The organism is Desulfofarcimen acetoxidans DSM 771 (assembly GCF_000024205.1).
Lineage (GTDB): Bacteria > Bacillota > Desulfotomaculia > Desulfotomaculales > Desulfofarciminaceae > Desulfofarcimen > Desulfofarcimen acetoxidans.
In genome coordinates this window covers 4,203,936-4,261,606 of the sequence record NC_013216.1, presented here as the reverse complement: position 1 = coordinate 4,261,606, position 57,671 = coordinate 4,203,936, and the positions used below count along the sequence as shown (strand labels likewise).

The window sequence follows — 57,671 nt, the reverse complement described above, 5'->3', positions numbered from 1 at the left end:
GCGGTTGGTTTTTAGCCCACTAATCAGATAGTATCCTTTTTTAAAGAGTACCTATATAACTTTGGGGCAAGTGAACCAAGAATCACAGAAAGTATGAGTGGTTAGCGTGTGTAATCGTGAAATATTGACCCAAGATAATATTTATTTCTATTGTTTGAAAATTTGACTGTAAAAAAATCCTGTGCAAGTTATAATTATTTAACTATGCTTAAATTTTATAGCGTGTAGTACTTAATTTCTAACATAATTGGCATGGTCTACTTAATATATTAGGGTTTTCAGCTTATGATTATTGAATTATCATTATTTTGCTTTATATATTAATATGTGGTTCTGATAATATTTAATAATTGCTCTAGAAGATTGTGATATCATATTAAATAATAATATATAGGTGTTAAAATGAGGGAAGAAAAAGAATTAATAAAAAAGTCAGTATACATGTTTATAATGAATGGTATTGGAAAAGCATTATTGGTCTTAGCAAATATTTTTATGGCAAGATTGCTAGGAGCAAAGATTTATGGAGAATTTGTTTATGTATTTGCTATTATCACAATTATTCCAATAATTTCTAGATTTGGACTAGACCAAGGCTTGCTAAAATATATACCACAAAATGAAGTGGATAATAATAATGAAATAAATAAGAGCATTAGCTTATTTGCAATATTATTTTCTCTAGCTCTGTCTTTTTTTGTTATGCTAATTATATTGTATAATATCGAATATTTTTCAGTAAAAATATTCGGACATATAAAATATAGAGATGGTTTCAAAAATCAAATGTATTTATTATTAATATTAACTGAAATATATATATTTGCATCATTATTTCAGGCAAGAGGAAAGATGAGAATATATTCTTTTGCTATGAATTTTTTGCAGAATGGTATTTTTTTATTAGCTTTAGGTTTATTATATATGATGAATTTAGAGGGTTTTTTTATACCAATTATCGCTAAATATATAGCTTGTGGTTGTACATTATTATTTCTTATCTATAAGGCCATAAGACATAGATTTATAGGCCAAATAGGATTGAAAAATATGGATTATTATATCGATGTTTTAAAGTTTTCATTTCCTCTTGTTCTTGTTGGAAGCCTAAGTGTCTTGATTGATAAGACATCAATTTATATGGTAGGCTATTATTTAGATGATGTTAGTGTAGGGATATATAATAGTGCTGCACAAATAGCTGTAATACCAAGTTTTATGTTAACGGCAATTAATCAAGTGTTTGCTCCTATGATTTCTACTTTATATTATAAAAGGGAAATCAACAAAATTAATAATATATATTCTAAAATTAATTATTTAATGCTAGTAACTGTTCTTATAATCATGTTCATTATCATATTATGCAGTGATTTAATTATGATAATATATGGAAGAGAATATTCTATTGGTAGTACTTGTATGATTATAATAGCCGGTGGTCAGCTATTTAATGCAATCAGTGGTCCGTGTGGTCTAATATTAACAATGACAGGATATTCCAATTATAACCTCTATATTAATATATCCATGATTATATTGATAGTAATTTTTAGTAGTATTCTAATACCGATGTATGGTATAGAAGGTGCAGCATTTTCAAGTACTGGGTCTATTATAATAACTAATGTTTTAAGAATGATTTTTATGCATAGGAAAGTAGGTATTGTTCCGTTTGCATTTAAAAAGATATAAATGGAGTAGTATAATTTTAGTAGGGTCAGCAAACTCGTCAAATTTGGAAAGCAGTAAGGTGGGTAATCCAATTGCGAGTTTATAAAAAAGTTCAAGGAGTAGAAGTCATTAAATTGTCCTGCGAAAAAGGTTCTCAGAACAGCTGGGAATAATACTAACCATGTTATACACATGGAGAAGCTGGATAGAGCAGCATTGGTCAGTAGCGCTTGTGGGTAATAAAAATAAGCTTTTGAGTCCAAAACAGCTGAAATCAAAGCTACAGAAAAAAGATTTAAGAACCTTAAAATGCTAATGATATTTTAAAAAGTGCTTATATTTTTGCAAAGAGCCAAAAGAAGTAGCTGCACGAGAATTATTTCAACGGCTAAGGATACAGAAAACAGAGAGAAAACAAAGTAAAGCATAAAAACAATATGTAAGGTATTGCAGATTAGTGTAGCTGGGTATTACAAGTGGCTAAAAAGACACTCCAATCCATAATAATATGATGAGCTTTTGGCTAAGATCCGGTTCTTCCGTAAATTTGGGTGTGAAAAGTTAAAATAAAAAGCTAATAGATAATCTTAGCTCTGAGAAGATTTAAACCGGCTCTTCCATACATGGTGCGTTTGATCATTTTTAGACGATTGTTATTACCTTCAATAAATCCATTACTGTATTCACTGATAACTGAATTTTTAACAGCTATAAAGTCTTTAAAAATACCATTTGCAAATGACTTCAGGTTCTTGTTATTGCTTTTAACATATTTATCTACAAACTCTTTTAAGAGTGTAACGCTCTTGTTGACATAAATATTTCGAAAGTCTGAAATACAATCTCCCATTTCTTTTAAGAATGGATACCTCTCTAAAATGAAATCAATATCTGCCAATGGAATATTCAAGTTAGACCAAAGGTATTTTAATATTCGATTTCTTTCAATGAAATGGCCTTTGGGTTTGTTCTTATTAAGTTTGACATCAAGAATATTGGTGTTTGTAGGGTGAGCAACATCATTTTTCTCTATAAGTTTTTTGCAATAATCATAAAAGTTAGTGCGTTTTCCGGTATGTCCTCTCTCAAGGATTAATTCATAGATACTTTTGATTTTTGCCTTTAAAGCTAATTGTTCCAAAATGATGTTTTTATATTGATCAAGCTCGGATCTACATAAGGAATTTGACTTCAATTTATTACTGCAGCATAGAATATCGGGATCACCTATTGAAAACTTCCTAATTTGCCTATAAGTTGTGTGCATCATCTCACAAATGGCTTTACTTGAATAACCTTGAGATAAGTAAGATTGAATCTTAATAATCGTTTCTCTTCGATTTTTCTCAGCATCAGTTAACACATTTTTTTTAATTTAGGCTCGTCCATAGCTGGTGAGTCAGCTAAATTAGGAGCTGAATTCGCTATAGGAATCATTATTTTTGCTGGAATTTCTCGTCCCAGTGCGTCTTTGATCGCTTTTAAAAGATTTTGGTGAAGGTGGAATCTGTCGGCAATCTGCATCGCCTGTGGCAGTGCTTCCTCAATGGCTTTTGCATAACTACTGGCTCTATCTCTCGTAGCTGTTTTAATGTGTTGATTTCTCTCTAGCCATTCTTTTAAGGCACTTCCGTCGCGACCATCTAAGAGGGCAATTGGTTTATGGGAAGCACCATCACATATAATGGTCCCGTAGGTATGTCCCTTTTTATAGGCCCAATCATCAACACCTATAAATTCACCGTACTCAGGATCGATGGATTTGGCATTGCGTAACAGGATCTTAATTACAGTATCACCGCTAATATTGATATTCATCTGTTTACAAATACGGGCAGTACCTTCACAACTCGTATTAAGTGCAAGCGTGATGATAAAGTCTTCCAAGCGAGAAGTCATTCTACGATATTTACCGGTAAAACCACTAAGCTCTTCACAAAAAACTTTTTAGTCACAGGATGTATTCTCACAATTATATCGATACGCTGTGGCATTGAGGTAGACGGATTTCCCTAAAATCGGCAAGTCCTGAATTCTACGTTTATAGGTGCTGTGATAGAATTTTGTTGTTTGTCCGCATTTAGGACAAACATGGCTATGGGTTATAGATTTAAGAAAGATAGTAATACCGCTGTTGTTTTCTATAACTTGATTAATTTTAACTTCTTTAGGATAAAAATTGCTAAGTAATAATGCATCTTTATCGTTCAATTTGAGTGCCTCTATGGTGTTATTTAACATTAATAATACCATAAATACACATTTTCACAAAGGTGTTTCACTCAAAATTAAGGAAGAGCCTCTCTCTTTCCAGAACAATGGATATGCACCCTTGCCAACTATACTAGACAAAACAAGGATATATCTGATTATCGGGGGTAGGGTTTATCGGATATTTTCTATTCAAACGACTGTTGGAGCATGGTTGCCATATGATTGAGATAAACAATATAAATGACTATTATAATGCAATAATAATCTGGAGCAGATTGTATATTTTATTAAAACCCTGGAAAAGGCATGGTAGACAGGAAGAAATACTTGTCAATGTAGATGGGTGACGTTCCGAAGAACTTATGTTTTGACTTCCAAGATTGAGAGGGATTTTGATTTTTAACCTAGCATAGAGATGGCCTGATGAGATTTGCTGAGTGGTTTAGGATTACTATGGGTATTGAGGAATTGCTTGAGGAAATTTAAGAGGTTTATTCGGTCATCTAGGATTACCAAAAAAGATTTCGACCCTTAACACATTCATATTTTGGGGTGGATAAAGTTCATAGGATACTCTAAAAATCAATATTGACTCTTTAAAAGAAAAGGTGAATAAAAATGAGCATTAAAGCAGCAAACATAGTTTGGCACAAATATAAAGTAAAAAAAGAAGATCGGTACCGTATAAACGGTCATAAAAGTTGTGTTCTCTGGATTACAGGTTTGTCCGGTTCTGGTAAGTCTACACTAGCAGTGGAAGTAGAAAAGGAACTTTATAAGTGCAAAGTTCATTCATATGTATTAGATGGAGATAATATTAGGCATGGCTTAAATAAGGATCTTGGCTTCAGTGCAGAGGACCGTCAAGAGAACATTCGTCGCATTGGTGAAGTGTCAAAATTATTAGTAGATGCTGGATTATTAGTTATATCAGCCTTTATATCTCCATTCAGAGAAGACCGCCTAAAGGTTAGGGAATTGTTTAAAACGGGGGAATTTATAGAGATTTATGTAAAATGTGGGCTAGAAGTATGTGAGAAAAGGGACCCCAAAGGGTTGTATGAAAAAGCACGACAGGGTATTATTAAAGATTTTACGGGAATTAGTTCACCTTATGAAGTCCCAATCACTCCCGAATTGGTAGTGGATACAGAAGAGTTAAAAATAGAAGAATGCGTAGATCAGGTAATTAATTATCTAATGAATAATGGCTATATAAATTCAAAAGGCCAAAGTACAGTAATAAATATTGGTTAATTTTAGGGAGGTATACATTTGCAATTAGAGCAGATTCTTAAAATAGGTAATTTTGATCTCCATATACATACTACAGCATCAGATGGTGTTTATACTCCTAGTGACATAGTGCAAAAGGCTTATGGGCTGGGCTTGAAAACAATAGCAATTACAGACCACGATACAATGAGTGGTGTTAAAGAAGCGGTAGAAGCCGGAAAAGAACTAGGAATTAAAGTGATTCCAGGAGTAGAACTTAGCGCCAAGCATAAGGGAAAAAGTGTAGATGTGTTGGGTTATAATATATTTGAAAATATGGAGTTAAACGAAATATTGGTCCAGTTAAATGAAGGTAGAGAGGCACGGGCATTACGGATTATTAATAAATTTAAAGAACTGAATATGTCTATAACAATAGAAGATGTACGAGAGTTTTCCGGTGAAGGAAACATAGGGCGCCCTCACATTGCCAAAGCCATTGTTAAGAATGGCTTTGTATCTGATATACAAACAGTGTTTGATAAATATCTGGCTGATGGTAAACCTGCAGCAATAGATAAATTAATTATAAAACCCCAAAAAGCAATAGAATTAATACATAATGCAGGTGGTTTAGCTGTTTTAGCTCATCCCGTTTTAATAGGTGATGATGATTTGGTTCGCGAGCTTTTAGATCTTAACTTTGATGGTATTGAAGTTTGGCACCGTAAGCAGGATAAAGAGGATAACAAACGTTATAAAAAAATTGCCGAAGAGTTTGGTTTGCTAATGACAGGCGGTTCAGATTTTCATAATGATGAACACAGCTTAGGCCAGTTTGGTATTGATTGGTAGAAATTATTGTTATTACAAAACACTTATGGTGAGGGATGATGTTAATGAAAGTAGCCAAAGCAGTCATACCAGCAGCAGGTTTAGGTAATTGTTTTTACCTGCTACAAAAGTGATGCCTAAAGAAAATGCTGCTAATAGTAGGCAATCCTGCGATTCAATCAATGTGACTATTGGTTTTAAAAAGTAATACAATCAACCAATACAAATTAGAGATAAATCATATTATTAGCATCTTAAATAAATATGGAAAGGAGTGTATAGAGTACTATGTATAAAATATCAGTGGCCGGTACGGGCTATGTAGGTCTGGTAGCCGGAGTCTGTTTTGCTGAAGTTGGTCATCATGTCACATGTGTCGATATTGATCAACAAAAAATTAATATGCTTAAACAAGGTATCTCTCCTATCTATGAAACAGGATTGGAGAAAATGATGCAGAAAAATTCCGCCCTAGGTAGGCTCGATTTTACTACAGATTTTATTCAAGCCTACAAAGATGCAGATGCCGTTTTTATTGGTGTAGGTACTCCCGAGCAGCCCGACGGTTCTGCCAATCTATCCTACATAGCTACCGTTGCAAGGCAAATTGCGGAAACTATAGAGAAAGACTGTCTTGTGGTAGTAAAATCAACAGTTCCAGTTGGGACCAATGATAAAGTGGAGCAGTTTATTAAGGATTTTATAATTAATGATGTTAAAGTAGAGGTTGCCAGTAACCCAGAATTTCTAGCTCAGGGTACGGCGGTACGCGATACTCTGGAGGCGGCGAGAATCATCATAGGTACCGATAGTATATGGGCTAAGGAAATGCTTATGAAAATATATGAGCCATTTAATCTACCAATTGTATCGGTAAGTAGGCGTTCGGCGGAGATGATTAAATATGCTTCCAATGACTTTCTGGCATTAAAGATATCTTATATGAATGACATTGCTAATCTATGCGAACTTGTTGGCGCAGATATTCAGGATGTAGCGCGAGGAATGTCATTTGATGAACGTATCGGCAGTAAATTCTTAAGTGCCGGTATCGGTTATGGTGGTAGTTGTTTCCCTAAGGATACTAAGGCACTGGATTATATGGCCAGGCAGAACGGTTATGAGCTACGGACTATTAGATCTGCTATTATGGTAAATAATGATCAGAAGACAATTTTATATAGAAAGGCTTCAAATAGGCTAATTACTTTTGATGGTCTGAAGGTAGCAGTATTGGGATTGACATTTAAGCCCGAGACGGATGATTTAAGGGAGGCTCCTTCTCTTGCAAATGTTCCATTACTATTGGAGCGAGGGGCACGGGTATACGCTTATGATCCTGTCGGCAGCGATAATTTTAGGCAGAAGTATCCAGAGAGTGAGTATAAAATTAAGTACGTAAAGAAACCAGAGGAGGCTCTTTCCGATGCTAATGTAAGTTTTATCTTCACCGAATGGGACGAAATTAAAGCAATTAAGCCGGAGGACTATAAAAATCTGATGCGGACGCCGCTGGTATTTGATGGCCGGAATATTTATGGTATTGAGTCTATGAGAAATGCAGGAGTGGAGTATTATTCTATTGGAAGACAAGCTGTAGTAGAAAATCGAGCTATTAATTTAAGCAATAAGTACAGCACAAATCAACGTTTTTATAGTGCTTAAGAAAGATATAAAAAAAATGAAGAAAAATCTTATCTGGCTTATTTCACAATATTATTAAAAGTATTCAAAAGTATAATGCTGTAGTATTAATAGAGGTTCAGTTTAGGTAAATGTCTGGAAGGTGTGTCATTGTTAGGTTTGATACGATTTTTGCAGGTGTTAATAGATCTGTTGGAGGTTAAATTTATGGCGATACTGGTTACGGGAGGAGTAGGATATATCGGTAGTCACACGTGTGTGGAACTGCTCAATGCCGGTTATGAAGTTGTAGTGATAGATAATTTATCAAACAGCAAGACTGAGTCTTTGAAACGTGTGAACTGGATAACGGGCAAGCATGTCAAGTTTTACGAGGTTGATGTTTTAGATAGTGAAGGGGTTGAGAAGGTTTTTTCCGAGAATAGCATAGAGGCGGTAATACATTTTGCCGGTCTTAAAGCAGTAGGTGAGTCAGTACGAATTCCCCTGCGCTATTATCACAATAATATTACCGGTACTCTTGTGCTTTGCCAGGTTATGCAGAAATACGGTGTGAGGAATTTGGTGTTTAGCTCATCGGCTACAGTATATGGTATACCCGGATGTGTGCCTATCGCTGAGGATTGCTTATTGGGGGCTACCAACCCCTATGGACGTACTAAGCTGATGATAGAGGAACTGCTAAAGGATCTTTATGCATCTGATAAAGCTTGGAGTATTGCACTTCTTCGCTATTTTAATCCCATAGGTGCGCACAAGAGTGGGCTTATCGGTGAGGATCCCAGTGGTATCCCTAACAACCTCATGCCCTACATTACACTGGTTGCGGTAGGTAAGCTAAAGGAACTCAAAGTGTTCGGCAGTGACTATCCTACTTCCGATGGCACAGGAGTAAGGGATTACATTCATGTTGTGGATCTTGCCCATGGACATCTGAAGGCTTTGGAGAAGATTATATCCGGCAGCGGCATTGATGCATATAACTTGGGTACGGGAAAAGGTTATAGTGTACTTGAAATGGTAGCGTCCTTTGAAAATGTCTCGGGCAGGAAGGTGCCGTATTTACTGGTAGAAAGAAGGGCCGGTGATGTAGCTATTTGCTATGCTGATCCGACAAAAGCAAGGATAGAACTTGGCTGGGTTGCCCAAAGGGGTATTGAGGAGATGTGTGCTGATTCTTGGAACTGGCAGTCAAGTAATCCAGATGGATATGGAGATTAGATTGGTTCCGGGACCGTGGTCGCTACAACCCCGGGATTTGCAAGAATTCTTGTACAATACTCTAATTTATTTGTTAACAAAAGGCAGGGGACCTTCACCTGCCTTAACGTTTTTAAACCGGAGAATTTTTAATAAATAATTAATCTAAACTTAATTATTTTGATATTAATACCAGAGACGGGATGCAGGAAAATTTGCTTCAAGGTGGAATTTATATAAATAGACAACATAAATATACAACAATTTTTTAATCTTTTGCAGGATTTTAAGAGTGTATGAAGTAAATAAAACTTTAGATGAAAGTATGACTGTTGTTAGTATAATTTGCTTTATTAAGAGAGGATTTGGTGAATTTAAATGAGTGGTAAGGCAAGATTACTGGTTTTACTGTGTTGTGATTTTCTGTTGGTGATTATGTCTTTGCTCGTTTCACTGTTTATCCGTTTCCCCAGTTGGCCTGAATTAAGCAAGGCTTTAGTTAACTATATTAATTTTGCCCCGGTTTGTGCGCTTGTTATGCTTGTCTTTTTTTATTTTTTTGGCCTTTATCAAAGAGTATGGGCCTATGCCAGCATAGGTGAGTTAGTGACTATAGTAAAAGCGGTTACAACAGGAAAACTTGTTGTCATTGCTTTGACATATTTTATTTTTACCCCGTTACCCAGAAGTGTAGTATTAATGTCCTGGGCTTTTAGTATTATTCTGATTGGCGGTTCCAGGTTGTGCTGGAGAATATATGTACAGAAGAAGAAATTTGCCGTGGCCGGCTGCCCACTGGATAAAAGGAAAACGCTTATAGTTGGTGCCGGTGATGCCGGGGTGCTGGTGGTTCGCGAATTAATGAACCATAACAGTGAGTATTTGCCGGTAGGATTTATTGATGATGATGCAAGTAAGCAGGGTATGGTTATCCTGGGCATACCGGTGTTAGGGAAACGTGAAGAATTGCCGTCGATTATCGAAAAATACAGAATTAAAGAAGTAATTATCGCTATGCCGTCAGTGTCCGGACAAGTTATAAAGGAAACTGTCGAGAAGTGTCACAATTCACAGGTAAAATTAAAGATATTGCCGGGTGTTTACCAGTTAATCAGCGGGCAAGTGACCGTAAATCATATTCGCGATATTCAGGTGGAAGATTTATTGGGCAGAGAGCCTGTTGAGGTAGATTTAAGCGAGATTGCCGGTTATTTAACAGATAGGGTGGTTTTGGTTTCCGGTGCCGGCGGTTCGATTGGTTCAGAGCTATGCAGGCAGGTGGTCAGGTTTAAGCCCAAGCTTCTGGTTGTTTTGGGGCATGGTGAGAACAGCATACATAATATAGTCTTTGAGCTTCGTGAAATGCATGGCAGCGATCTGCCTATTGAGATAGTGATTGCTGATATAAGGGACAGGCAAAAGATTAATTTGATTTTTAAGAAATATAGACCGTCAGTGGTTTTTCATGCTGCTGCGCATAAGCATGTACCTCTGATGGAGCTGCATCCTGATGAGTCAGTGAAGACGAATGTTTTGGGTACAAAGAATTTAGCAGAAGCAGCCGACAGGGTTGGAACAGATGTTTTTATTATGCTTTCAACAGATAAAGCAGTTAATCCTTCCAGTGTTATGGGGGCTACCAAGCGTTTGGCTGAGCTGATATTGCAGCAGATGAACAGTATAAGTGATACTGTTTATGCGGCTGTTCGGTTTGGCAATGTCTTGGGGAGCAATGGCAGTGTAGTGCCTATCTTTAAGCGGCAGATTGCTCAGGGAGGGCCGGTTACTGTTACTCACCCGGAAATGAAGAGGTACTTTATGACTATACCCGAGGCTGTGCAGTTAGTGATTCAGGCTGGGGCTATGGCTCAGGGCGGGGAGATATTTGTGCTGGACATGGGTGAGCCGGTGAAGATTGTGGATTTAGCTAAATGTATTATTGATTTGTCGGGAGTGGATTGTGAAATTAAATTTACCGGGATTAGGCCGGGGGAGAAGCTGTTTGAGGAATTGCTGACGGCAGAAGAGGGTTCTTCTGCTACCCGGCATAGGAGGATATTTGTGGCTAATGCGGGGAGTGTGAATTTGGAGACATTGGAGTTGGAAATTCTTCGTTTGAGGGAGTTGGGATGGGATGTTGTGACTGGGGACGTTTTTAAAGCATTGACGGTTCTCCTTCCAAATATAAAGATATATCGAAAAGATATGGTTGGTTAGTGGATCTGATTTTTAAAATTTAGCAATTTTAATTTCAAATTTTTATCTGTTGACAACTTTAATTCTTAAGTATATTTAGACAGTATTGTTTTAATTCAAAGTATCATTGATCAAGATTTTCCTGAACTAGCTACTCATTTTTTCTCTATTTACATGTTTGTAAAATTGAGCTAAAATAATAGAAATTGTCTAATGATCAAGCCTTGCTAATTTATATTGAGGAAGTATTTTGAAATATATCTATAATGGAGGGATTATTATTCGTAAGCTGTTTAATATTACAATTATAACCTTTATATTTTTTATAATTCCATCAATGTGTATAGCCGATGAGTATAAATTTGATAAAGTTTTCGATAAAAAGGTTAAGCAAATTTGTATTCATCCGGATTTTCAATTAAACAAGATATTATATGTAATAGTAGATAATAAATCAGATGACATAATAGATGACAAATTATATAGAAGCAATGATAATGGTAATACATGGAATGAAATTAACTTAAATATCAATAACACAATTTTAAAAGATAAATGCACTTTATACGATATAGCTTTTTTAAAGGATAAAACTCTTGTTTTGTCTGGTCGCCATAATATTAAGAAACAATATTTTACAGTATCCAGTAAAGATGGAGGTAATCGCTGGGAATATCTTGATGATCAAAAAGCCTTTTATAATTTAAAAGGTGCCGAAAAACGAGTATTTGGCATACATCTTGGTAAGAAAAATTTAATGGCTTCTGATGACGGTGGTAAGTCATGGAACTATTTTATAAAGGGAAAAATACCACAACAGAATGATAGTGTGGCAGTTATTAATGATAAAACTTATTTTGTTATATACGACAACAATGAAAGTATATTATCTACAAATAATGGTGGAGTTGACTGGCGCGATACGGGTATTAAATTATCCTCTTCCTCTTCCTCATCAGAATTTGGTAAAATTATTTCCATAGCGGATGGCAATAATTATACTTTAGTTGCATGCAATCCTATTATTTCAGCCGGCATATATATTTCTCAAGATGGTGGGCTTTCGTGGAACCGGCCTCAATTTGAATGGTTGCCAAAATATTCAAAAAGTAAAATCGTAAGTATTGCGGGAACTACCAAAGGACGTATCTTTGCGGGTACTGCAGCAGATAAATGTGTATTGGTGTCAGAGGATTATGGAGTAACTTGGAGTCCTGTGACTAAAGGTGTTTTGGGTAAGGTAACGGACATTGAGTGTACTGCTGTGGGTGATGGTGTAATTGTTTTTGCCTCAACTCCTAAAGGACTGCTGCGAATGGATTACCAAAAACAGCAAACAGTTAAAGATAGCAAACAGAACAATCAAAAGAATAGCGCAGTACCAGAGGTGCCAAATATTAAATTTATTGTGGGTCAGAAAAATTATAATGTAAACGGCAAAGACATTAGCATGGATACAGCATCATTTATTGATAATGATAGGGTTTATGTGCCTATTCGTTATTTGGGTGAAGCACTGGGTACCGAAATTAAATGGGACGAAAAATCTAAATCGGTTAACCTGACTAATAAAGATTTGTCAGTTGTTTTCACAGTTGGTAAGAAGATGATGAGCATTAACGGAAAAACAAGTAAAATAGACGCTCCTGTTATTATTCGTGATAACAGAACATTTTTGCCTGCCAGATATACTCGAAAAAATTTGAAAAGAGAAAAGCTTTCTTTCCAAATTTTTACTGGGGTCTGGCCCCAGTAAATAAATACCATTCAATCACTCATGCTCACTCATAAGGGTCAGTCCCTAGTAAGATATTACCAGCTGCTTTTCCAAACGGGAGGATCTAACACGATACAATATATTGTTGACCTATCTCGTCCAGGATTATAAGAGTTCTTGTCCTCTATGCAACTAAAATACATACTGTTGTCAGATTTATATTAAGACGTTGCCAATAGAGTATAACTCCTGTATTAATATCTTAAATATAAATGAAAAGGAAGGTTAAAGCACCATGCATAAAATCTCAGTAGCCGGTACAGGCTACGTAGGCCTGGTAGCCGGAGTATGTTTTGCCGAAGTTGGTCACCATGTCACTTGTGTTGATATCGATGAACAAAAAATCAATATGCTTAAGCAAGGCATTTCTCCTATCTATGAAACAGGATTAGAGGAACTAATGCAGAAAAATTATGTTGCTGGTAGGCTTGATTTTACCACAGACTATATCCATGCATACAAAGATGCAGATGCCGTTTTTATAGGTGTAGGTACTCCCGAGCAGCCTGATGGCTCTGCCAACCTTTCCTACATAGCTACCGCCGCCAGGCAAATTGCAGAAACAATAGAGAAGGACTGCCTTGTGGTGGTAAAATCAACAGTTCCTGTTGGTACAAATGATAAAGTGGAGCAATTTATTAAGGATTTTTTAGTTAATAATGTTAAAGTAGAGGTGGCTAGCAATCCTGAATTTCTGGCCCAGGGTACAGCGGTACGTGATACTCTTGAGGCAGCGAGAATCATCATCGGTACCGATAGTAAATGGGCTGAGGAAATGCTAATGAAAATATATGAACCATTTAATCTACCAATTGTATCTGTAAGTAGGCGGTCGGCGGAGATGATCAAATATGCTGCCAATGACTTTTTGGCCTTAAAAATATCCTATATGAATGACATTGCTAACCTCTGCGAGCTTGTAGGTGCAGATATCCAGGACGTAGCACGCGGAATGTCATTTGATGAACGTATTGGTAGTAAATTTTTAAATGCCGGAATCGGTTACGGTGGTAGCTGTTTCCCCAAGGATACCAAGGCACTGGATTATCTGGCCAGGCAAAATGGCTATGAGATAAGGACGGTTAAGGCTGCCATTACGGTAAATAATGATCAGAAAACAGTATTATATAGAAAGGCTTCGAACAGGTTAATTACTTTTGATGGCCTGAAGGTGGCAGTGTTGGGACTAACCTTTAAGCCAGGAACAGATGATTTGCGGGAAGCGCCGTCACTTGAAAATGTTCCGCTGCTGTTGGATCGAGGGGCAATGATATATGCTTATGACCCTGTGGGTAGTGATAATTTTAGGCAGAAGTATCCGGAGAGTGAGTATAAGATTACTTACGTTAAGAGCCCAGAGGAGGCACTTTCCGGTGCTAATGTTTGCTTTATCTTCACCGAATGGGATGAAATTAAAGCAGTTAAGCCGGAAAACTATAAAAATCAAATGCGGACACCGCTGGTATATGACGGCAGAAATATATATGGCATTGAAGATATGAAAGATGCCGGAGTGGAGTATTATTCTATTGGTAGACAAGCTGTTATAGAGAATAAAGCTGTTAGGTTAAGCAATACACACAACACGAACCACCGCCTATATAGTGCTTAAGTTAAGAATTGCTCAAAAAAATTTGAATTTTTACTGGTGCCTATTCCTAGTAAAATAATTCCAATCACTCACTCTCATTCATGAGTGTCAGATCCTTGTTAAATAATGACAGTTCGAGGTGGAATCAGCATGATACAAAATGTTATGGTTAAGTTGCTACTTGTAAATTGCTTGGGTTTAGTGTCAAAAAAAAAGACAAAAAGATTTTAGCCATCATTTATGCTGAAATAGACATAGCTTCTCCTTCCCCATGACAGGGCATTTTTTAAACACGTGCAGTTTTGTTATTGATAGGGGGAGATTTATCCAAGCTCATAAACCGTCTGGGTCTTTCTGATCTGCAGTTAGGGCGTTTAGATAAATCTATTTCGGTTAGTTTCAGAACAAGTTGAAGCGTAGAAGATTTTTCTCTGGTTAAAAGAGGTATATGGGTTAACTGTTTGCAAATCTTTAGTTTGGTCGTCTGATTACGATTGCTTAGCAAGCCGTAGTGTCTGATTTCATAAAGCCACTCGGTGGGATATGAATAAGAAATCTGCGAATAAACTCATTGGCGGAAATCGTCATTGCCTTTTGTTTACTGTCATCCTTGTAGTCCCTCCATTTGAAGGAAACTGTATTCTTTTCAATGCTAACGATACGTTTATTGGATATAGCCATTTCACTTAGGTAAAGTCTTACCCATAGAGGGTCATAAGAATGCATTTATCTCACAAATTGTCACAGACGTTAAAAAGGGCAATGAAGAAACTGCATAACATCCTCTACACCTGGCTCAGTTACAGGTTTATCGAAGTGGTCCTGAAAGAGTTTAACTTTGGTATAGTATTCGGTCTAGGTATGCTTGCTTAACCCTCTAAGTTCTACATCGAATTTTAACTTGGCTAAAACCTTTTCTTTTGTCATAGTTCTAACATCTCCTTTAAAATTTAATTATCTCCATTTTGCTCGAAAAAATTTGAAAAGAGAAAAGTGTTCTTTCCAAATTTTTACTAGGGTCTGTCCCTAGTAAAATAATAGTAAAATAATGCCAATTATTCGTTCTCACTTATGAGGGTTAGGCCCTTGTTAAATATTGACAGTTGATTTCGCAAAGAGGTAGAATCAGTATGATATAAAAACTTATGGTTAAGTTACTACTTATACATTGCTTCGGGTCAGACCACAAGAAAACAACTATTCCTTAGGGTTAGTGTCATAGAAAAAAGACAAAAAGAGTTAACCATCCTTCATGCTGGTTGGCTCTTTTTAGTACGTACGTAATCTTTATTATCGAAAAACCAATGTACTGATCCCGGTCTTTGAAAGGTATTTTAATATTACCGTTAAGACTATTCAAAGAAGTTTCAGGACTTGGTGTTACCGGTCACTTTAATTTAGACTAGAATAATTAGATTAAAATAGACTCAGTCAATCCGTCAGTCAGTCCCGCATATAAAAAAGCCAGTACCCAAGAGGGTAACTGGCAATAATCACTACCTGTTTTGCAAATAATTTCTTCTTACAATATCCGCCCTTGCTTCATCTAATTTTTCTACAAAAACCTTTCTAAACCATGCTGTTCTGTTCCTGGTGGGTGGGTATATTTTAAACTTATCAGATACTTTACAAATTGCTTCAATAATCTCACCCTTACCATAACCTACCTGGCGGGCTAATTTTATTGCCAGCGGCAATAAATCAATAAAACCGGTAGCAATAAAATAAGCTTCCATATCTCCTTCCATATTTGTAGTTATTGGTAAAATATTATTTTCCATAATGCTCGAAAGATTTGAAAAGATAAAATCGTTCTTTCCAAATCTTTACTAGGGTCTGGCCCCAGTAAATATTCGCTCACTCATACTGATAAGGGTCAGACCCAATGTCATCAGGTTATGCTACCAATATCTAACTAACCATATTATGTATTTTTGTTTCACTGGCTTTGTGTAGAATGCGAGTGCTCGAAAAAATTTGAAAAGAGAAAACAGTTCTTTCCAAATTTTTACCGGGGCCTGACCCTAGTAAAATAATTCCAATTATTCACTCTCACTCAAGAGGGTCAGCCCCTTGTTAAATGCTAACAGTTGATTTCGTAAAGAGGTAGAACCAGCATGATACAAAATGTTACGGTTTAGTTTCTTTCTAAGGTCTTAACTGGTGTCTGTCCGAAAGCATCGGGATAAACCGGCATAGAGAAGGGGATGAAAGAGCCACACGTAAATTCACTAGCTATGGACATACCCCAGTAAAATTTTGCAATTTACATACATAGTAGGGGTAAGGATTTTATACATATCGCATCATATGGGAACCAATACCGGGTTTGTCCCCAGTAAACAAATCGAATATGATAACGTTGTATGTTGTCCGGGATTTGAAAGGATTCTTGTACAATACCTTTATTTGTAAGCAAAAGGCAGGCACCCTTAGCCTGCCTTAATGTTTTCAATCAATGTCTTTGTATGGCAAAATCTTCGTTGTTATCATGTTCATTATATTTATAAACGACAAATAACTCTTTTAGCTAACTGGTAATAATGATATAATATTCCTTAAGAACTTAAAAATATTTAAATTTTGTGTTTTTAGGTAGCCTTATTTAATACAATCAAATGAAATTGCGTCCTGGTCCCTAAAAAATATTGAGGAGGGTTTACCATACCTAGAAAACCCCGGGTCTGGTATCCTGGAGCTACCTATCATGTAATGTGTAGAGGTAACCATAGACACAATATTTTTCGTGATGAGGAAGATTACCAATCATATTTACTGATTTTAGCATGGGCTAAAAAGTCCTACCGTTTTCTTCTTCATTCCTACTGCTTGATGAGTAACCATGTTCATCTTCATTTAGAAACCAGCGATATGGATATCAGCAAGATCATGAAACTTATTAACATGCAGTATGCTGTCTCTTTTAATAAAAAGTACAATTTTGTAGGACATCTTTTTCAAGGACGATTTCGGGATGAGTTAATTAAAACTGATAATTATCAACTGGAAATAAGCCGGTATATTCATCTAAACCCGGTTGATGCACATATAGTGGAACACCCTTTGGATTATCCGTGGAGCAGTTATTCTGTTTATATGGGGGTAGAGACAGATCCTCTCGTTACAACGGAGAAAATATTAGCCTATTTTCCGAATTCCGATGCTTCATTGTATAAAAAATATGTAGAAACTCCACGTCAAGATAGAAGAAAGAGCACACTTAATGACCAATGAAATAATGTAGGAAGGGGCATTAATTAATGGCAGTAGTTGTTCGTTCATTTGCCATTGCCGGTGTTGATGGATATTTAGTGGACGTAGAAACCATGACGCTGCACGGGCAACCCGTCACTGCCATCGTGGGCCTGGGCGATGCTGCAGTGAAAGAAGCCCGGCAGAGATTAGAATCAGCTATTACTTGTGCCCAATATGAATTTCCCAAAATGAAAATCGTGATTAACTTGGCCCCAAGCAGCCTTAAAAAAAGTGGATCCCATTTTGATCTAGCTATGGCAATAGGCTTGTTAATTCAATCCGGCCAGCTTACTGTGCCTGAAGTTGAGCAATTCGGTTTTATTGGTGAGCTCTCACTAAATGCCGATTTAAGACCATGTATAGGCATTTTGCCAATGGCAGTTACTGCCCGCAATAAGGGAATTAGAACACTAATCGTATCTAAAGAAAATATTAAAGAAGCTTCAGTTGTTAAAGATATTAATGTTCTTGGCTTTTCCAACCTACAAGAAGTGGTTAATTATTTAAACGGGTCTGCCCCATATGTTGTTCCTGATGAGGTAAAAGGACAGGATTCTGTTCTGGATGAAGTAAATCATTGCGGAGATTTTCAGGATGTTAAGGGGCAGGATACTCTGCTTGAATATGTTGTGGTCGCAGCAGCCGGTGGACACAATATACTGATGATAGGTGCCCCCGGATGTGGAAAATCAATGATTGCTAAGCGTATACCGACAATACTGCCTAGCTTGAGTGATGAAGAGGCAATTGAAATCACCAAGGTATACAGCGTAGCGGGACTACTTAAGGATCGGAACGAACTTATTACACGTCGTCTTTTTCGTGCTCCTCACCATAATGCCTCCCTAAACTCTCTAATCGGTGGCGGTAGTCCCATCATTCCCGGTGAGATTTCTCTGGCTCATAATGGAGTTTTATTCCTGGATGAAATTGCTGAATTCAATAAAAAAACCTTGGATGCCCTTCGCCAGCCTATGGAGGACAAGCAGGTTACAATTTCCCGTGTTAAAAGTGTTTGCACATTTCCCAGTAACTTTATGTTGGTAGCTGCCATGAATCCCTGCCCCTGTGGTTATTATGGACAAGATAAATGTCGGTGCAGTGATTATGAAGTACTGAAATACCGTCAGAAGCTTTCCGGGCCAATTTTAGATCGTATTGATTTGCAAAAATATGTTCAGTCAGTTGATTTCTTGGATTTATCAGGTCAAAGCAATGTAAAGAGCTCAGCACAACTCCGGGAGAGAGTAGAATTTGCTCGGCAAATACAACAAAAACGTTATGTTAACACTCCTGGTGTAAATTGTAATGCACAAATGACGGAGGCACTGGTCAAAGAATTTTGCTTACTGGAGGAGGATGGAAAGAGACTTATGCGCCTGGCCCATGATAAATTTAAGTACAGCGCCAGAACCTTTAATAAATTTCTAAAAGTGGCGAGAACCTTTGCCGATTTGGAGGGTTCAAGGCAGATCCGAAAACAGGATATTGCTGCCGCATTAATGTCCCGAGATTTGGATAAAGACCGTGTGACCATGCTGGCTATCTAGTGATGGTGAAAGAATATTGGATATGGTTGACGCAGTTAAAAGGTATTGGGCCAATTCTGCAAAAGAAGCTGTTAGATAAGTTTGGATCACCGGAAAGTATTTATCTGGCATCTGGAACGGAATTAATGACGATAGCCGGAATAAATAATAAGACCGTTGAGAAAATCCAGGCTTCAAAATCCTTAGAACAGGCCAGGCGAATCCTGGACAGGACAGAGAAACAAAATATCCGTTTATTGACATATCATGATTCCCTCTACCCGGTACAAGTTAAAGATTTTTCAAAAGCACCGGTACTATTCTATTATCGAGGTAACCTTTGGCCAAACAGTACCGGGGTGGGTATCGTCGGTGCCCGGAGATGTACGGATTACGGCAAGCAGGTAACTAAAGAAGCTGCCACTTTTTTAGCAAAGCAAGATATTCCGGTAATTAGCGGTATGGCAAAGGGAATTGACAGTTATGCCCATACGGCTTGTCTCAAAGCAGGTGGTTTTACGATAGCTATTTTAGGTTGTGGGGTGGATGTATGCTACCCTGCAGAGCACCGTGGCTTGATGGATCGAATTGCTGAGGAAGGCGTATTGCTTTCGGAATATCCGCCGCAGACAAGGGTACGAGCCGAGCATTTTCCACAGCGAAATACGTGGATTGCTGCCTGGTCAAATAAGCTGTTGATAGTTGAAGCAGGAGAAAAAAGCGGGGCATTAATAACTGCTCAACTGGCAGAAAAACAGAATCGTCAAGTATTGGCAGTACCCGGTCAGATATATAGTCAGGAAAGTACTGGATGTAACCAACTGATTCATAAAGGTGCTAAAATTTATCTTCATCCTAACCAGTTGCTGTTAGATTCGGGACAAAAGAAGCATGAGCGAAGAATAAACTCTAATGAGGCACACAGGAACAAAAGAGTTAACGAAATACCGCCATTATCACAGATTGAAAAAGAAATCTACGATCACCTTAGCCCGATCCCACAAAGTGTTGAACAATTGGCCGGTATATTAGGGAGTAATCCGTCAGCATTACTAAGAATCCTTTGTGCCATGGAGTTAGAAGGAAAAATAGAGCTGCTTGCTGGTGGAATGGTGAGGAGACATTAATTTTTCAAATAGATCGGACCCAATAATAGAATAGGATAAAGTTGCGGAGGTAATTATCCACTTTTACAACAAAAGGATTTCATAATGCTATGACCATTTACTGGCAGTATGTGATATAATAATTACGAAGGGAGTGATCCCATGACGGAAAGTGGCCAACCTAACCTAAAACATCCACACCATCCCCATGACAAGGGTTATAAGCAGCTTCTCAGCAATAAAAAGATATTTCTGGAATTAATCAAAACCTTTGTGCAAGAGGATTGGGTAAACGAAATAGAAGAAGATGGGTTGCTCCTGGTTGATAAGTCATTCGTGCTGGAAGATTTCAGTGAAAAAGAGGCAGATGTGGTGTATCGGCTCCGGACGAAGGAAAAGGATGTCATATTCTACGTACTGCTGGAGTTACAATCTACTGTAGATTTTCTGATGCCCTTTCGTTTACTGCAGTACATGGTGCAGATATGGAGAGAAACGTACAATAACACACAGAAAGAAGAAAGGGATCGTAAAGACTTTAGGCTGCCGGCTATAGTACCGGCGGTATTGTACAATGGCAAGAACAACTGGACGGCAAAGATGAATTTCAGGGAAATGCTGTCTGACTATCAAATATTCGGTGGGCGGGTACTGGACTTTAATTACATACTGTTTGATGTCAACAGATACAAAGATGAGCAACTGTACGAAATGGCAAACCTGATAGCCAGCGTATTTGTTCTGGATCAGACAATGAACCATAAGGAGTTAATTAGACGCCTGAGGAAATTAATCATGGTATTGAGAAAACTAACTCAGGATGAATTTAGGCAAATTATGATTTGGCTCAAAAATGTCATCAAGCCGAGAATGCCGGTCCATTTGCATAAGGAAGTTGACCGCATTATGGAGGAAGCCAACCAGTTGGAGGTGGAATTTATGATTATGAACCTCGAGGTAACACTAGATGAGATGCAGCAGCAGGCAAAAAAAGAGGGTATAAAAGAGGGTATTAAGGAAGGCATAAAAGAGGGTATTAAGGAAGGAATAAAAGAAGGCGAGTTGAAAAAGGCTTTAGAAACAGCAAGGGCGGCCTTGAAAGAAGGTATATCGGTTGATGTTATATGTAAAATAACTGCACTGGATAAAGAAATTGTACAGAAAATTAAAAACGAGTTGCATTAAGAGTAGTACATTCCTTGGGATTAATAAAATGTTGTTAGTGCTCGGGAAAAATGCCGAAAGCATTCGACATTTTTCATCAGGGTCTGACCGTGCGGGAGCAGCCGTCAAGGCTGAGAATCTAATGGCGTGAAAGTCGCCTATCACCAATTAGCCGATTCAGTTGATTAGCATATCCGGAACGCAGGTAGGTAACAAACTGCGGTGTGCCCGGACGTAAAAGTCACGGCGACCTATGTACTAAAAAAGTATGTAAGGTCGGGACAGTCTGTGTGGCGAGCAAATTTATTCTATTTAATCTCATTGTTGAATGAGCTTTTCATGCTCGAAAAAATTTGAAAAGAGAAAATCGTTCTTTTCAAATTTTCACTCATTAGGGTCAGCCCCTTGTTAAATAGTGACAGTTGATTTACAAAAAGGTAGGCCTATAAAATGTTTATGGCCAAGTTTCTACTTATAAGTTCCAGACCCACGTTAAAGATTACCAGTTGCTTTATCAATAGGTTGAATTGTGAATTCAACACTCGCAATGTTGATAGCCATTACACATTCTCAAATTAATCTTTCGTACAGTATGGTTGGCTTATAAAAATCTCCTCACCGGAAGTGCGCGTGTAATCTAAAGAACTAATATCCCCTAGGAGACCGTTTCAAAAATCAATCTTCCTAACATAATACCTCAAGAGAAAAAAGTTTGCCATAAGCTGTAAACAACAAACCCATACCTTTTCAGTCAGCGTCTGAAACAAATTCAAGTAATGTTTGCCCAATATTTTTACATACCTAATCTCAATAATAAATTTCCGTAATTATTAGAATTAGTAAGAGTATAAAATATATTAACATACTCATAATCATGGGTGTATCATTTCATTAACGAAAAGTTTGAGGAGGATACATCCATGAGCGAATTTGACCAATTTCTCGATATTCAAAGAGAAATAGCAGAGGCTACATTAAAGATCATAGATAAGTACAAAGGTGAAGAAGCACCCAAGAAGCAACGTACGTATAAGCTTAATCTTGTTGAAGATATACTTCGATCTGCCGGGAAGCCACTTCACATTTCGGAAATCATTGAAATTGCTGAAAGACGCTTTAATGTTACTCTTGAACGAGACTCCATCGTTTCAGCACTGGTTAAAAAGGTCAAAGTAGGACAGAAGTTTATTAGAACTGCACCTAACACCTTTTCATTAAAGAAGGGTGACGGGCATGATTAGTGAAGTTAGCAAAATATTGATGTGTTTTTACCAGTGCTTTAGCCGGAGTGCCTCATTCTATTGGTTTGTTATAACCATTGTGGGTTTGATCATTCGTCTCGATCATCACGGGATTTCATCCATAATCCGGTGGCTTGGTCTTAAACCCAATCTTTATGTTTCCTTTTTGAACTTTTTTAGAGCATCATCATGGAAACTGGAGAATATCCAACAGTGCTGGTTAACCATTGTAAAGTCTCGTTGTCCAACAGTAACAATCGAAGATCATTTGTTGTTTGTCGGTGATGGTACTAAAGTATCTAAAGAAGCAAACTATATGCCGGGTGTCAAAAAGCTTCACCAGGAATCTGATAACTCTGGAAAGCCTTCCTATATCACTGGACATCATTTTGGAGTTCTTGGTCTACTGGCTGGCAAAGAAAAAAGAAAGATCTTCTGCATACCGATCATGGCTGAAATTCATGAAGGTGTAGACAAAATAAGGGATTTTCAAGGCAAAGATTCTCCAATATTAGAGGGTAAAGAACAAACAACATTGGTAACTTTGATGGCCTCAGCAGCCGTTCGCATGGCAACTCAGTTAGGCAAAAAATGTCTCATTATACTGGACGGTTATTTTTCAGTTGGCCCTACTTTTCTTATAGCTAAGGAGTTAGTAGACCAAAATGGTAACCGGTTATTGCATTTGATAACACGTGCTAAAAAGAATGTTGTTGCATATGAGGATCCCCCTCCGAAAACAGGCAAGCGGGGTAGACCACGTACCTATGGCAACGCACTTAAACTTATGAAATTATTCAAGTTACGGCATACAGATTTCCAAGAGGCAGAAATCATAATTTATAATCAGCAGAAAACTATTTCCTTTTTATGTATCGACCTTCTTTGGAAACCCATAAAGGAGAAGGTTCGCTTTGTATTGGTTTAAGACGGAGAAAACCAGTTTATCCTTATGTGTTCCGATTTGAACATAGATCCATTAAATGTTATTCGCGCTTACAGTTATCGCTTTAAAATCGAAGTTAGTTTTAAGGTGATGAAGCACCTGATAGGTTCTTTTTGCTACCATTTTTGGACTCTTGCATGGCCGAAACTCGGTAACAAAACTACCAGTGATCTCACAAACTTAAGTTCCCAAAAACAACAGTTAATAGCGAGTAGTATAAATGCAATTGAAGGCTTTGTAAACTTTGGATGCATTGCTACCGGAATTCTACAAATTATTGCCATAAACCATGAACGGTATATTAATCAAAAATATTGTGGGTGGTTAAGAACCGTCTCTTCAGAAGTTCCTTCTGAGGAAACGGTTATGTCTGTTATTCGGGAAGAATTTTTCCATAATTTCTTCAATTTCAGAAATAGTGTGATTTACGGAATAATTATGTCCAAAAGCAGAAAGCCCTTTATGCATCGGCTGGAAGAAGCTTCATAACTTTTTACTGTCAAGAACAGTATGAACGAGCATTAAAATACTTGGTAAGTTATAAAAGGTTGTCTATCTCAGCGTTAGAATATTATCTAGGGGTGAAAAGTCAATGGGAGAAAAAATAAAAATAAGTACTAATTTTGAACCAGAGCTTTTGAAAAGAATAGATGCTTATGCAAATAAGCGATATACAGATAGATCGGCAGCTATTCAGCAATTAGTTGATATTGCTTTAAGAGAGCTTAATAAAGGCGAAGTAATAAAAGCATATAGGGACGGAAGATTAAGTATAAGACAATGTGCTGATATGTTAGGAGTAGATTATTTTGAGATGAATAATATCTTGCAGAATGAAGGTATATCGGTAATTGATGAACACTATAAAATGCCGGAGAAAACATTAGAAAAAATAAATCAGATTACAAAATTCTAGATTGCCCCGGGGAGAAATTGGAAATAACACAAGGCTTTATTTCCAATTTCTCCCCGGAGTCTGGCCATCATAAAAAACTACCAGATAGATGACATTGGTGTCAGACCCATAAAAAATTACCGGCTATTATTCTCCAAAGAGATCAGATCCTACACGATACAATTCTACTCGAGGTCGTACCCCAACATAGAAAAGCAGTGTAACTTAAAATAAAATCTATGTATTTATAGTTTTACCCTTGCTGATAATCTCATCATAGAGGAACTGCCCGATGTTTGCTTTTCTACATTCATCCACAGAATAAGGCCTTGGTGAAATATTAAGGTCTATTTCTTCGCTTATTTCTTTTAACATAACGGCCTCTTCAATATAATCTATACCTAAATCAGGAGAGATAATAGCGATATCAATATCACTGTCAGTATTAGCCTGCCCATTGGCATAGGATCCGAATAAGATAGCCTTTTCAATACGTATATTTCTAGCTTTTATTGCCTTTACATAGTCCTTTATGATTATTTCAATTTGCTCAATTTGCTTCTTAGCCATTCAACAGCCTCCTTTGAACTGGCCAATGGGTTTTTGGTAGATGCCGCGTTACATTTAGCCTCAAGTTCTGATCGCTTATCAGGATATCTTGTTTCGATATAATAAACTGATAGACGACGGAATAAGTCACGCATATCTTTGGGGCATTCCTCCAAAACTCCTGTAATTCCAGCTAAGGCGATTAAGTCATGTTTTTTGGGTGGGGTTTCACCAGTCATTTCAAAACAAAGCGCTTTTATGGATTTTTCTAACGCTTGTTGACACATGAACATAGCCCAGAGGTATTGCTGGCCTTGGTAGCAGTGTTCAGCTGCCTCTAAGTCATCGTCGGCAATGCTAATCCAAACGGATGATTGAGTTCTCATTCTAAAATAACCCTACTGTAGTAAGACCACGTAATATATTATTAATATTATAACAATTTTGCCAGTTAGCTAAAAGGTATAATTGAATCCAATCCCAAAATTTTTCATTCCAATTGGATTCGCTCAGTTCGGAGGTTACCAAAATAGTCTTTGCGCGGGTCGATTTCAGTGCTCGAATTCCTCCCTGGGGTCCTCATAAGGGTCAGACCCACGTCAGAGATTACCAGTCGCTATAGATAGATTAATATTAAGACGTTCCTAATAGAGTATAACTCTGGGATTAACATCTTAAATATATATGAGAAGGAAGGTATTCAGTACTATGCATAAAATCTCAGTAGCCGGTACAGGTTACGTAGGTCTGGTAGCCGGAGTATGTTTTGCCGAAGTTGGTCACAATGTTACTTGTGTTGATATCGATGAACAAAAAGTCAATATGCTTAAGCAAGGCATTTCTCCTATCTATGAAACAGGATTAGAGGAACTAATGCAGAAAAAATTATGTTGCTGGTAGGCTTGATTTTACCACAGACTATATTCAGGCATACAAAGATGCAGACGCCGTTTTTATAGGTGTAGGTACTCCCGAGCAGCCCGATGGCTCCGCCAATCTTTCCTATATAGCTACCGTCGCCAGGCAAATTGCAGAAACCATAGAGAAGGACTGCCTTGTGGTGGTAAAATCAACAGTTCCTGTTGGCACAAATGATAAAGTAGAGCAATTTATTAAGGATTTTTTAGTTAATAGTGTTAAAGTAGAGGTGGCTAGTAATCCTGAATTTCTTGCCCAGGGTACAGCGGTACGTGATACTCTGGAGGCGGCAAGAATTATCATCGGTACGATAGTAAATGGGCTGAGGAAATGCTCATGAAAATATATGAGCCATTTAATCTACCAGTTGTATCAGTAAGTAGACGGTCGGCGGAGATGATCAAATATGCTGCCAATGACTTTTTGGCCTTAAAAATATCCTATATGAATGACATTGCTAACCTCTGCGAGCTTGTAGGCGCAGATATCCAGGACGTAGCACGGGGAATGTCATTTGATGAACGTATTGGCAGTAAATTTTTAAATGCCGGAATCGGTTACGGCGGTAGCTGCTTCCCCAAGGATACTAAGGCACTGGATTATCTAGCTAGGCAAAATGGCTATCAGCTAAGGACGGTTAAGGCTGCCATCACGGTAAATAATGACCTGAAAACAGTATTATACAGAAAGGCTTCGAACAGGCTAATTACTTTTGATGGTCTTAAGGTGGCAGTGTTGGGACTAACCTTTAAGCCGGGAACAGATGATTTGCGGGAAGCACCGTCACTTGAAAATGTTCCGCTGCTGTTGGATCGAGGGGCAATGATATATGCTTATGACCCCGTGGGTAGTGATAATTTTAGGCAGAAGTATCCGGAGAGTGAGCATAAGATTACTTACGTTAAGAGCCCAGAGGAGGCACTTTCCGGTGCTAATGTTTGCTTTATCTTCACCGAATGGGACGAAATTAAAGCAGTTAAGCCGGAAGACTATAAAAAGCAAATGAGGACACCGCTGGTATATGACGGTAGAAATATATATGACATTGAAGATATGAAAGATGCCGGAGTGGAGTATTATTCTATTGGTAGACAAGCTGTTGTAGAGAATAAAGCTATCAGGTTAAGCAATACACACAACACGAACCACCGCCTTAAACCGGCATAGAGTAGTGCTCCAGGGAGGAATTGCAAATAACAAAAAGCGTTATTTGCAATTCCCCCCTGGAGTCTGACCCTCGTAAAAATCTACCATAAATGACTTGCATTTACTAAGGTCAGACCCCAGTAAGATTTTGCAATTTATATACATAGGTCTGATCCACTCCCACTCCAGTTAACAAATCGAGTATGATAACGTTGTATGTTGTCCGGGATTTGAAGGAAATTTGTCCAATACCTTTATTTGTCAACAAAAGGCAGGCACCCTTAGCCTGCCTCAATGTTTTAAATCAATACTTGCATTCCCTAGGATCTGGCCCCAGCAAATAAATACCAATTATTCTCACCCCAAGATTCAGATGCAACACGATATAATTTGATAATTCGATAAAGGCCAATCATTGGAAAGGTGGTTGGTCTTTCATAATGTTTTTTATCGGAACTAAGGTATTCGACGGCACTGTAGTTAGTTTGGATGAAAATCTTCGAGGTGACCGGAACAGGAAGCATATCTTAATGCCTGGCAGCATGGTGAATAAAGGTCAGTAGTTAGATGACAACATACTGATAAAAAGCAACACATAAGATGTCTTAAACTCGTCTCTCAAAACCTCCCAGGAAATAACTTGGAGGGTTCTGTAATTGGTACAATATTATTGGTGTCCATTTATAAGAAAGTTTTGGAGTTACTAAAAAAGTTGTATTGCTTTGGGATATAATTAAGCTAGCAAAGAGTGGTAAAAATAGGGTGATAATTGACAGTATATATTTCCCGTGAGATAATTTAAAAAAGAAGGTGAGTAAAATGGCAACAGTTAAAATTGTTTATGGTGTTAAAGATATAAAGAAAAAAATTAGCAAGTATCTATCTCCATTGGAAAAGATAAAGATGAAAAAAGAAAAAGCGGCTTTGAAAGAATTAACTGGTTTATGGGAAGACAAAGACACGTCATTTTTCGATAAAAGGTAATAAAATAAATGAATAGTGTTCTTATTGATACAAATATTTTAATTGATGTGCTCAGAAGTCATCGAAAATCGCGGCCAAAAAATAAAATGTATGAATTTAATTCAAAAATGGCTGTATCGTTAATTGATAAACTAATTGATGAAAGAGTTAATAGATACATTTCTTGCCATAGTATAAAAGAATTACTCCAGTATCCATACATATCTTTACAAGAGGAAAATAGAATTCAATTGCTTTTGCCAACACTTTTTCGAGTTTTACCTACGAACCAAAAAGTGGCTAGAACTGCTGGTTTACTCTCTCGTCAATCAGCAGAATACCGAGATTACCATATTGAAGATTGTTATATTGCGGCTACTGCAATTGTAAATGATCTTCCCTTATATACAAGGAACCCTGACGATTTTAAATTTGTACCACATCCTGCTTTGGAAATTGTTGTACCGTATCAGTATAGCGTACAAGCATCTTTCTGATTTTGGACTCTACCCTCATAGAAAAGCCAGGTCGGTCTATTTTCCCGGACCTGGCTTTTCTTTTCCCTAGGGTCTGACCCCCGGAAAAAGCTGTAAAAAACCACTATTGCTTAGGGTTATGCCATATAAAAAGACAAAAAGAGTTAATCATCCTTCGTGCTGGTTGGCTCTTTTTAGTACATAATGCTTTTTATCGGTTAGCGTAAAATAATCCTCATCTTGAAATAGGCTGGAGATTTAAGTATTCTTGTTGCCATATAGATCATCCTTATAGCCTATTGATCCTTTACCTGGTCCTTTAATTAAGCCGATGTATGTAATGCTGTGAGTGAATGCCGGCCCATTTGTAATTCGAACAATTTGGCTTTATTAGCAAACCCGTACTACTTTAACAGTAATACGGGTTACTTTTAGTGCTCGAAAAAATTTTAAAAGAGACAAGCGTTCTTTTTATAATTCTACATGGGTCCGGCCCCAGTAATTGGTCAATAAAAGTAATCTATCTTGCTGGTGAGGATCTGAGCCATTACTAATTACAATGGTCCATAAATTGACAAGATGTAGTTTTTAAGATAGTATTTTTTTATAATAGTTTATTTCAGTATATACTGTAAATCGGAAGAAAGAGTTTTCCTTCCACATGCGTTTTGATTTTATTCTGATGATGAATATAGGAGGTAAAATTCATGGTTATATTGGTCACGGGAGGAGCAGGATATATTGGCAGTCATGCCTGTGTAGAACTGCTTAATGCCGATTATGATGTTGTTGTGGTTGATAATCTGTCAAACAGCAAACCTGAGTCTTTAAAGCGGGTAAATCAAATAACAGGAAAGGCTATTAAGTTTTATAAAGATGATGTTTTAGATAAGGAAGGACTTGAGAAGGTTTTTTCTGAGAATAGCATAGAAGCAGTAATTCATTTTGCCGGGCTTAAAGCAGTGGGAGAGTCGGTACAGGTTCCCCTGCACTATTATCATAATAATATAACCGGTACTCTTGTGCTCTGTCAGGTTATGCAGAAATACGGTGTAAAGAAGTTAGTATTTAGCTCATCGGCTACAGTATACGGTATACCCGAGTGTGTCCCAATCACGGAGGATTTCATACTGGCAGCTACCAACCCCTATGGACGTACTAAGCTTATGATAGAGGAGATATTGCAGGATCTTTATTTATCAGATAAAGCTTGGAGCATAGCACTCCTTCGTTATTTCAATCCGATAGGTGCACACGAGAGCGGTCTTATCGGTGAGGATCCCAATGGTATACCTAACAATCTCATGCCCTATATCACGCAGGTTGCGGTAGGGAAACTGGAGGAACTCAAAGTGTTTGGCAATGATTATCCTACCCCAGATGGTACTGGAGTAAGGGATTATATTCATGTAGTGGATCTTGCTCTGGGGCACCTAAAGGCTCTTGAGAGGATTATGTTCGGTAACAGTATCGATGCATATAACTTAGGCACAGGAAGAGGCTATAGCGTACTTGAAATGGTAGCGTCCTTTGAAAATGCTTCTGGCAGGAAGGTGCCTTATTGCATAGTAGAAAGAAGGCCTGGTGATGTGGCCATATGTTTCGCTGATCCAACAAAAGCAAAGAAAGAACTTGGTTGGGCCGCTGAAAGGGGTATCAGGGAGATGTGTGCAGACTCCTGGCGCTGGCAGTCAAGCAATCCGGATGGATATGGAGATTAGGAGCATTCCTGTAATAAATAAAAATAACCTTTCATAAGGGTCAGACCATTTAAAAGACTGCCAGTTGCTTCAAAGATTTCGAATTAAGTATTATGACGTTACGTTTAGCCTATCTTGTTCATGGGGTGACGTTGTATGTTGTTTATGGCAAGATCATGCATGCTAGTAAACATTTGAAAAAAGAAAATCGTTTTTTCCAAATGTTTACCGGGACCCGTTGCTAGTAAAACATTTCCAGTTATTCGCTCTCACTCAAGAAGGTCAGATCTTTGGTAAATACTAACAGTTTATTCTAGCTTTATTAGCAAACCCGTACCAATTTAACAGTGATTACTAAAAAGAGGTGATTAGATATTGGAACAGCTTAATAAAATACCTGCGATATTTGAAATGAAAGAAAACAAAGGTAACATTCGTCGATTAATAAATCAAATGAAATCCAAATTAGGAGTCGTTCCCTTTGTAGGAGCAGGATTATCTATCCCTTTTGGATATCCTGGCTGGTATTCTTTTCTTAGTGATATTTCAGAACAATATGGATTAGAAGATAAAATAGAACCATTATTATATGAGAGCAAATATGAAAATGCTGCAGAGGAAATAATGAATAATATTGGTAATAGGGCCTTTATAAATGCCATAGAAGATGCCTTCGGAGAACATTTATTAGATGATAAGGATCTCACTGATACATCAGTCTTTTTATTACCACAATTAGCGATGGGTCCGGTAATTACGACTAATTTTGATAGAGTATTAGAAAACGTGTTTAAGAAAGCTGATTGTCTGGAATATTTTTTGTGATGAGGAGAACAGTAATTTTTTCAAATAGATCGGACCAAATAATAGAATAGGATAAAGTTGCGGAGGTAATTATCCACTTTTACAACAAAAGGCTTTCATAATGCTAAGACCATTTACTGGCAGTCTGTGATATAATAATTACGAAGGGAGTGATCCCATGACGGAAAGTGGCCAACCTAACCTAAAACATCCACACCATCCCCATGACAAGGGTTATAAGCAGCTTCTCAGCAATAAAAAGATATTTCTGGAATTAATCAAAACCTTTGTGCAAGAGGATTGGGTGAACGAAATAGAAGAAGATGGGTTGCTCCTAGTTGATAAGTCATTCGTGCTGGAAGATTTCAGTGAAAAAGAGGCAGATGTGGTGTATCGGCTCCGGACGAAGGAAAAGGATGTCATATTCTACGTACTGCTGGAGTTACAATCTACTGTAGATTTTCTGATGCCCTTTCGTTTACTGCAGTACATGGTGCAGATATGGAGAGAAACGTACAATAACACACAGAAAGAAGAAAGGGATCGTAAAGACTTTAGGCTGCCGGCTATAGTCCCGGCGGTATTGTACAATGGCAAGAACAACTGGACGGCAAAGATGAATTTCAGGGAAATGCTGTCTGACTGTCAAATATTCGGTGGGCGGGTATTGGACTTTAGTTACATATTGTTTGATGTCAACAGATACAAAGATGAGGAACTGTACGAAATGGCAAACCTGATAGCCAGCGTATTTGTTCTCGACCAGACAATGAACCATAAGGAATTAATTACACGCCTGAGGAAATTAATCAGGGTATTGAGAAAACTAACTCAGGATGAATTCAGGCAAATTATGATTTGGCTCAAAAATGTCATCAAGCCGAGAATGCCGGTCCATTTGCATAAGGAAGTTGACCGTATTATGGAGGAAGCCAACCAGTTGGAGGTGGAATTTATGATTATGAACCTTGAGGTAACACTAGATGAGATGCAGCAGCAGGCGAAAAAAGAGGGTATAAAAGAGGGTATTAAGGAAGGCATAAAAGAAGGCGAGTTGAAAAAGGCTTTAGAAACAGCAAGGGCGGCCTTGAAAGAAGGTATATCGGTTGATGTTATATGTAAAATAACTGCACTGGATAAAGAAATTGTACAGAAAATTAAAAACGAGTTGCATTAAGAGTAGTACATTCCTTGGGATTAATAAAATGTTGTTAGTGCTCGGGAAAAATGCCGAAAGCATTCGACATTTTTCATCAGGGTCTGACCGTGCGGGAGCAGCCGTCAAGGCTGAGAATCTAATGGCGTGAAAGTCGCCTATCACCAATTAGCCGATTCAGTTGATTAGCATATCCGGAACGCAGGGAGGTAACAAACTGCGGTGTGCCCGGACGTAAAAGTCACGGCGGCCTATGTACTAAAAAAGTATGTAAGGTCGGGACAGTCTGTGTGGCGAGCAAACTTATTCTATTTAATTTCAGTGTTGAATGAGCTTTTCATATAAACCATCACCAAATACCGTGTTTTTACCTATTGATGTCAATTGCGTAGTTGATTTATTATCCGAATTATAGCCATTTAACATTGAAGGACGTTATCCAGAGAATAGAAGAAAGATACTGGAAAGTACTCCTGCTCGAAAAAATTTAAAAAGAGAAAACCGTTCACTCATAAGGGTCAGACCCTTGTAAAAAAAACTACCAGAAATACCTTATATTCACTAGTGCCAGATCCTGGGTAAAATATATAAAAACCACTATTTCTTAGGGTTAGTATCATAGAAAAAAGACAAAAGAGTTAACCATCTTTCGTGCTGGTTGGCTCTTTTTAGTACATAATGCTTTTTATCGGTCAGCGTAAAATAATCCCCATCTTGAAATAGGTTGGAGATTTAAGTATTCTTAATATGTACTCGACAGATAGTAGGTAAAGTATTTGACCAAGGAAGTAACTTATCTAATGAGTCCGTCCCGATTTTGGGTAGCCATATTGGGAAGTTTCTCAAAGAGATAACTAAGATAAATAAAAGGATTAAGTCCATTCTCCTTCAGCAGTTTCAACCATGCTAAATAGCACTGGCCTGAGCACCACGAGGGGTGTTAACAAAAAAGCCAATTTTAAAAAGTTGTCAGTCCTTTTTTATATTGCTTTATCCAATATTTACAAGTATAATAGATTAAGTCTGAAATAACTTTAAGGAAGGTGGCCGTTTTGACTAAAAATGAAATTATTAGGTACTGGATCACCTCTGCAGAGCGAGATTATCAAACTATGATGCATTTATATGACAGCAAGGATTATCACTGGAGTTTATTTATGGGCCACCTGGTTTTAGAAAAGTTATTGAAAGCGGTTTATGTGGCGCGAATTGATACAGAGGTTCCCAGAATTCATGATCTGCTAAGACTATCGGAGAAAGCTGCTTTGAACACTAATGATAAACAGAAGGACCAACTGGACATGATAACCAGTTTCAATATTGCAGCCAGATATCCGGACTACAAGCATAGTTTTTACCAAAAGTGTACTCCGGCTTTTACAAAAGAAAACTTGGTGGCTATTGAGGAGTTGAAGACGTGGCTTTTAGTAGTATTAGAGAAGAAATAACTTCTATCGCAGAAAAATATGCCGACTTGGTCAAAGAGGAAATGAACGTGGAATCGGTCTATTTGTTTGGTTCTTTCGTTAATGGAAACCATGATCGGGATAGTGATATAGATATCGCAGTAATTACTGATGATTTTTCCGGCGATATTATTGAGGATACCTTAAAGTTAATGAAGATTCGAAGGAAAGTTGATACTCGAATAGAACCTCACCCTTTGAGAAAGGATAACCCTTTTGTTAGAGAGGTAATAGCGACTGGTCGTCGTATCGGGTGAGGGAGTATCTCAGATGAAATACGATTTAATTTGATAATTCAAGAAAGGCTAATCATCGAAAAGGTGGTTGGCCTTTCATAATGTTTTTTATCTGAATAATGAGCAGAATACAATTCTATATAGGTAGCTTGAAAGTGTTATTCATATCTGTTATCGGAACAAGTATCGTTTAAGTTCTTTATAGAAGTTTTCTCTGGTACCGGCCATGATAATAACTACCATATCGCCATTTTCTAATTTAGAGATCCTATAGGCCAGTTCATAGTTGGTGTGGTTGTGATAGATGTCAAGAGAGTATAACCCACTTAAGTCACCGGTTTTAACTTGTCCAATAGCAGGGTTTTTCCTAATGTTTAACACTGCTTCTTTAAAAACTTTTTTCAGTGCTTTATCTTTTAGTTTTTTAAAATATTTTTCTGCGATTGGTGTGTAGATTACCGGAAGCATTTCTAAGCCTCCGTTTCATCATTGATTCCAAAAATCTCATCGGTACGGTCTATATAGTTTGTAGAGGCTTCTTTTGCTAATGCGTCTGCTTCTTCAATGAGTTTTTCTACAGCAGGACGTACCTGTCGGGTGATGCGCTTAAACTCAATTAATAGTTTCTGGCCGGAATACCCCTGCTCGATGAGATCTGATAGTATCTCCTCTGCAAAAGCTGGATTTTCCTTTTTAACAGGAATGAGGATGAGCATGTTGTTTGCATAGATACAGTCAACCTCATCTGACAGACCTAAAGCTTCAAAGTATTTAGATGGAATCGTTATTTGCCGCTTTGATGAAATATGAATACGACGTTTTTCTATAGAAGTTTTCTCCTGTTCTATTCTAGTTTCTAACATCATTATACGCTCCTTTTATTCAAGTGATGTAAGTAAGGAAATTTTGTTTCCTTGTATTATACTTCTATTAGGAAAAATTGTCAATTTTAGATTTATACTTTAGAAATATTTATGAGCCGTGACTCATATATTTCCGGTTTTTCCTTGGAGTTTGGATCTTGTGCTCGAAAAAATTTGAAAAGAGAAAGGCATTCTTTCTAAATTTTTACCAGGGTCTGTCCCTAGTAAAATAATTTTTTTCATAAGGGGCAGACCCTTGTTAAATAATTACAGTTCATTGTGGCTTTATTAGCAAACCCGTATCACTTTAACAGCGATACGGGTTTCTTTTAGAATTTTATTAACTGTTCATACTCTTTAGGATTAGCCTATATCCTGCCAGCCCAGGCTTAAGTGATTGTCGGCGGATTTGAGCTGCATCCTTCTCTTCCGCTCCGGTATGATGCAGTATAATGTGAGTGTGTTTCATTATATATCTCACTTTCCGGACCCTTATATCCTAAAAAATACTATAAGGCATATATAATCCATAAAAGACATAAAACCACAGGGCATATATAACTGTTTTTGGTATAATTACGTATAAGTACTTATTTTACAATGTATAACTTTAGGTATTGTATATTATGCATACATTTATGATGCATAAATCCCTGTTAATACATGTATTACGAAACAGTTTTTTCTGGGTCCGGAATGTAAGATATATGGCTTCTTTCCAGCAGCCGCCTGGCCTCCTCGTAGTCAACTTCACCCTGCCTGGCCACCACAACGGTCAGTAGGGAGATTGACTTTTGCAGATCCTTGATCACCGGTTCCAGGCGCACTAAAAGGTATCCCGCCACAACCATGGGAAAGACATAATTGGCTGCCAGTTTGACTACTTCGTCCATTCTGATGCTTTACCCCCGGATTATATCGTACAAAAAACTATGGTCAGGAGCCTGCAACTGTGATACTATCTAATAAGCTAATATTTTGGTGGGGATGTATGGTTAACATCCTCTTTTTTTATGAACCGGCGATGATTTCTGTGGTAGTGGTATCAATAACAGCAGCACTGAAGTTAGTTTTTTGAATATCTTCGAGTTAATCTAAGTATTTTATTAATAGCTTAAGGTGTTTTACTGAGATTAATAAGATTTTCATGATATTGATATAGTAGATTGGTTTCAGACCAGTGCATACTTGATGCCAATCTAATACATGTTATAATATTAAAGGAAGACATATATTAAATGGGGTGGTCTAAATGCCCGGTTTAACAAACACAGAACAGGAAGTTTTAAAATATTTTGTTCGGTACCTAAATAAAATACATCCTGGCGAGATTACTAAGGTGCTTTTATATGGTTCTAGGAGACCGTTTCAAAAGTAGATTTTTTATCTTTTTATTTCTATATATAGTATTTATACTTCCAATTAGAGCTATATATAGTAGTTAATTTTTAAAATTATGACTTTTGAAACACTCTCCTAGGGCTAGGGGCGATCACCGTTTGGACTCAGATATGGATGTTCTCATTCCGGTAAAAAACAAGAAAAATATCGATCGCGATAAAATCTATGATTTTGTCCTAGATTCCGAATTAGAGCATGGTATTGATATCTCAGTCAACATTTATGAGGATGAGCAATTCAGCAAACTGTTACTGTTAAACGCACCATTTGCCACTAATGTGGTTAAATAAGGTGAAACCTTGTGGACTCTCTAATTGGTCTATTTAACGAACAACTTGTAAAGACTGGTATTTTGCTAAGGGATTACGGTAAAATCTTAAAAAGTTGTAGGTATCTGAGATAAGCTGGTGAATATGACAATTTTTTTACTTGGTTAGCTGTGAAGAAGCTCTTTCATCAATCGAAAATGCCTCCAGATTTATTTGGGGGTTAAAATATACCTCAAAACCTATGAAGACGATATACCATAGAACGACTGCTCGAAAAAACTTGAAAATGCTCAAAAAAATTTGAAAAGAGAAAAGCGCCCTTTCCAAATTTTTGCCAGTGCATATCGTCTGTCAAAAAGAATAAGATCGTTTTTTAATACCAACTTCTTTAATTTTTCGATTAGTTCAATGGCAATATCCCTCTCGCCGGTAGTATATCTGGTGATTTTTGATGTAATCATCATGTCATTTTCTATATCATAGATATCGGAAGCCTTGGCACGTGCGAGTTTTACAGTCTTGCCTTCACTATACCCAAAGGCATCCCTCAATCGCTCTGAATTGGTAATTTCCAAAATAGAGGCATCAATTGCAGAAAGCCTATATCCTTTGAATGTTTTAAAGTTATCATCGCCATAATACCAGGTGATTATGGCCTCAGCCATTTTAATAAAAGCATTTGGTGATCTTTTTGAAAAGTCAAGTCTTATTATTGTTTTTTTTAAACTTTTAAATTCACTCTTATTCCTTTTTATGGAGGGATAGTCCAATGACATTGGGTATGGCCGTACGCCAAGCTAAGGACGTATCATATAGTGGGTGGGAATCCCACTAGAAAAGGTTTAGCCAATCATTCTATAGCGAGTCTTGGGAAGCACGGGGCGACCCGTGTTTCTAAGTGTAGACAGCAAACTAGTGCACGATGGCGCAAATACATGCACACCAATAACAACCAATTAAGTATTATGCAGCCAAGAGTTTATTTGCATATGTCCAGCAAAATGGTTTAGCCAAATACTGATTATAGTAATCAATAAACTGTTGAATACGCAATTCCAGATCTTGAACCGATGAAAAACTAGAGCGTCTATTGATTAATCGTCTCTTTAATATACTAAACCATATTTCAATCTGATTCATCCATGATGAGTGTTTAGGTGTATAGACAATACGAATCTGATGTGCCGTGTCTGACAAAAATGCTGCCCGCGTCTCCATTGATTTTAAAATTCCCTCTACACCTTTTTTACCCAATTCCTCTGTCGGGATTCCTTCTTGTTCTGCAATTCACTTTACCAGTGTCTCTGATTTATGTGTATTCAGTTGATCCATGACAAAAATATATGAGCTTTTTGGATCAGTTGCCACTACTTCACGGATATGCTTTACGAAATCGGTTTCTGTCCGGGTAGATTGAATAAGCGGAGCAACAATTTCTCCAGTTACCACATTTCATGAAGCGATTAAAGTGGTTGTTCCATGTCTTTTATACTCTTGCTCAATACACTCCACTTGATTCGGACGCATAGGCAATGCCTCATGAATGTGTTCCAATGCTTGGACACCGGTCATTTCGTCCGTACAGCATACATGACAACCAGAGGATTCCATCTGTATAGAATTCCGATAAACCTGGCAGACAGTCGTCACTTGTTGCTTATATTGCTCCGGATTATCAATCTTAGCATTTAACCAACCTTTATATTGATGCGGTTTCAAATCCGCTTCAGATAAGTATCGCGCAACTGTTCGCGCTGGGATACTGTTTACATTCCTTGTACTATTGCCGTATGAGCTAATGCTGCTGGTGTACAGTGACTTAAGGGAACACCGTTTTCGATCGGCGATTGGCAAGCTAATGAAACAATATGAGCAATTTGTTCCGGTGTAAAAAATAGTGGTTTACCAATGCGGTACTTATCTTTCAGTGCCGATTTAATAATAGATTTTAACTTATGCGATTGAGTTCACATGCAATAGTAATATTGGGTTTTCCTTCGTCTGCTTTCAAGATAATCTGTGCCCTGATTTTAAGATGCAAAGGCGTATGTGTACCACGAGAGTATTTATTAAGAATTGCTCTTTGTTTTTTACTTAAAATAATCTCGTGGGCTTTTGGGTATGCCATAATTATACACCTCCATAATCTTAAACTCTTAAAACAACTGACATCTTAATTTATATAGCCGAGCAATATGAACCATTTAAAAATCTATTAGTGTAAAACCGAATTGTTCCAGAAGTATTTCCAGAAGTTTGTCGGTTGTTCCAATATAAGGTGTAGCCTCCCATCGCCCCTTGTGGTCGGACATACTTAATCGAAAAACGTCTGGTCTTATCTGGCTTAATCGGGCACGCGGTTCTTTTTCTCCATCATAACTTGAATAAATAATTATATGTTTGCCATGAACCATAGCATGTAAATGTGTCAGACCACGTTGATGAATATATGATTCAATTTCCAGGGAAATGGACTTTAATTGATTTTCTGCCATTGTTTTTAATCCTCTTATATTTGTTTGCTTTTCTTAATTATACGATGGGTTGTCCTTTTGTGAAAGGTTTAATATTCCATTTTACTTGAATTTTTGCTGTAAATTTATGGTGTGTACGTACTTACGCCACTCAGCACTAGTATATTTTTCGAAAGCCACTATGTGCATCAAATAGAGCCAAGCCAATGTGTTCATGAGAGATGCACCACATTTGGTGGTGATGGCTCTCGAACTTTATAATCAATTAACTATTTATCTTATAGCCCGTGGCGTTCTCTCATAGAGACCTTGCCATCAATAAATACCGTATATGAATCATGAACTATCCGATCAAGAATAGCATCTGCCAGAGTATCTTTACTCGAAAAAATTTGAAAAGAGAGGAATCTATATTGCACTTAAAGTAGAAAGAGAGTATACTACCAGTAAAAGGAATTTTGAGTGTTTAACGAATTATTTTAGGAGTTGATGCTCATGCGGATGTTAAATATAAATATCCCTATATCGGAAGAAATACTGTTTGTACTTAAGAAGGATGAAAAGTCTTTACAGGAAGAAGCAAGAAAAATACTTGCTCTGCAATTCTTTAAGGAACGTAAGCTATCTCTTGGTAAAGCGGCTGAATTGGCTGGTATGGACAAGAATGATTTTGTGATTTTGCTTGGAAAGAATCAGATTGATATTTACCAATATACTGATAAAGAATTAGAGAGAGAGTTTGAAGCCATAGACAGGTTTGTGGAGGACTTTAAGAATGAAAGCGGTAATTAATTCGTCTCCGCTTATAAGTCTGTCTCTGGTTGGACAAATAGAGCTATTACCAAAGTTATATGAAGAGATTATAATACCGAAATCAGTGTACAATGAAGTTATAGTCAAAGGCAAAGGCAAGACAGGCAGTGATAAATTGGAGATCTTTAATCGCTTCACAATATTGGAAGCAGGGAATAGAGTAGTAAAAGATACCATCATGCTTGAATTAGATGAAGGTGAAGCCGAAGTAATAGCAATAGCCAAAGAAAAACGAATACAGAATGTCATCATTGACGAGTTTGCAGGAAGGCAATATGCTTCCCTACTTGGATTGAAGGTCACAGGTGTGTTAGGTATACTTCTGACCGGTAAAAAACTTGGATTTGTTGAAGAAATAAGGTCTTTGATGGATTTAATGATTATACACAACCGTTATATAAGCCGAAAGCTATACCTTACAGTACTCAGGAAAGCAGAAGAGATTCGATAACATTCCAAATTCTAGACCATGTTCGAGTCGGAATTGCAAATAACAAAAAGCGTTATTTACAATTCCTCCCTGGGGTCTGGCCTTGTAAAAAATACCATAAATTCCTTGCATTAACTAGGATCAGATCCCAGTAAGATTTTGCAATTAATATACATAGGTCTGATCCGGTCTGACTCCAGTAAACAAATCGAGTATGATAACGTTGTATGTTGTCCGGGATCTGAAGGAAATTTGTCCAATACCTTTATTTGTCAATAAAAGGCAGGCACCCTTAGCCTGCCTTAATGTTTTAAATCAATACTTGCATTCCCTAGGATCTGGCCCCAGCAAATAAATACCAATTATTCTCACCCCAAGACTCAGATGCAACACGATATAATTTGATAATTCGATAAAGGCCAATCATTGGAAAGGTGGTTGGTCTTTCATAATGTTTTTTATCGGAACTAAGGTATTCGACGGCACTGTAGTTAGTTTGGATGAAAATCTTCGAGGTGACCGGAACAGGAAGCATATCTTAATGCCTGGCAGCATGGTGAATAAAGGTCAGTAGTTAGATGACAACATACTGATAAAAAGCAACACATAAGATGTCTTAAACTCGTCTCTCAAAACCTTCCAGGAAATAACTTGGAGGGTTCTGTAATTGGTACAATATTATTGGTGTCCATTTATAAGAAAGTTTTGGAGTTACTAAAAAAGTTGTATTGCTTTGGGATATAATTAAGCTAGCAAAGAGTGGTAAAAATAGGGTGATAATTGACAGTATATATTTCCCGTGAGATAATTTAAAAAAGAAGGTGAGTGAAATGGCAACAGTTAAAATTGTTTATGGTGTTAAAGATATAAAGAAAAAAATTAGCAAGTATCTATCTCCATTGGAAAAGATAAAGATGAAAAAAGAAAAAGCGGCTTTGAAAGAATTAACTGGTTTATGGGAAGACAAAGACACATCATTTTTCGATAAAAGGTAATAAAATAAATGAATAGTGTTCTTATTGATACAAATATTTTAATTGATGTGCTTAGAAGTCATCGAAAATCGCGGCCAAAAAATAAAATGTATGAATTTAATTCAAAAATGGCTGTATCGTTAATTGATAAACTAATTGATGAAAGAGTTAATAGATACATTTCTTGCCATAGTATAAAAGAATTACTCCAGTATCCACACATATCTTTACAAGAGGAAAATAGAACTCAATTGCTTTTGCCAACACTTTTTCGAGTTTTACCTACGAACCAAAAAGTTGCTAGAACTGCTGGTTTACTCTCTCGTCAATCAGCAGAATACCGAGATCACCATATTGAAGATTGTTATATTGCGGCTACTGCAATTGTAAATGATCTTCCCTTATATACAAGGAACCCTGACGATTTTAAATTTGTACCACATCCTGCTTTGGAAATTGTTGTACCGTATCAGTGCTCGAAAAAATTTGAAAAGAGAAACCGTTCTTTCCAAATTTTTACCGGTCTGACCCCCGTAAAATACCGTCAAAATATACTTACATTCCCTAGGGTCTGGCCCCGGTAATATATTACCGATTATTCTTTCACAAAGACTCAGATGCAACACGATTTAATTTGATAATACAAGAAAGGCCAATCATTAAAAGGTGGTTGGCCTTTCTTATATTATAGGGGTACCGCCAAAATTCCAACAAAGCCTATTAAAAAACAACTGGAAGATATTCCGCGATTTTACTCAAACTGTGACATAAATTTACAGTTGATAGTAAATAAAAATGGACAGCACTCATTTAGTAACTGCACATCATGTATGCCCTGCTGCCCTGCACCAGTATCCCGGGAGCATTGCTTGTATTTTAGCTCACATAAGCATCATGTTTTCCAAATCTATAACTATTTTAGATATCATCAAATAATCCATTCCCAGAATTCCGTCAATATCGAATCCATAGTCCATATCACCAATTTGTATTTTGAATTGATTCAGTTTTTTTGTGCCCAACCGAATTCTATCAATATGTTTCTCATATACAAATTCTGTTCCACCAACGCCACGAATTTTTCGTATAACATCTAAAGGTTCAGGCCCTAACCCCAATTTAACAGCAATTTCGGCAGCAATGATGGTGGAGGCAGAACCAGTATCTATCAAGAAATTATCGGAACTGAACGATTTGCCTTTGTGAGTCAGCACAACTTCAGTAAAAGGCATCCCATATTTTATTTTTAGATTCATATGTCGGCCCGCACCCCAATCCATTTTTGCTCGATTATATCCAATTCAGGACGTGAAGTGTGAACAACGTAAAGCTCTCTTTCCCTATGCTTTCGGTGTAATTGCAAATATTGCAATAGAGCCTTGTTATTGTCGTCCTGGAAATTGTTAACTACAGTTATTTGCGCTATAATTCTTTTATCCCCTTCGGTATAAGCCTCAATAGCTTCAATGATTACCCACTGATTTGGATATGCATTTTTAACTTCTTCCCATATCATTTTTTAATCCTCCTCTGAGGTTTTTAATGAGATTTATATTAAGCGGCCTTAATGTGTATGGATCAGGTACATTCTTGGCGTTGAAGTAATAATCCCCTGTAAGTTGCCCGTTTAATTATGTTGTACATAAAAACCAAACCTAGCATTGTCATTTTTTATGTTGCACTTGATGGTAAGATCATACCTTATTAACTGATTAAGAGCAACATAATTTCTGACCTCGGTAAAAGATTACCAATTGCTCGAAAAAAAATGCTCGAAAAAATTTGAAAAGAGAAAAGCATTCTTTCCAAATTTTTACCGGGGTCTGTCCCAATGTCATCAGGCTATCATTCCATAAAAAGGAATTAGGGTAAAATTAATAAATTTTTAAATAAACAATAAAAAGACTTGACTTTTCAAAAAGATCACCATAATTGTTTTGGATGCCATTTTTTGGTATATCAAACAACTATGGTGATTTTAATGAAAAAAACTTTTTTAGAAGCAATACGTATCACTGAACAACTTATTAATGATATTATGTTTATGCTTGAAACACGGACGAAACCAAACTATTTTACGCGACCTACTAACTGCAAGATGGATTTTAAGAGTCTAATCCTGTTCCAGTTAAACTTTGTGAGAAAAACCCTTCAGTTAGAATTAGACTCGTTCTTTAAAATCATAAAGGGAGTTGAAAACAGTATAACTAAGCAAGGATATTCCGAAGCAAGACAGAAAATATCACCAGATGCTTTTATTAAAATGGCTGATGCCATAATCACCTGGTATTATGGTGATAATGACTTTAAAACATTCAAAGGATATAGGCTTTCTGCAATTGATGCCTCGGTTTTGGAAATTACCAATTCAGAGCGGTTGAGAAATGCCTTCTGGTATAGTGAAGGCAAGACTGTAAAACTCGCACGTGCCAAGGCCTCCGGTATCTATGATATAGAAAACGACATGATGATTACATCAAAAATCACCAGATATACTACCGGCGAGAGGGACATTGCCATTGAACTAATCGAAAAATTAAAGAAGTCAATGAGGCTAGGAAACCCGATCAGATTGTCGTGGTAAATGTTAAAAAAGAACCGTTCAAGATTCGTGTTATTCGACTAATGTTAGATTCCGGAGAGGAAGAGATCCTCGTCACTAATTTATTGGATGAAAACTTTAGTATCCAGGAGTTCAAGGAGCTTTATTTTAAACGTTGGGGGATTGGCGTGTCCAGTTAAGGACACAATGTCTAGTCGGTGAAAGTCCGACCGGGAGAAAAGACTTCACTCCCGTAGCTTGAGAGGCACCGTGGAGTGAAAATGAAACGGTGAAGCCCTTTGACAACACACTCAAGGAGTGTGAGCGAAACTCCAGGTTGTAATCACAATGAACGTAGATGTAGCCTCGTTACACGAAATCCGGTGGCTGAGACGGTCGATAACGTGCGAAAGCAACAAGTGCTGACCGAAAAGAGTCTGAAACGGCAGTGCTCACCGGCGGGGTATCAACGGCGACATGGAGTGAAAGATATTGTGGAAACTGGAGAAACCCTCGACATCCGGTGAAGAAAACTCATCGAGGAGGTTATCCCTATAACCGTGATCGGGAAGTGGGACGACAGATGTCAGGGTGGCGGAACGGATCGTAGTGTGTGCGTGGCAGCATATCTGTCAGGTGGGTTAAAGTCCCACTGAATCTCGGACTAGCGGGAGTTTACGAATTAGCATGTCGTTATGAACAAATGAACAGAAATTATCATCTAAAAAACTAGTGGAGGCCTTGATTTTAAAGGACTTTTTTGCAATTAAAAAGTGGTATTGATGAAGAAAAAGTGTATTACCCTACCGCATAACTCATATTTAACATTTTAGACATGTTTTTTGGTTATGAAATGCTTAATTTCAAAGACTTTATTGATGTATGCAGGAATTTTATGCATAAGTGTCGAAGTTATGTATTACCCTACCATAATAAAGGGAGGTTTCCATGGCTTCGATCATTAAAAAGAAGAAAAAAAATCAATTTTATTACTATCTGGTAGAGTCTGCCCGAGTTAACGGTAAGCCAAGAATTGTCCGGCAAAAATATCTTGGACGTGCCGAGGATATTGCCAAGGCTGTTGAAGGCAAATCTGATTTGGAAAATCCCAAGTACAGTATTGTTTTAGAGTTTGGCACCGTGTGTGCTTTGTATGATATTGCCAAGCAGCTCGGTGTTATTGAAATAATTGATAAGTATGCTCCCAAACGCGAACAAGGGTTAAGTGTCGGAGAATATATGCTGCTGGCTGCTATAAACAGGGTCGTTAAACCTGTTAGCAAGTTCCAAATTGGTGAATGGTATGATAAAACAATGCTTTATAGAATGCTGCCTGCTCCAAAACAATCATTAACAAGTCAAAGATTCTGGGATAATATGAGTTTATTATCTGACTCAGCTATTGAGAGTTTTGAAAATGAATTTACGCAACTTATCGTTGATAAATATAATCTTTCTACCGATTTGCTTATTTACGATGCAACCAACTTTTTTACATATATTGATACGTTATCAGCCGATAAGTTACCACAACGGGGCCACAGCAAGGAAAAGAGGTCTGATTTGAAGATTGTCGGTTTAGCAATGATGGTTACTCCCGATTTCAATGTCCCTCTTTTTTATGATGTTTATCCGGGCAATGACAACGACTCTGTTGAGTTTAAGGCAGTTATTGAGAAACTTAAGAACCGCTATATTAATATTTGCGGTAAACCGGGAAATGCAACCCTTGTTTTTGATAAGGGAAACAATTCTCTAAATAATATGGATCTTGTTATGAGCGGTGAATTTGCTTTTAATGTTGTAGGTTCTCTTAGGCTTTCTCAAAATAAATCCTTGCTTGATATTCCAATTCAAGAATACGAGTCGGTTAACAGTGATAATTTTAGAAATGTTAAGGCATACCGGACTACGCTTTCCGTTTATAACCGGGAAATGACAGTTTTAGTGGTTTGCAATCCTGAGTTATTTGCCGGACAGATGCAGAGCATTGCAATTAATATTGAAAAATGTACTCTTAAGTTACGAGTACTGCAGAAATCATTACTTGATCGTGTTGCCGGTGTAACTACAAAAGGGCGTAAGCCCACGGTTACATCTGTACAAAAAAATGTTGCCACTATTCTTCACGGCGAGTTTATGAGTGATATTTTCGATGTTCAGATATATGAACAAGATGGTCTTGCTCATCTTGATTTTTCTATTAATATCAAACAATTTAACTATGTTAAAGAACATTTTCTTGGCAAGACAGTCTTATTTACGGATAATCATGATTGGCCAAATGATAAGATAATCTCCACATACAGATCACAATATCATATAGAAGACGATTTTAGGCAAATGAAAGACACTACATTTTTAGGTTTTCGTCCAATACATCATTGGACTGATCAAAAAATTAAAGTTCATGCTTTCTATTGCGTGCTGGCCTTAAGACTTTGTTGTTTGTTAAACCGCGTTCTGCATGAAAATGGCCTTAAAATGAGTATAAACAAAATGCTGTCAAGATTATCTGATATTAAACAGGTTATTACCGTTTATCCAAAGAAGGGTAATTCAAAAAAGGACAGGGAGTGTTTTTCATTAACGAAAATATCTGCTGAAGAAAAGAGATTATTAGAGGTTTTAGATATAGGGAAGTATGCACTTGGTGGGTAATACACTTTTATCCCTCCGATGCCTTGTGATTGCTGGCATAGAAGGGATCTGTTTCTAATAATTCGTAAACTCCCGCTAGGAGATTTATATCCAATACTCGGGGGTAATGTCTCGAGGGCCGGGTTAACCCCGGAGGGCAGGGTGTCCACCGCGAGGTGGAATCTGACGGGCTTGAGGAGAAATACCAGGCTGTAATCGAAGGGGCAACCCTAGTGATGAACCGGTCGGCCAAAGACGGGGCAAGGTCGAGCCTGCACTATGGAGGCGAAGGCGTTCTAGTTCACCCGTCGTACCAAGGTGTTTGCGGGCGGCATGGTATGGAAGATAGTTATGTGACCCACGGAGACCTCGTATCGTCTGGTTAGTGCACCAAAATGGACTGGTGGGTAAACATAGTCGGGATGGTGGTTGCTGTGCACGGCCGTCCTGCTCAGACAAGCATAGCATCCAGTAAGGCATTCTATAAGGTAATACCGAAGTGAATGTTGAAGCGGTGCGAGGAGTCGGAGAATCGAATAGTACTTTAACCGGTGAACAACAAAAACGCCGGGATCATTCGCAAGGGGATGGTCCATGGTTACCCAAAAGGTAACTATTGGAGGGAAGTCGATTTACTCTATTGAGCTAAAACCTCTGTGAGGAGCAGTGAGTATGTTGCAGGGGAAGGATAGTTCCCTGCGTGAAAGACCCAGAACTTGCAACGGAGGAGACTGTTTTGCAATGAGTGAAGTAGGCGCGACAAATAGATTAAAGGTTCATTCATTAATTGATAAAGTATACAGCAAAACCAACTTACAAATGGCATGGCAAAGGGTTAAGGCCAATCAAGGAGTAGGCGGAATAGATAAAGTTAGCATTACGACATTTGACAAAGTAGCAGATGAAGAACTTGAAAAGCTTCATATGGAACTTAAAGGAGAAACATATAACCCCTTGCCCGTGCGTAGAGTGAATATACCGAAACGGGATAAACCGAATGAAAAACGCCCACTGGGAATTCCGGCCATACGTGATCGCGTGTGTCAGCAGGCGCTGAAAAACAGAATTGAACCAATATTTGAACCGGAATTTAATGATTGCAGTTTTGGATATAGACCCGGACGTTCCCCACATGATGCTATGCGAAAGATTTGGGTTGAATTGATGAATGGCTACCACTGGATTGTCGATGCGGATTTAAAAGATTATTTTGGGAGTGTTGCGCACGATAAATTGATTGACATGGTAGCTGAAAGAGTTAGTGACGGACGCGTGCTTGGGCTAATACAGCAGATGCTAAAAGCAGGGTATATGGAAAAAGGTAAAATAAAACCTACACCCGAAGGGACCCCACAAGGCGGCCTATGCAAAGCTTTGCATAGACCCCCTTATGCAAAGTGGAAGACTATGCAAAGTTAACTACTGGAACTGGCGTTTTTTGTGTAATTAATCCTGATTTACTTTGCATAATATATTGATCTGGAAGCAATAAACTTCCGAAATACCAGGCCAATTACCAATCATTATGATGCTCGGAAGCAATATTTTCGAGTTTAGATAGTCCAATATCGCTTTTGACTTTAGATTATTATGCAAAGTAAATGAACCAAAACTACTTGTTTTTCGAGTATTTTACTTTCCTACTTTGCATAATTACTTTCTTTGCATAAGGAGGTCCGTTTTCTCCATTAGCTTCTAATATATACCTAAATGATGTCGATTGGACATTCAATGCCATTAGGCTTAAAACAGCGGAAGGTAACTACGAGGCGATTAACTATCATCGGTTTGCCGATGATATGGTAATTACGGTAAGCGGACACTCCAGCAAACGTGGATGGGCTGAACGAGCATTACAGCGATTGCATGAACAACTGGAACCCTTGGGAGTTGAACTCAATCTGGATAAAACCCGAATGGTTAACGTCCTAAAGGGCGAATCTTTCTCCTTTCTGGGGTTTGACTTTAGGCGAGTACAAAATCGAAGCAGTTCCGGATACTTCATACTTATGACACCGAAAAAGAAAGCCCGTATTAATATCAAAGCGGGAATTCGCAATGCAATTAAAAACGGGGGTTCAAAACCTGCAACGGACATAGTGAAACAAGTTAACGCTAAATTGTCCGGATGGGTAAACTACTTCCGGGTTGGAAATTCCAGCCGTGCATTTAGTGAAGTACGCGACTATACGGAGATGAAAATCCGAACACTGCTATCGAGAAGAAAACGGAGACGAAAGTGTAGCATCGGGTGGCGGAGATGGAGTAACGAGTATCTCTACGGTGTGCTTGGGCTCTACTGGGACTGGAAAGTCCATCCCCTTAGGAGAGCAGATGGATACTGATGAAAGTGTCCACCATTCGATAGGTCCCATAACCCTTCTGACTGAGTTTACGGGGTGAGCTGCTTGAGGGAAAACCTCACGAGCAGTTCTTATGGGGAGGGGTTGGAAACGGGTCAGAACTGATACCGCGCCAGTCCTTTACCCGACAGGTTAAATATAATGAACTAAAAAGCAGACTCCAAATTGAAAATTTTACAGGAGATACGACTATTTCCATTGAGCAAGATTTCTATGCCTCCATTTATCTATCAAATATGGTGGCACTTACTAAACAAGAAGCAAACGAGAAAATTGCGCTAAATAATGAGGATAAAAATTTAAAATATGAGTACAAGGTTAATGCAAACGTACTAATTGGTAAATTAAAAGATTCATTGGTACTTATGTTACTTGAAGACAATCCTGAAAAGCGAAATGCAATGTTTCACCAGATAATGGAGCAAATCTCACGTAACAAGATCCCTATTCGTCCAGGAAGAAGCAATTTTAGAAGAAAAGGTCTTAAAGCTTATAAGCATCCAGTAAATCAGAAGAGGAGCTTATAACTAATTTCCGCATCAAGATACCAATTTGAGTTCAAAAACTGAAAGATGAGAACATAAGGGCTTGCAAAAAAATTCGGAAAACAAGTCCCGGGTATATTATTGCCTTTTTACAAGATTCCCCATCTAATAACAACTCCTCCCCACCTAAGTATATAGTTAATGATTTCAATTAAAGCAAAGCGAAGGAAATTAAAGTAATAACCTAAACCCTACAATTGTTAATTATAGACAGGATAACTTAATGACATTGGGCCTGGCCCCGGTAAAAGATTACCAATTATTCTTTCCCAAAGACTCAGATGCAACACGATTTAATTTAATAATTCAAGAAAGGCCAATCATCGGAAAGGTGGTTGGCCTTTCATAATATTTATTATCGGAATTAAGGTATTCGGCAGCACTGAAGTTAGTTTTGATGAATATCTTCGAGTTAATCTAAGTGTTTTGTTAATATCTTAAGTTGTATTACTGAGATTAATAAGATTTTCATGATATTTATATAGTAGCTTGGTCTCAGACCAGTGCATACTTGATATCAATCTAATACATGTTATAATAATAAAGAAAGACATATATTAAATGGGGTGGTTTAAATACCCGATTTAACAAACACAGAGCAGGAAGTTCTAAAATATTTTGTTCATTACCTAAATAAAATACATCCTGGGGAAATTACTAAGGTGCTTTTATATGGTTCTAGGGCTAGGGGCGATCACCGTTTGGACTCCGATATGGATGTTCTTATTTTGGTAAAAGACAAGAAAAATATTGACCGTGACAAGATCTATGATTTTGTCCTAGATTCCGAGTTAGAGCATGGCATTGATATCTCAGTCAACATTTATGAGAATGAACAATTCAACAAGCTGTTACAGATAAACGCACCATTTGCCACTAATGTGGTTAAAGAAGGTGAAACCTTGTGGACCCTTTAATTGGTGTAGAACTCGCTATTTATAGACTTCAATCTGCTGAAGAACGTCTCAAGGCAGCCCGATTGCTATTAGAACCAAGATGAAAGCGGGGTGAAAACATGCACTACGAGAAGAACGTCTCAAGGCAGCCCGATTGCTATTAGAACGACAGATGTACTCTGACGCAGTATCCAGAGCCTACTACGCTGTTTTTCAAGCCGCCCGTGCTGTTCTTGCCACAAAGAGTCTAGATTCTTGTAAACATTCCGGGATAATCGGTCTGTTTAACCAACAATTTGTAAAGACTGGTATTCTGCCAAGGGATTACGGCAAAATCTTAAAAAGTTGCAGGGATCTGAGAGAAGTTGGTGACTATGACGATTTTTACCTGGTTAGCCGTGAAGAAGCTTTTTCATCTATCGAAAATGCCTCCAGATTTATTAGGGGGATTAAATTATACCTCAAAACCTATGAAGATGATATTCCATAGAACGACTGCTCCGGTTGATTTTGCTCGAAAAAATTAATTTTTACCGGTATGCTCAAAAAAATTTGAAAAGGGAAAACCGTTCTTTCCAAATTTTTACCGGGTCTGTCCCTTGTTAAATACTTACAGATGATTTTGTAAAGAGGTAGAACCAGCATAATACAAAATGTAACGGCTGGAATTACTTTCTTAGGCTTTTACTGGGCCATGCTCGAGTCGGAATTGCAAATAACAAAAAGCGTTATTTACAATTCCTCTCTGGGGTCTGACCTTTGTAAAAAATACCATAAATTCCTTGCATTAACTAGGATCAGATCCCAGTAAGATTTTGCAATTAATATACATAGGTCTGATCCGGTCTGACTCCAGTAAACAAATCGAGTATGATAACGTTGTATGTTGTCCGGGATTTGAAGGAAATTTGTCCAATACCTTTATTTGTCAACAAAAGGCAGGCACCCTTAGCCTGCCTCAATGTTTTAAATCAATACTTGCATTCCCTAGGATCTGGCCCCAGCAAATAAATACCAATTATTCTCACCCCAAGACTCAGATGCAACACGATATAATTTGATAATTCGATAAAGGCCAATCATTGGAAAGGTGGTTGGTCTTTCATAATGTTTTTTATCGGAACTAAGGTATTCGACGGCACTGTAGTTAGTTTGGATGAAAATCTTCGAGGTGACCGGAACAGGAAGCATATCTTAATGCCTGGCAGCATGGTGAATAAAGGTCAGTAGTTAGATGACAACATACTGATAAAAAGCAACACATAAGATGTCTTAAACTCGTCTCTCAAAACCTTCCAGGAAATAACTTGGAGGGTTCTGTAATTGGTACAATATTATTGGTGTCCATTTATAAGAAAGTTTTGGAGTTACTAAAAAAGTTGTATTGCTTTGGGATATAATTAAGCTAGCAAAGAGTGGTAAAAATAGGGTGATAATTGACAGTATATATTTCCCGTGAGATAATTTAAAAAAGAAGGTGAGTGAAATGGCAACAGTTAAAATTGTTTATGGTGTTAAAGATATAAAGAAAAAAATTAGCAAGTATCTATCTCCATTGGAAAAGATAAAGATGAAAAAAGAAAAAGCGGCTTTGAAAGAATTAACTGGTTTATGGGAAGACAAAGACACATCATTTTTCGATAAAAGGTAATAAAATAAATGAATAGTGTTCTTATTGATACAAATATTTTAATTGATGCTCAAGAGGGTCAGACCCTTGTTAAATGCTAACAGTTGATTTCGTAAAGAGGTAGAACCAGCATGATACAAAATGTTACGGTTTAGTTTCTTTCTAAGGTCTTAACTGGTGTCTGTCCGAAAGCATCGGGATAAACCGGCATAGAGAAGGGGATGAAAGAGCCACACGTAAATTCACTAGCTATGGACATACCCCAGTAAAATTTTGCAATTTACATACATAGTAGGGGTAAGGATTTTATACATATCGCATCATATGGGAACCAATACCGGGTTTGTCCCCAGTAAACAAATCGAATATGATAACGTTGTATGTTGTCCGGGATTTGAAAGGATTCTTGTACAATACCTTTATTTGTAAGCAAAAGGCAGGCACCCTTAGCCTGCCTTAATGTTTTCAATCAATGTCTTTGTATGGCAAAATCTTCGTTGTTATCATGTTCATTATATTTATAAACGACAAATAACTCTTTTAGCTAACTGGTAATAATGATATAATATTCCTTAAGAACTTAAAAATATTTAAATTTTGTGTTTTTAGGTAGCCTTATTTAATCCAATCAAATGAAATTGCGTCCTGGTCCCTAAAAAATATTGAGGAGGGTTTACCATACCTAGAAAACCCCGGGTCTGGTATCCTGGAGCTACCTATCATGTAATGTGTAGAGGTAACCATAGACACAATATTTTTCGTGATGAGGAAGATTACCAATCATATTTACTGATTTTAGCATGGGCTAAAAAGTACTACCGTTTTCTTCTACATTCCTACTGCTTGATGAGTAACCATGTTCATCTTCATTTAGAAACCAGCGATATGGATATCAGCAAGATCATGAAACTTATTAACATGCAGTATGCTGTCTCTTTTAATAAAAAGTACAATTTTGTAGGACATCTTTTTCAAGGACGATTTCGGGATGAGTTAATTAAAACTGATAATTATCAACTGGAAATAAGCCGGTATATTCATCTAAACCCGGTTGATGCACATATAGTGGAACACCCTTTGGATTATCCGTGGAGCAGTTATTCTGTTTATATGGGGGTAGAGACAGATCCTCTCGTTACAACGGAGAAAATATTAGCCTATTTTCCGAATTCCGATGCTTCATTGTATAAAAAATATGTAGAAACTCCACGTCAAGATAGAAGAAAGAGCACACTTAATGACCAATGAAATAATGTAGGAAGGGGCATTAATTAATGGCAGTAGTTGTTCGTTCATTTGCCATTGCCGGTGTTGATGGATATTTAGTGGACGTAGAAACCATGACGCTGCACGGGCAGCCCGTCACTGCCATCGTGGGCCTGGGCGATGCTGCAGTGAAAGAAGCCCGGCAGAGATTAGAATCAGCTATTGCTTGTGCCCAATATGAATTTCCCAAAATGAAAATCGTGATTAACTTGGCCCCAAGCAGCCTCAAAAAAAGTGGGTCCCATTTTGATTTAGCTATGGCAATTGGCTTGTTAATTCAATCCGGCCAGCTTACGGTGCCTGAAGTTGAACAATTCGGTTTTATTGGTGAGCTCTCACTAAATGCCGATTTAAGACCATGTATAGGCATTTTGCCAATGGCAGTTACTGCCCGCAAGGAGGGTATTAGAACACTAATCGTATCTAAAGAAAATATCAAAGAAGCTTCAGTTGTCAAAGACATTAATGTTCTTGGCTTTTCCAACCTAAAAGAAGTGGTTAATTATTTAAACGGGTCTGCCCCATATGTTGTTCCTGATGAGGTAAAAGGACAGGATTCTGTTCTGGATGAAGTAAATCATTGCGGAGATTTTCAGGATGTTAAGGGGCAGGATACACTGCTTGAGTTTGTTGTGGTCGCAGCTGCCGGTGGACACAATATACTGATGATAGGTGCCCCCGGATGTGGAAAATCAATGATTGCTAAGCGTATACCGACAATACTGCCTAGCTTGAGTGATGAAGAGGCAATTGAAATCACCAAGGTATACAGCGTAGCGGGACTACTTAAGGATCGGAACGAACTTATTACACGTCGTCTTTTTCGTGCTCCTCACCATAATGCCTCCCTAAACTCTCTAATCGGTGGTGGTAGTCCCATCATTCCCGGTGAGATTTCTCTGGCTCATAATGGAGTTTTATTCCTGGATGAAATTGCTGAATTCAATAAAAAAACCTTGGATGCCCTTCGCCAGCCTATGGAGGACAAGCAGGTTACAATTTCCCGTGTTAAAAGTGTTTGCACATTTCCCAGTAACTTTATGTTGGTAGCTGCCATGAATCCCTGCCCCTGTGGTTATTATGGACAAGATAAATGTCGGTGCAGTGATTATGAAGTACTGAAATACCATGCTGTCTATATATGGTTAATGATGATGGAAGAATATTGGATTTGGTTGTCGCAAGTAAAGGGCATTGGACCAATTTTGCAAAAGAAGCTTTTAGAAAAGTTCGGGTCACCGGAAAGTATTTACCTGGCATCTGGAATGGAATTAATGACGATAGCCGGAATAAATAATAAGACCGTTGAGAAAATCCAGGCTTCAAGATCCTTAGAACAGGCCAGGCAAATTCTGAATCGGACAGAGAAACAAAATATCCGTTTATTGACATATCATGATTACCTCTACCCGGTACAAGTTAAAGGTTTTTCAAAAGCACCGGTACTATTCTATTATCGAGGTAACCTTCGGCCAAACAGTACCGGGGTGGGTATCGTCGGTGCCCGGAGATGTACGGATTACGGCAAGCAGGTAACTAAAGAAGCTGCCACTTTTTTAGCAAAGCAAGATATTCCGGTAATTAGCGGTATGGCAAAGGGAATTGACAGTTATGCCCATACGGCTTGTCTCAAAGCAGGTGGTTTTACGATAGCTATTTTAGGTTGTGGGGTGGATGTATGCTACCCTGCAGAGCACCGTGGCTTGATGGATCGAATTGCTGAGGAAGGCGTATTGCTTTCGGAATATCCGCCGCAGACAAGGGTACGAGCCGAGCATTTTCCACAGCGAAATACGTGGATTGCTGCCTGGTCAAATAAGCTGTTGATAGTTGAAGCAGGAGAAAAAAGCGGGGCATTAATAACTGCTCAACTGGCAGAAAAACAGAATCGTCAAGTATTGGCAGTACCCGGTCAGATATATAGTCAGGAAAGTATTGGATGTAACCAACTGATTCATAAAGGTGCTAAAATTTATCTTCATCCTAACCAGTTGCTGTTAGATTCGGGACAAAAGAAGCATGAGCAAAGAATAAACTCTAATGAGGCACACAGGAACAAAAGAGTTAACGAAATACCGCCATTATCACAGATTGAAAAAGAAATCTACGATCACCTTAGCCCGATCCCACAAAGTGTTGAACAATTGGCCGGTATATTAGGGAGTAATCCGTCAGCATTACTAAGAATCCTTTGTGTCATGGAGTTAGAAGGAAAAATAGAGCTGTTTGCTGGTGGAATGGCGAGGAGACATTAATTTTTCAAATAGATCGGACCCAATAATAGAATAGGATAAAGTTGCGGAGGTAATTATCCACTTTTACAACAAAAGGATTTCATAATGCTATGACCATTTACTGGCAGTATGTGATATAATAATTACGAAGGGAGTGATCCCATGACGGAAAGTGGCCAACCTAACCTAAAACATCCACACCATCCCCATGACAAGGGTTATAAGCAGCTTCTCAGCAATAAAAAGATATTTCTGGAATTAATCAAAACCTTTGTGCAAGAGGATTGGGTAAACGAAATAGAAGAAGATGGGTTGCTCCTGGTTGATAAGTCATTCGTGCTGGAAGATTTCAGTGAAAAAGAGGCAGATGTGGTGTATCGGCTCCGGACGAAGGAAAAGGATGTCATATTCTACGTACTGCTGGAGTTACAATCTACTGTAGATTTTCTGATGCCCTTTCGTTTACTGCAGTACATGGTGCAGATATGGAGAGAAACGTACAATAACACACAGAAAGAAGAAAGGGATCGTAAAGACTTTAGGCTGCCGGCTATAGTACCGGCGGTATTGTACAATGGCAAGAACAACTGGATGGCAAAGATGAATTTCAGGGAAATGCTGTCTGACTATCAAATATTCGGTGGGCGGGTACTGGACTTTAATTACATACTGTTTGATGTCAACAGATACAAAGATGAGCAACTGTACGAAATGGCAAACCTGATAGCCAGCGTATTTGTTCTGGACCAGACAATGAACCATAAGGAGTTAATTAGACGCCTGAGGAAATTAATCATGGTATTGAGAAAACTAACTCAGGATGAATTCAGGCAAATTATGATTTGGCTCAAAAATGTTATCAAGCCGAGAATGCCGGTCCATTTGCATAAGGAAGTTGACCGCATTATGGAGGAAGCCAACCAGTTGGAGGTGGAATTTATGATTATGAACCTCGAGGTAACACTAGATGAGATGCAGCAGCAGGCGAAAAAAGAGGGTATAAAAGAGGGTATTAAGGAAGGCATAAAAGAGGGTATTAAGGAAGGCATAAAAGAAGGCGAGTTGAAAAAGGCTTTAGAAACAGCAAGGGCGGCCTTGAAAGAAGGTATATCGGTTGATGTTATATGTAAAATAACTGCACTGGATAAAGAAATTGTACAGAAAATTAAAAACGAGTTGCATTAAGAGTAGTACATTCCTTGGGATTAATAAAATGTTGTTAGTGCTCGGGAAAAATGCCGAAAGCATTCGACATTTTTCATCGGGGTCTGACCGTGCGGGAACAGCCGTCAAGGCTGAGAATCTAATGGCGTGAAAGTCGCCTATCACCAATTAGCCGATTCAGGTGATTAGCATATCCGGAACGCAGGGAGGTAACAAACTGCGGTGTGCCCGGACGTAAAAGCCACGGCGGCCTATGTACTAAAAAAGTATGTAAGGTCGGGACAGTCTGTGTGGCGAGCAAACTTATTCTATTTAATTTCAGTGTTGAATGAGCTTTTCATATAAACCATCACCAAATACCGTGCTTTTACCTATTAGTGTAAGTTGTGTAGTTGATTTATTAGCCGAATTACAGCCACTTAATATTGAAGGACGTTATCCAGAGGATAGAAGAAGGGTAATGGAAAGTACCCCCAAAAGAGTATTCCATGAAATTTTGATGAAAACACTGGAGGGGGCTAAATGGTTAGAAAAGAATCTGAAATTATAAATGAAATAAGTAGATTAGTCCAATTTCTCAAAAAAAATATTAAGGTGGATTCTGTTATCCTTTTGGGTTCTTATGCCAAGGGTACTGCCGGTGAGGAAAGTGATGTTGACATTGCTGTTATCTCTCCTGAGTTTGGACAAAACCCTTTAAAGGATAAACGATTAATTTATAGAACCATTATTAAAGAAGATATTGAACCTTATTTTGAAATTCATTCCTAGTGTCTGACCCGTCAATAATTACCAATTATTCCCCCACAAAGACTCAGATGCAACACGATTTAATTTGATAATTCAAGAAAGGCCAATCATTGGAAATATCCCCAAAGATAGATTAATTTCATACTACTTTTCATATTAAAGAAGATAAGTTGGGCTTCATTCTGACCGACGGGTTGGAGATACACTTTATAGAGCTCGGTAAGTTTAGGAAACTGAGAAGCAAGAAAAATATCAAAGAGCCACTACACCAGTGGCTCTTGTGCCTATAGAAAAACAATTTATAAAGGATAACGGGAGAAGAATAAAAATTTTGTTTTACGAACTTTACAAAAAATTCAAACTTTTTGACTCTTATTATCATATATGATAACATTAAATTGAGATACGCCATATACTATGATTGGAGATGTATCATGGAGTGGCAAGTGGAATACTATAAAAAAGAAAATGGAGATGTTCCCGTCCTTGATTATTTGCTTACGTTAGATGCAAAAATGCGGG

At 37.7% G+C, this 57,671-nt stretch carries 58 protein-coding genes and 7 pseudogenes (1 of these 65 only partly in view); 47 read left to right on the top strand and 18 right to left on the bottom strand.

Annotation, left to right across the window (positions count from 1 at the left end; all coding sequences use genetic code 11):
• Positions 1-402: 402 nt before the first annotated feature.
• Complete coding sequence (locus DTOX_RS19735) at positions 403-1,695, top strand: flippase (protein WP_015759434.1); 1,293 nt, start codon at positions 403-405, stop codon at positions 1,693-1,695.
• Between the two features lie 553 nt (positions 1,696-2,248).
• On the opposite strand, the gene DTOX_RS19730 is transcribed toward DTOX_RS19735, so the two are convergent.
• Genes DTOX_RS19730 through DTOX_RS25510 form a run of 3 tightly spaced genes read right to left on the bottom strand, consistent with a single transcriptional unit; the run spans position 2,249 to position 3,915 of the window.
• Positions 2,249-3,037 (bottom strand): transposase, encoded by a 789-nt coding sequence (locus DTOX_RS19730; RefSeq protein WP_052292979.1) that lies wholly within the window; start codon positions 3,035-3,037, stop codon positions 2,249-2,251.
• Positions 3,031-3,561, bottom strand: coding sequence for a transposase (locus DTOX_RS22730; RefSeq protein ID WP_157863025.1), 531 nt, complete (start codon positions 3,559-3,561; stop codon positions 3,031-3,033). Before DTOX_RS22730 ends, DTOX_RS19730 begins: the two co-directional genes overlap by 7 nt.
• A gap of 60 nt (positions 3,562-3,621) precedes the next feature.
• A complete protein-coding gene (locus tag DTOX_RS25510) occupies positions 3,622-3,915 on the bottom strand; it encodes a transposase family protein (RefSeq protein WP_422698416.1) in 294 nt (97 codons plus the stop codon).
• A gap of 591 nt (positions 3,916-4,506) precedes the next feature.
• Between DTOX_RS25510 and cysC the strand changes: the two genes are divergently transcribed.
• The 7 genes from cysC (at position 4,507) to DTOX_RS19690 (ending at position 14,366) form a co-directional block, all read left to right on the top strand.
• Positions 4,507-5,145 (top strand): adenylyl-sulfate kinase, encoded by a 639-nt coding sequence (gene cysC, locus DTOX_RS19720; protein ID WP_015759430.1) that lies wholly within the window; start codon positions 4,507-4,509, stop codon positions 5,143-5,145.
• A gap of 18 nt (positions 5,146-5,163) precedes the next feature.
• Positions 5,164-5,958, top strand: a complete 795-nt coding sequence (locus tag DTOX_RS19715; RefSeq protein ID WP_015759429.1) for a PHP domain-containing protein — start codon at positions 5,164-5,166, stop codon at positions 5,956-5,958.
• 267 nt (positions 5,959-6,225) lie between these two features.
• The gene (locus tag DTOX_RS19710) at positions 6,226-7,602 is read left to right on the top strand and encodes a UDP-glucose dehydrogenase family protein (protein WP_015759428.1); all 1,377 of its coding nucleotides are present in this window, start codon (positions 6,226-6,228) and stop codon (positions 7,600-7,602) included.
• A gap of 186 nt (positions 7,603-7,788) precedes the next feature.
• Complete coding sequence (gene galE / locus DTOX_RS19705; protein WP_015759427.1) at positions 7,789-8,802, top strand: UDP-glucose 4-epimerase GalE; 1,014 nt, start codon at positions 7,789-7,791, stop codon at positions 8,800-8,802.
• Positions 8,803-9,159: 357 nt separating this feature from the next.
• Positions 9,160-10,998 (top strand): polysaccharide biosynthesis protein, encoded by a 1,839-nt coding sequence (locus tag DTOX_RS19700; RefSeq protein ID WP_015759425.1) that lies wholly within the window; start codon positions 9,160-9,162, stop codon positions 10,996-10,998.
• A 229-nt stretch (positions 10,999-11,227) separates the two neighbouring features.
• Complete coding sequence (locus DTOX_RS21775) at positions 11,228-12,733, top strand: stalk domain-containing protein (RefSeq protein ID WP_015759424.1); 1,506 nt, start codon at positions 11,228-11,230, stop codon at positions 12,731-12,733.
• A 256-nt stretch (positions 12,734-12,989) separates the two neighbouring features.
• The gene (locus DTOX_RS19690; protein WP_015759423.1) at positions 12,990-14,366 is read left to right on the top strand and encodes a UDP-glucose dehydrogenase family protein; all 1,377 of its coding nucleotides are present in this window, start codon (positions 12,990-12,992) and stop codon (positions 14,364-14,366) included.
• Positions 14,367-14,631: 265 nt separating this feature from the next.
• Here the strand turns inward: DTOX_RS19690 and DTOX_RS22585 are convergent.
• Positions 14,632-15,038 (bottom strand): annotated as a pseudogene (locus DTOX_RS22585) (transposase); the annotation flags it as partial.
• Between the two features lie 27 nt (positions 15,039-15,065).
• Between DTOX_RS22585 and DTOX_RS25505 the strand changes: the two are divergent.
• Positions 15,066-15,218, top strand: a complete 153-nt coding sequence (locus tag DTOX_RS25505; protein ID WP_015759422.1) for a hypothetical protein — start codon at positions 15,066-15,068, stop codon at positions 15,216-15,218.
• A gap of 623 nt (positions 15,219-15,841) precedes the next feature.
• On the opposite strand, the gene DTOX_RS19685 is transcribed toward DTOX_RS25505, so the two are convergent.
• The gene (locus DTOX_RS19685) at positions 15,842-16,081 is read right to left on the bottom strand and encodes a hypothetical protein (protein WP_157863024.1); all 240 of its coding nucleotides are present in this window, start codon (positions 16,079-16,081) and stop codon (positions 15,842-15,844) included.
• A gap of 928 nt (positions 16,082-17,009) precedes the next feature.
• On the opposite strand from DTOX_RS19685, the gene DTOX_RS19680 reads away from it, so the two are divergent.
• From DTOX_RS19680 to DTOX_RS19650, 8 genes are all read left to right on the top strand, one after another.
• Positions 17,010-17,579: a transposase gene (locus tag DTOX_RS19680; protein WP_042316293.1), complete on the top strand. Its 570-nt coding sequence runs from the start codon at positions 17,010-17,012 to the stop codon at positions 17,577-17,579.
• 26 nt (positions 17,580-17,605) lie between these two features.
• Positions 17,606-19,150, top strand: a complete 1,545-nt coding sequence (locus tag DTOX_RS19675; protein ID WP_015759420.1) for a YifB family Mg chelatase-like AAA ATPase — start codon at positions 17,606-17,608, stop codon at positions 19,148-19,150.
• Positions 19,151-19,152: 2 nt separating this feature from the next.
• Positions 19,153-20,256, top strand: coding sequence for a DNA-processing protein DprA (gene dprA, locus DTOX_RS19670; protein ID WP_042316292.1), 1,104 nt, complete (start codon positions 19,153-19,155; stop codon positions 20,254-20,256).
• 141 nt (positions 20,257-20,397) lie between these two features.
• Complete coding sequence (locus DTOX_RS19665) at positions 20,398-21,420, top strand: Rpn family recombination-promoting nuclease/putative transposase (protein WP_015759418.1); 1,023 nt, start codon at positions 20,398-20,400, stop codon at positions 21,418-21,420.
• Between the two features lie 899 nt (positions 21,421-22,319).
• Positions 22,320-22,640 (top strand): HTH domain-containing protein, encoded by a 321-nt coding sequence (locus DTOX_RS19660; RefSeq protein WP_015759417.1) that lies wholly within the window; start codon positions 22,320-22,322, stop codon positions 22,638-22,640.
• The gene (locus DTOX_RS19655; protein WP_015759416.1) at positions 22,633-23,568 is read left to right on the top strand and encodes a transposase; all 936 of its coding nucleotides are present in this window, start codon (positions 22,633-22,635) and stop codon (positions 23,566-23,568) included. The genes DTOX_RS19660 and DTOX_RS19655 overlap by 8 nt, the downstream gene beginning before the upstream one ends.
• A 36-nt stretch (positions 23,569-23,604) precedes the next feature.
• Entirely contained in the window at positions 23,605-24,075 is a 471-nt protein-coding gene (locus DTOX_RS21770; RefSeq protein ID WP_157863023.1) for a hypothetical protein, read from the top strand.
• Between the two features lie 103 nt (positions 24,076-24,178).
• The gene (locus tag DTOX_RS19650; protein ID WP_015759414.1) at positions 24,179-24,502 is read left to right on the top strand and encodes a UPF0175 family protein; all 324 of its coding nucleotides are present in this window, start codon (positions 24,179-24,181) and stop codon (positions 24,500-24,502) included.
• A gap of 216 nt (positions 24,503-24,718) precedes the next feature.
• On the opposite strand, the gene DTOX_RS19645 is transcribed toward DTOX_RS19650, so the two are convergent.
• Together DTOX_RS19645 and DTOX_RS22575 are read right to left on the bottom strand one after the other, a co-directional pair.
• On the bottom strand, positions 24,719-25,051 hold the full coding sequence (locus DTOX_RS19645) for a nucleotidyltransferase domain-containing protein (RefSeq protein ID WP_015759413.1): 333 nt from the start codon (positions 25,049-25,051) through the stop codon (positions 24,719-24,721).
• Complete coding sequence (locus tag DTOX_RS22575; protein ID WP_015759412.1) at positions 25,018-25,416, bottom strand: HEPN domain-containing protein; 399 nt, start codon at positions 25,414-25,416, stop codon at positions 25,018-25,020. The genes DTOX_RS19645 and DTOX_RS22575 overlap by 34 nt, the downstream gene beginning before the upstream one ends.
• Positions 25,417-25,738: 322 nt before the next feature.
• Here DTOX_RS22575 and DTOX_RS19640 point away from each other — a divergent pair.
• From DTOX_RS19640 to DTOX_RS19610, 9 genes and pseudogenes are all read left to right on the top strand, one after another.
• Positions 25,739-27,115 (top strand): annotated as a pseudogene (locus tag DTOX_RS19640) (UDP-glucose dehydrogenase family protein).
• A gap of 419 nt (positions 27,116-27,534) precedes the next feature.
• Positions 27,535-27,657: a hypothetical protein gene (locus DTOX_RS25035; RefSeq protein WP_015759390.1), complete on the top strand. Its 123-nt coding sequence runs from the start codon at positions 27,535-27,537 to the stop codon at positions 27,655-27,657.
• Between the two features lie 256 nt (positions 27,658-27,913).
• Positions 27,914-28,078 carry a hypothetical protein gene (locus DTOX_RS23705; RefSeq protein ID WP_015759389.1) on the top strand — a complete coding sequence of 55 codons (165 nt, stop codon included), beginning with the start codon at positions 27,914-27,916 and terminating at the stop codon, positions 28,076-28,078.
• Positions 28,079-28,086: 8 nt separating this feature from the next.
• Entirely contained in the window at positions 28,087-28,554 is a 468-nt protein-coding gene (locus DTOX_RS19635; RefSeq protein ID WP_015759411.1) for a PIN domain-containing protein, read from the top strand.
• A 686-nt stretch (positions 28,555-29,240) separates the two neighbouring features.
• The gene (gene galE, locus DTOX_RS19630; protein ID WP_015759410.1) at positions 29,241-30,254 is read left to right on the top strand and encodes a UDP-glucose 4-epimerase GalE; all 1,014 of its coding nucleotides are present in this window, start codon (positions 29,241-29,243) and stop codon (positions 30,252-30,254) included.
• A gap of 354 nt (positions 30,255-30,608) precedes the next feature.
• Positions 30,609-31,058 carry an SIR2 family protein gene (locus tag DTOX_RS19625; protein ID WP_015759409.1) on the top strand — a complete coding sequence of 150 codons (450 nt, stop codon included), beginning with the start codon at positions 30,609-30,611 and terminating at the stop codon, positions 31,056-31,058.
• 157 nt (positions 31,059-31,215) lie between these two features.
• Entirely contained in the window at positions 31,216-32,214 is a 999-nt protein-coding gene (locus DTOX_RS19620; RefSeq protein ID WP_015759408.1) for an Rpn family recombination-promoting nuclease/putative transposase, read from the top strand.
• A gap of 1,031 nt (positions 32,215-33,245) precedes the next feature.
• Positions 33,246-33,641, top strand: coding sequence for a HEPN domain-containing protein (locus DTOX_RS19615; protein WP_015759407.1), 396 nt, complete (start codon positions 33,246-33,248; stop codon positions 33,639-33,641).
• Entirely contained in the window at positions 33,611-33,916 is a 306-nt protein-coding gene (locus tag DTOX_RS19610; RefSeq protein WP_015759406.1) for a nucleotidyltransferase domain-containing protein, read from the top strand. The genes DTOX_RS19615 and DTOX_RS19610 overlap by 31 nt, the downstream gene beginning before the upstream one ends.
• 150 nt (positions 33,917-34,066) lie before the next feature.
• Here the strand turns inward: DTOX_RS19610 and DTOX_RS19605 are convergent, their stop codons facing one another.
• From DTOX_RS19605 to DTOX_RS19595, 3 genes are all read right to left on the bottom strand, one after another.
• Complete coding sequence (locus DTOX_RS19605) at positions 34,067-34,363, bottom strand: type II toxin-antitoxin system RelE/ParE family toxin (protein WP_015759405.1); 297 nt, start codon at positions 34,361-34,363, stop codon at positions 34,067-34,069.
• Between the two features lie 2 nt (positions 34,364-34,365).
• The gene (locus tag DTOX_RS19600; protein WP_015759404.1) at positions 34,366-34,761 is read right to left on the bottom strand and encodes an AbrB/MazE/SpoVT family DNA-binding domain-containing protein; all 396 of its coding nucleotides are present in this window, start codon (positions 34,759-34,761) and stop codon (positions 34,366-34,368) included.
• A 665-nt stretch (positions 34,762-35,426) separates the two neighbouring features.
• Positions 35,427-35,651, bottom strand: coding sequence for a YvrJ family protein (locus DTOX_RS19595; RefSeq protein ID WP_015759403.1), 225 nt, complete (start codon positions 35,649-35,651; stop codon positions 35,427-35,429).
• Positions 35,652-36,221: 570 nt separating this feature from the next.
• On the opposite strand from DTOX_RS19595, the gene DTOX_RS19590 reads away from it, so the two are divergent.
• Positions 36,222-36,449, top strand: a complete 228-nt coding sequence (locus tag DTOX_RS19590; protein ID WP_340140004.1) for a nucleotidyltransferase domain-containing protein — start codon at positions 36,222-36,224, stop codon at positions 36,447-36,449.
• Between the two features lie 269 nt (positions 36,450-36,718).
• Here the strand turns inward: DTOX_RS19590 and DTOX_RS19585 are convergent, their stop codons facing one another.
• The 6 genes and pseudogenes from DTOX_RS19585 to DTOX_RS25560 form a co-directional block, all read right to left on the bottom strand.
• A complete protein-coding gene (locus tag DTOX_RS19585; RefSeq protein ID WP_015759400.1) occupies positions 36,719-37,204 on the bottom strand; it encodes a hypothetical protein in 486 nt (161 codons plus the stop codon).
• Positions 37,205-37,391: 187 nt separating this feature from the next.
• Positions 37,392-37,877, bottom strand: a pseudogene (locus tag DTOX_RS22570) (transposase).
• A gap of 3 nt (positions 37,878-37,880) precedes the next feature.
• Positions 37,881-38,147 (bottom strand): hypothetical protein, encoded by a 267-nt coding sequence (locus DTOX_RS24585; protein WP_242652485.1) that lies wholly within the window; start codon positions 38,145-38,147, stop codon positions 37,881-37,883.
• 229 nt (positions 38,148-38,376) lie between these two features.
• Positions 38,377-38,556 carry a hypothetical protein gene (locus DTOX_RS19580; protein ID WP_042316291.1) on the bottom strand — a complete coding sequence of 60 codons (180 nt, stop codon included), beginning with the start codon at positions 38,554-38,556 and terminating at the stop codon, positions 38,377-38,379.
• A 76-nt stretch (positions 38,557-38,632) separates the two neighbouring features.
• Positions 38,633-38,923 carry a hypothetical protein gene (locus DTOX_RS19575; RefSeq protein WP_015759399.1) on the bottom strand — a complete coding sequence of 97 codons (291 nt, stop codon included), beginning with the start codon at positions 38,921-38,923 and terminating at the stop codon, positions 38,633-38,635.
• A gap of 257 nt (positions 38,924-39,180) precedes the next feature.
• Positions 39,181-39,276, bottom strand: a pseudogene (locus tag DTOX_RS25560) (AAA family ATPase); the annotation flags it as partial.
• Positions 39,277-39,397: 121 nt separating this feature from the next.
• Here DTOX_RS25560 and DTOX_RS19570 point away from each other — a divergent pair.
• The 5 genes from DTOX_RS19570 (at position 39,398) to DTOX_RS19560 (ending at position 41,703) form a co-directional block, all read left to right on the top strand.
• Positions 39,398-39,694: a UPF0175 family protein gene (locus DTOX_RS19570; RefSeq protein ID WP_015759398.1), complete on the top strand. Its 297-nt coding sequence runs from the start codon at positions 39,398-39,400 to the stop codon at positions 39,692-39,694.
• Positions 39,678-40,166, top strand: coding sequence for a PIN domain-containing protein (locus DTOX_RS19565; protein ID WP_015759397.1), 489 nt, complete (start codon positions 39,678-39,680; stop codon positions 40,164-40,166). The genes DTOX_RS19570 and DTOX_RS19565 overlap by 17 nt, the downstream gene beginning before the upstream one ends.
• Positions 40,167-40,596: 430 nt before the next feature.
• Complete coding sequence (locus DTOX_RS25030) at positions 40,597-40,719, top strand: hypothetical protein (RefSeq protein WP_015759390.1); 123 nt, start codon at positions 40,597-40,599, stop codon at positions 40,717-40,719.
• A 256-nt stretch (positions 40,720-40,975) separates the two neighbouring features.
• Positions 40,976-41,140: a hypothetical protein gene (locus DTOX_RS23700; protein ID WP_015759389.1), complete on the top strand. Its 165-nt coding sequence runs from the start codon at positions 40,976-40,978 to the stop codon at positions 41,138-41,140.
• Between the two features lie 8 nt (positions 41,141-41,148).
• Complete coding sequence (locus DTOX_RS19560; protein ID WP_015759396.1) at positions 41,149-41,703, top strand: PIN domain-containing protein; 555 nt, start codon at positions 41,149-41,151, stop codon at positions 41,701-41,703.
• A gap of 297 nt (positions 41,704-42,000) precedes the next feature.
• Here the strand turns inward: DTOX_RS19560 and DTOX_RS19555 are convergent, their stop codons facing one another.
• Positions 42,001-42,375 carry a retropepsin-like aspartic protease gene (locus DTOX_RS19555; RefSeq protein WP_015759395.1) on the bottom strand — a complete coding sequence of 125 codons (375 nt, stop codon included), beginning with the start codon at positions 42,373-42,375 and terminating at the stop codon, positions 42,001-42,003.
• On the bottom strand, positions 42,372-42,635 hold the full coding sequence (locus DTOX_RS19550) for a hypothetical protein (protein ID WP_015759394.1): 264 nt from the start codon (positions 42,633-42,635) through the stop codon (positions 42,372-42,374). The genes DTOX_RS19555 and DTOX_RS19550 overlap by 4 nt, the downstream gene beginning before the upstream one ends.
• 435 nt (positions 42,636-43,070) lie before the next feature.
• On the opposite strand from DTOX_RS19550, the gene DTOX_RS19545 reads away from it, so the two are divergent.
• The 15 genes and pseudogenes from DTOX_RS19545 to DTOX_RS19485 form a co-directional block, all read left to right on the top strand.
• Positions 43,071-43,703 carry a hypothetical protein gene (locus DTOX_RS19545; RefSeq protein ID WP_042316287.1) on the top strand — a complete coding sequence of 211 codons (633 nt, stop codon included), beginning with the start codon at positions 43,071-43,073 and terminating at the stop codon, positions 43,701-43,703.
• 906 nt (positions 43,704-44,609) lie between these two features.
• Entirely contained in the window at positions 44,610-46,322 is a 1,713-nt protein-coding gene (locus DTOX_RS19540) for an IS1634 family transposase (protein WP_015756032.1), read from the top strand.
• A gap of 720 nt (positions 46,323-47,042) precedes the next feature.
• Complete coding sequence (locus DTOX_RS19530) at positions 47,043-47,720, top strand: reverse transcriptase domain-containing protein (protein ID WP_083773546.1); 678 nt, start codon at positions 47,043-47,045, stop codon at positions 47,718-47,720.
• A 263-nt stretch (positions 47,721-47,983) separates the two neighbouring features.
• Positions 47,984-48,253, top strand: a pseudogene (locus tag DTOX_RS25500) (reverse transcriptase domain-containing protein); the annotation flags it as partial.
• Between the two features lie 57 nt (positions 48,254-48,310).
• Complete coding sequence (locus DTOX_RS25495; RefSeq protein ID WP_422698415.1) at positions 48,311-48,646, top strand: group II intron maturase-specific domain-containing protein; 336 nt, start codon at positions 48,311-48,313, stop codon at positions 48,644-48,646.
• Between the two features lie 1,138 nt (positions 48,647-49,784).
• Positions 49,785-50,126 (top strand): nucleotidyltransferase domain-containing protein, encoded by a 342-nt coding sequence (locus DTOX_RS22560; protein ID WP_015759393.1) that lies wholly within the window; start codon positions 49,785-49,787, stop codon positions 50,124-50,126.
• Positions 50,127-50,247: 121 nt separating this feature from the next.
• Positions 50,248-50,595, top strand: a pseudogene (locus DTOX_RS19510) (HEPN domain-containing protein); the annotation flags it as partial.
• A gap of 617 nt (positions 50,596-51,212) precedes the next feature.
• On the top strand, positions 51,213-51,335 hold the full coding sequence (locus DTOX_RS25025) for a hypothetical protein (protein ID WP_015759390.1): 123 nt from the start codon (positions 51,213-51,215) through the stop codon (positions 51,333-51,335).
• Positions 51,336-51,591: 256 nt separating this feature from the next.
• Positions 51,592-51,756: a hypothetical protein gene (locus tag DTOX_RS23695; protein WP_015759389.1), complete on the top strand. Its 165-nt coding sequence runs from the start codon at positions 51,592-51,594 to the stop codon at positions 51,754-51,756.
• A gap of 657 nt (positions 51,757-52,413) precedes the next feature.
• A complete protein-coding gene (locus DTOX_RS19505; protein ID WP_042316282.1) occupies positions 52,414-52,983 on the top strand; it encodes a transposase in 570 nt (189 codons plus the stop codon).
• Between the two features lie 26 nt (positions 52,984-53,009).
• Entirely contained in the window at positions 53,010-55,256 is a 2,247-nt protein-coding gene (locus DTOX_RS22555; RefSeq protein WP_015759388.1) for a YifB family Mg chelatase-like AAA ATPase, read from the top strand.
• Between the two features lie 141 nt (positions 55,257-55,397).
• Complete coding sequence (locus DTOX_RS19495; protein ID WP_015759387.1) at positions 55,398-56,420, top strand: Rpn family recombination-promoting nuclease/putative transposase; 1,023 nt, start codon at positions 55,398-55,400, stop codon at positions 56,418-56,420.
• Between the two features lie 501 nt (positions 56,421-56,921).
• The gene (locus DTOX_RS19490; protein ID WP_015759385.1) at positions 56,922-57,170 is read left to right on the top strand and encodes a nucleotidyltransferase domain-containing protein; all 249 of its coding nucleotides are present in this window, start codon (positions 56,922-56,924) and stop codon (positions 57,168-57,170) included.
• 128 nt (positions 57,171-57,298) lie between these two features.
• A pseudogene (locus tag DTOX_RS25490) lies at positions 57,299-57,439 on the top strand (PD-(D/E)XK nuclease family transposase); the annotation flags it as partial.
• 144 nt (positions 57,440-57,583) lie between these two features.
• A protein-coding gene (locus DTOX_RS19485) for a type II toxin-antitoxin system RelE/ParE family toxin (RefSeq protein ID WP_015759384.1) crosses the window boundary here: on the top strand, positions 57,584-57,671 show its start. The gene runs 278 nt beyond the window's last position; 88 of the gene's 366 nt are visible here — the first part of the coding sequence; the start codon lies at positions 57,584-57,586; its stop codon lies off the right edge, out of view.

Excerpts from the sequence above, each read along its gene's own strand:
- DTOX_RS23695 (WP_015759389.1), top strand. The coding sequence starts at position 51,592 with ATGGCAACAGTTAAAATTGTTTATGGTGTTAAAGATATAAAGAAAAAA.
- DTOX_RS19595 (WP_015759403.1), bottom strand. The coding sequence starts at position 35,651 with ATGGACGAAGTAGTCAAACTGGCAGCCAATTATGTCTTTCCCATGGTT.
- DTOX_RS19560 (WP_015759396.1), top strand. The coding sequence starts at position 41,149 with ATGAATAGTGTTCTTATTGATACAAATATTTTAATTGATGTGCTTAGA.
- DTOX_RS19710 (WP_015759428.1), top strand. The coding sequence starts at position 6,226 with ATGTATAAAATATCAGTGGCCGGTACGGGCTATGTAGGTCTGGTAGCC.
- DTOX_RS19700 (WP_015759425.1), top strand. The coding sequence starts at position 9,160 with ATGAGTGGTAAGGCAAGATTACTGGTTTTACTGTGTTGTGATTTTCTG.
- DTOX_RS19605 (WP_015759405.1), bottom strand. The coding sequence starts at position 34,363 with ATGCTTCCGGTAATCTACACACCAATCGCAGAAAAATATTTTAAAAAA.
- DTOX_RS19685 (WP_157863024.1), bottom strand. The coding sequence starts at position 16,081 with ATGGAAGCTTATTTTATTGCTACCGGTTTTATTGATTTATTGCCGCTG.
- DTOX_RS19600 (WP_015759404.1), bottom strand. The coding sequence starts at position 34,761 with ATGATGTTAGAAACTAGAATAGAACAGGAGAAAACTTCTATAGAAAAA.
- DTOX_RS19550 (WP_015759394.1), bottom strand. The coding sequence starts at position 42,635 with ATGATATGGGAAGAAGTTAAAAATGCATATCCAAATCAGTGGGTAATC.
- DTOX_RS19555 (WP_015759395.1), bottom strand. The coding sequence starts at position 42,375 with ATGAATCTAAAAATAAAATATGGGATGCCTTTTACTGAAGTTGTGCTG.
- dprA (WP_042316292.1), top strand. The coding sequence starts at position 19,153 with ATGGTGAAAGAATATTGGATATGGTTGACGCAGTTAAAAGGTATTGGG.
- DTOX_RS25505 (WP_015759422.1), top strand. The coding sequence starts at position 15,066 with ATGCATTTATCTCACAAATTGTCACAGACGTTAAAAAGGGCAATGAAG.
- DTOX_RS19490 (WP_015759385.1), top strand. The coding sequence starts at position 56,922 with ATGGTTAGAAAAGAATCTGAAATTATAAATGAAATAAGTAGATTAGTC.
- DTOX_RS19530 (WP_083773546.1), top strand. The coding sequence starts at position 47,043 with ATGAGTGAAGTAGGCGCGACAAATAGATTAAAGGTTCATTCATTAATT.
- DTOX_RS19675 (WP_015759420.1), top strand. The coding sequence starts at position 17,606 with ATGGCAGTAGTTGTTCGTTCATTTGCCATTGCCGGTGTTGATGGATAT.
- DTOX_RS19540 (WP_015756032.1), top strand. The coding sequence starts at position 44,610 with ATGGCTTCGATCATTAAAAAGAAGAAAAAAAATCAATTTTATTACTAT.
- DTOX_RS19495 (WP_015759387.1), top strand. The coding sequence starts at position 55,398 with ATGACGGAAAGTGGCCAACCTAACCTAAAACATCCACACCATCCCCAT.
- DTOX_RS22555 (WP_015759388.1), top strand. The coding sequence starts at position 53,010 with ATGGCAGTAGTTGTTCGTTCATTTGCCATTGCCGGTGTTGATGGATAT.
- DTOX_RS19580 (WP_042316291.1), bottom strand. The coding sequence starts at position 38,556 with ATGGCATACCCAAAAGCCCACGAGATTATTTTAAGTAAAAAACAAAGA.
- DTOX_RS19585 (WP_015759400.1), bottom strand. The coding sequence starts at position 37,204 with ATGTCATTGGACTATCCCTCCATAAAAAGGAATAAGAGTGAATTTAAA.
- DTOX_RS25495 (WP_422698415.1), top strand. The coding sequence starts at position 48,311 with ATGACACCGAAAAAGAAAGCCCGTATTAATATCAAAGCGGGAATTCGC.
- DTOX_RS19655 (WP_015759416.1), top strand. The coding sequence starts at position 22,633 with ATGATTAGTGAAGTTAGCAAAATATTGATGTGTTTTTACCAGTGCTTT.
- DTOX_RS19575 (WP_015759399.1), bottom strand. The coding sequence starts at position 38,923 with ATGGCAGAAAATCAATTAAAGTCCATTTCCCTGGAAATTGAATCATAT.
- DTOX_RS25030 (WP_015759390.1), top strand. The coding sequence starts at position 40,597 with ATGTTTTTTATCGGAACTAAGGTATTCGACGGCACTGTAGTTAGTTTG.
- DTOX_RS19665 (WP_015759418.1), top strand. The coding sequence starts at position 20,398 with ATGACGGAAAGTGGCCAACCTAACCTAAAACATCCACACCATCCCCAT.
- DTOX_RS19645 (WP_015759413.1), bottom strand. The coding sequence starts at position 25,051 with ATGGCTAAGAAGCAAATTGAGCAAATTGAAATAATCATAAAGGACTAT.
- DTOX_RS19690 (WP_015759423.1), top strand. The coding sequence starts at position 12,990 with ATGCATAAAATCTCAGTAGCCGGTACAGGCTACGTAGGCCTGGTAGCC.
- DTOX_RS19570 (WP_015759398.1), top strand. The coding sequence starts at position 39,398 with ATGCGGATGTTAAATATAAATATCCCTATATCGGAAGAAATACTGTTT.
- DTOX_RS25510 (WP_422698416.1), bottom strand. The coding sequence starts at position 3,915 with ATGTTAAATAACACCATAGAGGCACTCAAATTGAACGATAAAGATGCA.
- DTOX_RS23705 (WP_015759389.1), top strand. The coding sequence starts at position 27,914 with ATGGCAACAGTTAAAATTGTTTATGGTGTTAAAGATATAAAGAAAAAA.
- galE (WP_015759410.1), top strand. The coding sequence starts at position 29,241 with ATGGTTATATTGGTCACGGGAGGAGCAGGATATATTGGCAGTCATGCC.
- cysC (WP_015759430.1), top strand. The coding sequence starts at position 4,507 with ATGAGCATTAAAGCAGCAAACATAGTTTGGCACAAATATAAAGTAAAA.
- DTOX_RS19660 (WP_015759417.1), top strand. The coding sequence starts at position 22,320 with ATGAGCGAATTTGACCAATTTCTCGATATTCAAAGAGAAATAGCAGAG.
- DTOX_RS25035 (WP_015759390.1), top strand. The coding sequence starts at position 27,535 with ATGTTTTTTATCGGAACTAAGGTATTCGACGGCACTGTAGTTAGTTTG.
- DTOX_RS19635 (WP_015759411.1), top strand. The coding sequence starts at position 28,087 with ATGAATAGTGTTCTTATTGATACAAATATTTTAATTGATGTGCTCAGA.
- DTOX_RS19620 (WP_015759408.1), top strand. The coding sequence starts at position 31,216 with ATGACGGAAAGTGGCCAACCTAACCTAAAACATCCACACCATCCCCAT.
- DTOX_RS25025 (WP_015759390.1), top strand. The coding sequence starts at position 51,213 with ATGTTTTTTATCGGAACTAAGGTATTCGACGGCACTGTAGTTAGTTTG.
- DTOX_RS19565 (WP_015759397.1), top strand. The coding sequence starts at position 39,678 with ATGAAAGCGGTAATTAATTCGTCTCCGCTTATAAGTCTGTCTCTGGTT.
- DTOX_RS19650 (WP_015759414.1), top strand. The coding sequence starts at position 24,179 with ATGGGAGAAAAAATAAAAATAAGTACTAATTTTGAACCAGAGCTTTTG.
- DTOX_RS19735 (WP_015759434.1), top strand. The coding sequence starts at position 403 with ATGAGGGAAGAAAAAGAATTAATAAAAAAGTCAGTATACATGTTTATA.
- galE (WP_015759427.1), top strand. The coding sequence starts at position 7,789 with ATGGCGATACTGGTTACGGGAGGAGTAGGATATATCGGTAGTCACACG.
- DTOX_RS22575 (WP_015759412.1), bottom strand. The coding sequence starts at position 25,416 with ATGAGAACTCAATCATCCGTTTGGATTAGCATTGCCGACGATGACTTA.
- DTOX_RS23700 (WP_015759389.1), top strand. The coding sequence starts at position 40,976 with ATGGCAACAGTTAAAATTGTTTATGGTGTTAAAGATATAAAGAAAAAA.